The organism is Exiguobacterium sp. E4787, from assembly GCF_018618375.1.
GTDB classification, from domain to species: domain Bacteria; phylum Bacillota; class Bacilli; order Exiguobacteriales; family Exiguobacteriaceae; genus Exiguobacterium; species Exiguobacterium chiriqhucha.
In genome coordinates this window covers 56,340-114,010 of record NZ_JACSLY010000001.1, presented here as the reverse complement: position 1 = coordinate 114,010, position 57,671 = coordinate 56,340, and the positions used below count along the sequence as shown (strand labels likewise).

The window sequence follows — 57,671 nt, the reverse complement described above, 5'->3', positions numbered from 1 at the left end:
TGATTGAATCGGCGGGCGTGTACAAGCTCGTGACGGTGCCCGAGGTATCCGAGTATATTCAGCGTTACGTCGGCACGATGGCCGAACAAGCCTTGTCTCGGGCAGCGATGGAGACGCTCGTCATCATCGCGTACAAGCAACCGGTCACCCGGGCCGATATCGAAGAAGTTCGGGGCGTCAAAGTCGAACGCGTCATCCATACGCTGTTATCAAAAGGGTTGATTGAGTCGGCCGGACGGGCCAAGACGATCGGACGGGCCAAGTTGTACCGCACGACCGAGCATTTCCTGGACCATTTCGGGTTTAATTCACTTGATGAATTGCCCCCATTAACGTTTGGAGACGAGCTCTCGGACGAAGGCGATTTGTTCTTCGGCCAGCCGTCTGCGATTATGCAAGATAGATTGGAGAATGAATAAATGGAACGTTTACAAAAAGTGATTGCCCAAGCAGGTGTCGCCTCACGGCGCAAAGCCGAAGAAATGATTTTAGATGGACGGGTCCGCGTCAACGGGAAAGTCGTGCGCGAACTCGGGACGAAAGTCGGACCGAAGTCTGAAGTCGAAGTCGACGGTGTGAAAATCGAACAAGAAGAGCATGTCTACTATGTCCTCTACAAGCCGAGCGGTTACGTCTCGACGGTCGAAGACGATAAAGGTCGTAAAGTAATCACCGACCTCGTCCCACCCGGATCACGTGTCTTCCCGGTCGGACGTCTCGACTATAACACGACGGGACTCATCATCTTGACGAACGATGGAGAGTTCTCGAACATGATGACCCATCCGAAGTTCAAAATCCCGAAACGCTATGTGGCGAAAGTGAAGAACATTCCTTCGTATATCGCGATGAAACAACTCGAGTCGGGCGTCGAGCTCGATGATGGATATAAGACGGGCAGTGCCCAAGTGAAGATGAAGACGGTCGACCATAAGAAAAACTCGGCCATTCTAGAAATCGTCATCTCGGAAGGCCATAACCGTCAAATCCGCCGCATGCTCGAAGCAGTCGGTTCGGAAGTCATCAAATTGAAGCGCGAACAGTTCGGTTTCTTGACGCTCGACGGTCTCACGACGGGCGAATGGCGTGAACTGTCACGCAAAGAAGTATCCAAGTTGCGTGAACTTGCCAACCCGACCGTACCCCCTGTACAACGAGGCAAGAAAAAGAAAAAATAACAACTAAAAAATCGTCCTGAGATAGGATGATTTTTTAGTTTGTGGAGATTGTGTGACAAAAAGATGAAAAAAGTCTGTTAATGTGCGTTTTTGGTGTTTTTTCAGTACAATAACAACTGAAGGATGGTGTGAACTCATGACGAAAGAAACAAAGTCGGGTGATCGCATGAATCAGGCGATGGCCCATAAGAAAAAACGGTCATTTTGGCGGCTCATGATCATGACGATGGTCCTGTTCGCAGGAGCGGTCGTCATCATGCAATTGATTGAACAAGCCGGTAACGACGGACGGGTCGAGGCCGGTGACGATGCGCCGAACTTCAAGCTCGTCAGTTTAGACGGGACAACGATGGTCGAGCGTGAAACATACGACGGCAAAGGGCTACTCTTGAACTTCTGGGGCACGTTCTGTGAACCGTGCGAGAAAGAGATGCCGGTCGTTCAGGACAACTATGCAGCCCTTCAAGACATGGGCGTCGATTTTTGGGCGGTCAATGTCGGTGAGACACCGCTCCGGGTCGATAATTTTGTGAACGACCTCGGCGTCAAGCTCGACTACCCGATTTTGATGGACACGCGCAGCGAAGTCGAGAAGGCGTACGGGATTTATAACTTGCCGGTCACATTCGTCATCGATGCGGATGGCAAAGTGATTGAAAAGTACGAAGGTGAACTCACGAAAGAGAAACTGATGGAGTTGGCCGAAAAGTCATTGTAAGCGAACGGGGGGCGCACATATGCTAGATATGAAATACGACGGCGCCGATTTACGATCGAAGCGTCGTCCACGGTCATGGATTGATCGGGTGTGGAGCTTTTTTGCATCGGTCAAGGTCGGTCTGTGGCTCATCGGGCTCATCATCGTCGGATCGGCGGTCGGAACGATTTTCCCGCAAGAGATGTATATTCCGCAACAGTTGCCGGCGAGCCAGTATTATACGGACGAGTACGGGACACCGGGAACGATTTATTACACGTTAGGATTCCATAACCTCTATACATCGTGGTGGTACATCACGTTGATCGTCATGCTGACTTTATCGCTCATCGTCGTGTCAATCGACCGATTTTTCCCGCTATATAAAGCGTTGAAAAACCAGCCGGTCCGACGTACCGATCGCTTCATGCGCGGACAACGTCTGATTGGAGAGGGAAAAGGTTCGGACGAACAAATCGATGCGTTCGGCGACGCCTTAAAAGCGAAGCGCTATCAAGTGAAGCGTGACGGCGACGCCTTACTCGCCGAAAAATACCGTTTTGGCCGTTGGGGCCCATACGTCAACCACATCGGGCTCGTCATCTTCTTCATCGGGGCGATGCTACGCGTCTTTCCGGCATTCCATACGGACACGCTCGAATGGGTGCGCGAAGGCGATACGGTTCCGCTCGAGGCGACGGATGATAAGTATTATCTCCGCAATGATCAATTTATTTTAGAAATGTATGATCCGGAAAACAACGCCGAAGATGCGAAGTTTGCCGAGGCAATCGAAAAAGCGGGTGCTGTCCCAAAAAACTATGAGACGGAATTGACGCTGTTCAAGAAGACCGGAACGAACGAGGACGGATCGCCGCAACTCGAGGAAGTCGATACCGGTTCGACGAAAGTGAACCATCCGTTCAAGTTTGAAAAATATGAAGTGTATCAAGAACAGTATTCGAGTCGTCCAGAGTTCTTGTCAATGTCATTCAACGTCGCTGATAAAGAGACAGGCGACGTATACGGACCGTTCACGGTCGATTTGACAAATCCGGAGACGACATACGACCTCGGTGACGTCACGGTCAAACTGAACGACTTATACCCGGACTTTGAAGTCAAGGACGGTCAGCCGAATACGAAATCGCCACGGGCGCTCAACCCGGCTTTCTTCATGGCGATTGACACACCGGACGGCACGACCGAATCGAACTTGATCGGGATTCGCTTGAACGTTGCCGACGAGGAGAATCGCTATGCGGTCCAATTCGCCGGGACGGAGATGGCGAGCACGAGCGGTCTTCGCGTCAAGAGTGACTCGACGTATCCAGTGTTAATCGTCGGTGGAATCATCTTCATGGTCGGGATTGTAATGGGTATGTATTGGCCGCACCGTCGCATCTGGATTCGCCGTCACGGCGAAACGGACGTGCTTGTCGCCGGTTTCACGAACAAGAACCCATCTTCACTTAACCGCGAAATCACACCGCTCCTAGAGAAACATGGCCTGCCGATCTGGGAAGATCAGGCACGGTTTGAAAAAAAGACAGACGACAACTCAACCAATGAAAGAGGGGAATCATAATGGATTGGATTCAGTGGAGCAGTCGTTTGCTCTTCATCGCGTTCATCCTGTACGCTGTCGCGACTGTGTTGTTCACAATCGCGGTCAGCGGGATGCGCAAAGACCGCAACGTCAACCGTATCGCCTATGGAAAATATGCGTTCATGCTGGCGGTCATCGGCTTTATCGCCCAAATGGGATATTTTATTTTACGGTGGGTCGGGGTCGGCTATGCGCCGGTATCGAACCTATACGAATACACGACGTTCTTCGGAATGATGATGGTGCTTGGCTTCCTCGTCGTGTATGGCATTTATAAGAATGATGTGCTCGGGTTGTTCGCCATGCCGGTGGCTTTGCTCGTCATCGCCTTCGCCTCGATGTTCTCGAGCGAAGTGGCACCGCTCATCCCAGCCTTGAACAGTGTCTGGTTGAAGATTCACGTCACGACCGCAGCGCTCGGACAAGGGATTCTGGCCATCAGCTTTGCATCAGGCCTCATCTTCTTGCTGAACGAGACGTCGATGCGCGAGCAGTCGAAGTCTCGGACATGGCTCGAAGTCACGATGTTCGTGCTCATGTGTACGCTCGGCTTCATTCTCGTCTCGATGCTCTTCAAGGCGATTGGTGCCGGTGGCGTCGTCGAGTTCACGAACGACCGCGGAACGCAAGAGTCGTATGAGTACTTCATGCCGATGCTGTTCGTACCGGAAGGGGCGCAACTTGTCTCTGGTGCCAGCGGCTTGTCACTCGAGTTGCCGACGTTCATCAACACGTTGAAATTGAACACACTCATCTGGTCGGTCATCGCCGGCGCTGTGATTTATGTGCTGCTCCGTTTCGTCATCTTACGCAAGCGCGTCGCCGAGGCGTTACAGCCGCTCGCGAAAAAGGTCGACCTCGACCTCGCTGACGAGATCAGTTACCGTTCGATCGCCATCGGCTTGCCGGTGTTCATTCTCGGGGGCCTCATCTTCGCCATGATTTGGGCCCAAATCGCCTGGAACCGTTTCTGGGGCTGGGACCCGAAAGAAGTGTGGGCGCTCATCACGATGCTCATCTATATCTATTACTTGCATATGCGGATCCAGCGTGGCTGGACGGGAACGAAAGCGGCTTGGCTCTGTGTCGGTGGATTCGCCGTCATCATGTTCAACCTCGTCTTCGTCAACCTTGTCATCGCCGGTTTGCATTCATATGCGTAAACAAAGAAGTCACTCCGGTGGCTTCTTTTTTCATGGCGCTATCAACTGACCGTTGTGAAGCCAAATAATAGAGTGGTATAGTTATGAAAGAGAGCGAAATGTTCACAATTGTGCAACAAACGCTACATCTTGTAATGGTTCGATTAGGAGGTTTAGTGGATGGCTAATAAAACAAAAATTTTAGTGGTCGACGACGAGGAAAGAATTCGCCGACTATTAAAAATGTATTTGGAACGGGAACAGTACGTGATTGTCGAAGCGACGAACGGGGAAGAGGCGTTACAGCTCGCCCTCGAGCATAATTTCGATGTCATCTTGCTCGATTTGATGATGCCGAAAATGGACGGTGTCGAGGTGTGTACCGAACTTCGCAAATCGAAAGCGACGCCGGTCATCATGTTGACGGCGAAAGGGGAAGAAGTCGACCGTGTCCAAGGGTTCGAGGTCGGGGCCGACGATTATATCGTCAAACCGTTCAGCCCGCGTGAGGTCGTCCTGCGCGTCAAGGCGCTCCTCCGCCGTTCAGGATCGACCAAATATTTACGTACGGCTGAAAAATCAAAAGACTTAATCGTCTTCCCGCATTTGACGATCGATAACGACGCGCACCGTGTCACGGTCGACGGAGAAGAGATTGCGCTCACGCCGAAAGAATATGAACTGTTGTTCTTCTTGGCCAAGCAAGTTGACAAAGTGTTCTCACGGGAACAGCTATTAAAAGAAGTCTGGAACTATGAATTCTTTGGAGACCTTCGAACGGTCGACACACACGTGAAGCGACTCCGGGAAAAGTTGAACCGGGTCTCTCCAGAAGCCGCGCACATGATTACGACGGTATGGGGTGTCGGTTACAAGTTCGAAGTCGTCAGTGAGTGATGATTCGCCGCAATAGCATCGTCACAAAGCTGTGGTTGACGATTCTCGTATTGGTCAGTCTTATCTTGTTCATCGTCTCCGTTCTGATGCTCGAGTTTTTCAACTCGTTTCATATCGATCAGGAACGAGGCCATTTGGCCAAACTCGGGGGACAAGTTCAATCCGTACTGCTCCAAGAAGGGGACGCATCGCGGACGGTTGATCAAATCATCGAAGTGTACGGCGCCAACTATATATTGGAGAACGGGACGGTCCGCTCGAATTTCGGGACCGAAGTCGATGGGCTCATGACCGAACTCGGACGTCAAGACTGGGAAGCGTATCAAGCCGTCGGAGAGACGTCGATCGGGAACTTCTCGTCGTTTGACGACCAGGCCGCGCTCGCATACCGGACGACGTTCTCACTCGAGACGGGCGAGTATACGCTTTATTTGATTGAACCGCTTGATGCGATCTCGAGTGCGAACGAAGGGGCCCGGACGATCATCTTTTGGACGGTCGCCTCGGCCATCATCGTCACGACCGTGTTCGCGTTCTTCTTATCGACGCGCATCACGGCACCGCTCCGGGAGATGCGCGACGCCGTCAACAAGACAGGGGAAGGGCAGTTCGACCTGCGCCTCGTTCAAAAGTCGAACGATGAGATCGGCGAACTGGCCGGCTCGTTCAACGCGATGAGCAGCCAGCTGTCGACGTATGTGAACGCGCTCGATCGGGAACGGCTACAATTGGCCTCGATTTTACGGTCGATGGCCGATGGGGTCATCACCCTCGACCGCCATGCGAACGTCATCGTGACGAATCCTCAAGCCCAACCGCTCCTCATTGACGAGCAACCGCACGAAGTCGTGTTGTCGCTCTATGAGGACGTCGTCGCCGGGGCTCCGGAGAAGACGATTGAAGTGAAACAGCACGACCATTATTACACGTTGACCGTGACACCGCTTCTTGGCGAGGACGATTTCGAAGGGGCCGTCGTCGTCATCCGTGACACGACAGAGAGCCATCGCCTCGACAAGATGCGGACCGATTTCGTCGCCAACGTCAGCCATGAACTCCGGACCCCGCTCGTGACACTCCAAGGGTATTCCGAGGCGATTATCGACGGCATGACCGAGAGTGATGATGCGACGAAAGAATTCGCTTCCATCATCTATGATGAGTCACTCCGGCTCGCCCGTCTCGTCAACGATTTACTCGACTTGGCACGGATTGAATCGGGCAAAGAGACGATGCAATTCGCGACGTTCGACCTCGGTGAGTTTTTACCGCGCGTCATGCGCAAGTTCAACCAGATGGCGAACGAGAAAGGGATCACCCTCTCGACTGAGGCTCCGCGTCACACGATTGAGGCGGACGGGGACCGATTGGAACAAGTGTTCACGAATTTAATCGGCAATGCCATCGCACATACCGAGTCCGGTTCGATTCGACTCGAAGCGAGCGCAGAAGAGACCGGCTTCATGATCCGTCTGTCCGACACGGGCAGCGGCATCCCGAAAGAAGATTTACCGTTCGTGTTCGAACGGTTCTACAAAGCGGATAAAGCACGGACGAGCGGCGGCAAGGCAGGTACCGGAATCGGTCTCGCCATCGTCAAGAACGTCATCGATGCCCATCACGGCACGGTCGACGTCTCAAGCGCGCTCGACGAAGGGACGACGTTCACAATCCGTCTCCCGTACACGCAACCGCAGGTATAACGACAATGGTGACTCCTATGGGTCACCATTTGTGGCTAAAGGAGGAAATGACATGAAACTGTACACACGAGGCGGGGACAAGGGCGAGACGTCGCTCATCGGTGGACGCGTCTTGAAAGTCCATCCCCACATCCAGGCGATGGGACTGTTAGATGAGTTGAACAGTCAGATCGGTCTCGCGCTCGCCCATCAGACGGACGAGACGCTCCGGACCCAATTGACACGAATCCAGCACGACTTGTTCGATCTCGGCTCGGAGCTGATGTATAAACATGACCCGCCGCAACAAGTCGATTTAGTAATCGTCACGGAGCTTGAGACGTGGATTGACGAGCTTGAGGCCAAATGTCCTGAGCTCGTCCGGTTCATTTTGCCGGGAGGCAGTGTCGGAGCGGCAAGCCTGCATGTGGCGCGCACCGTCTGTCGCCGTGTCGAACGAGAACTTGTCAATGTCGATGCGGCCGTCCGTCAACTCCCGTACTACAATCGATTGAGTGATTACTTATTTACTGCGGCCCGTTACGCCAACGTCGTGGCCGGTGTGCCCGACCAAGAATATGCCCGCGGTGCCGATGTCTTTAAAACGAAAAAGAAGAAGGAGTAGATCCAGTTATGAAAGGAATCGAACAATTTCAACAGCGATTGCACTATTCGGTCTACCCGACCCAAAAATTCAAGACGACGACATGTCTCGTCTCGTTCGCGGCGCCATTGTCGCCTGAGACGATTGCAGCCCGCGCCTTGTTGCCGTATGTGATGGAGAAGGCGACGGAAGCCTATCCGTCGATCGAACTGTTCCATACACCGCTCGAACAACTGTATGACGCAAGCCTGTACGCCGGGGCCTCGAAAGTCGGCAAAGAGCATATCATCCAGTTCCAGCTTGAAGTCGTGAACGACGAACTCGTCGGCGAACCGGTGCTAGCTCAAGCCATCAAACTGCTCGAGGAAGTGCTACTTCGTCCGAACGCCTATGACGGGGCGTTCCAACCGCTCATCGTTGAGCAAGAGACCCGCCTTCAGCGTCAACGGATCGAATCGGTATACGATGACAAGATGCGCTTTGCCCAACAACGTCTGCAAGAGCTGCTCGGCGGAGAACTCGCCATCCCATCGCTTGGGACACTTGACCAGTTGGAGCACGTGACACCTCGGACGTTGTTCGAAGCGTATGAATCGATGATCCGTCACGACCGCGTCGACGTTTATGTCGTCGGAGACGTCAGTCGTGAACAAGTGACGGACGCGTTCGCCCCGCTCGAAGGGCTCGGAGAACGTCTCGTTCGGGAGTATCCCCAGCCGGTCGACCGTGAGTTTCAACGGCTCGAGGAACATCAAGCCATCAATCAGAGCAAGTTGCACCTTGCCTATCAAGTCGACATCGACCCGAGAAGTGAGGACGCCGTCCGGATGCAAGTCGTCAACGGCTTATTCGGCGGCTTCCCGCACTCGAAACTGTTCATGAACGTCCGCGAAAAAGAGAGCTTGGCCTATTACGCGGCCTCGCAGTATAGCTCGCTCAGCCGGATGCTGTTCGTCTACGCCGGAATCGATGCCTCGAACCAGGCCAAGACCGAGGCGATTATCGCCGACCAGCTAGTCGACCTTCAAGCCGGCACGTTCGAGGATGAGACGCTCGAACAGACGAAAGCGATGTTATTCCATCAGCGTCGTCAACTCGGCGACAATCCGCGTCAATTGATTGCTTGGATGAGCGGTTCGGACATCCGTCCGTTCTCGCTCGACGAAGAGATGGCGATTATCGAACGGACGTCGCGTCAAGACGTGGCCGCGCTCGCGAACCGATTGACGCTACAGGCCGTCTATTGTTTAAAGGGGGGAACCGCATGAAACTCGATTTTCCTAACGTCGGAGAGACGCTACATTATACCGTCCTCGAGAACGGATTGACGGTTTACTTATTGAAAAAGACCGGCTATGAGAAAACGTACGCCACGTTCACGACCAAATACGGGTCGATTGATCGTCGGTTCAAGCTAGAGGACTGGGTCGACGTACCGGACGGAATCGCCCACTTCCTCGAGCATAAGATGTTCGAGAAAGAGGACGGCGACGTGTTCCAACAATTCGGACGCCTCGGTGCGTCGGCGAACGCGTTCACGTCGTTCACCCGGACGGCATATTTATTCGGTGCGACGTCGAACGTCAGTGAGAACTTGAAGACGTTAATCGACTTCGTCCAAGCGCCGTACTTTACAGAAGCATCGGTCGAAAAAGAGAAAGGCATCATCGGTCAAGAGATTCAGATGTATCAAGACAATCCAGGTTGGAGGCTCTACTTCGGTTTGATTGAGGCGATGTACGCCGAACACCCGGTCAAAATCGATATCGCCGGGACGATCGACTCGATCAGTGCCATCACGGCGGACGATTTGTATCGTTGCCACCAAGCGTTTTATCATCCGAGCAACATGGTGCTGTTCGTCGTCGGGAATATCGACCCGGACGCGATTCTCGCCGAAATCACCGCCAACCAGGCGGCGAAGACGTTCCCGCAGCCGCTGTTGACGGCGCGGGAAGAAATCGAAGAGCCGGAGACGGTGCATCTGGCCGAACGCATCATCGAGATGGACGTCTCCGTCCCGAAAGTGATGATCGGATATAAGGATACACCGCTCACCGGCAAGGACGGCATGAAGCAAGAGCTCATCGTCGAGCTCCTCATGCACGCCTTGTTCGACACGACGGCGCCGCTCTACGCGGAACTGTATGCCGAAGGATTGATCGATGACGCGTTCTCGTTCGACTATACGTCAGAAGAGACGTTCGCCTTCGCCGTCCTGTCGATGGAGACGCCGCACGTCGAGCCGTTCGTCGACCGTATCACGTCCGCCCTCGAGCGTCCGCTCGAACTCGGCGCCGAGACGCTCGATCGCAAGAAGCGCATGATGAAAGGACAGTTTTTGAAGGCACTCAACTCACCGGAGTTCATCGCCAACCAGTTCTCACGTTACGCGCTCAGCGGCGGCAACATGTTCGACATCCCTGATTTGCTCGATGCGATTTCACTCGACGATCTGTACGCCGCGTATGACCGTCTATTCCAAGCCGATCACCGGACCGTCTGCATCGTTAAGAAACCGTGACGACGCTCATCACGGGAGCGAGCGGGGCGATCGGCCGTGCCGTCGCCCTGTCGTTCCGAGACGATGACCTCATCTTGCAGGCGCATACGCAAGCAGAATCGCTCCGTGCATTCGTCGCGAGCGAAGGACTGACGGCTGACGTCGTCACGTGTGACCTCGATGATGTGGCCGGGCTCGAGGCTTGGCTCGGCACACTCGGACCGGTCGACCGCATCATCCACGTCGCCGGCAATCATGCCTACGGGTTGCTCGTCGACCAGTCGCTCCTCGAACTCGATCGGCTGTACCGGATTCATGTCCGCTCGATGGTCCGGCTCGTGCAGCACGTCGTCGGGCAAAAAGCGTACGACCGCCCCCTGGACATCGTGGTCGTCTCGAGCGTCTGGGGTGAGGTTGGTGCGGCCGGGGAAGTCCTCTATTCGACGGTCAAGGCCGCCCAGCTCGGATTCGTCAAAGCGTTCGCCCGTGAGGCGGGACCGTTCCATGTCCGCATCAATGCGGTCACGCCGGGGTGGATTGACACTCCGATGAATGATACCGTAGAAGAGACGAAACAAACCGCCCGTGAGGAGATTCCGCTCGGCCGGTTAGGCGGACCTGAGGACGTGGCGGAGACGATTCGTTTCCTCTGCTCTCCTGCCGCCGCCTATATGACGGGTGCCGTGCTCCGCATCGATGGCGGTTGGGTATAAAACTTTGTCGCCACGACTGAAACGAGTTCTTTTCAATTCTTCTAAAATAATTTAGAATGAACAAGGTAGCGAGCACACATCGGAAAGGGTGGACGAGATGGATCATAAGTTCGAAGAATGGTATCTCGAATATGAACTTTGCCAAAATCGGCCCGGTATCCTGGGGGATATCGCTTCCCTGATGGGGATGCTTCAAATCTCAATCGTGACGATTAACGGCGTCGATCTCCAGCGCCGCGGCATGCTGTTAAAGGCCCCGGCCGCGGATCACGTCCATCGTCTGGAACATATTTTGCGCAAGATGGAAGCCATCGTCGTCATCAAGCTCCGGCGACCGAAGCTTCGAGACCGAATCGCGATTCGACATGGGCGCTACATCGAGCACGACAATGACGACAAGAAGACGTTCAAATTCGTCCGCGAGGACTTAGGTGTCCTCGTCGACTTCGTCGCCGAACTGATGAAAGAAGAACGGCACTTGTTGATCGGGGTGCGCGGCAATCCGCGTGTCGGAAAGACCGAGTCGATTGTTGCGGCGAGCGTCTGTGCGAACAAGCGCTGGCTGTTCCTGTCATCGACGCTCATGAAGCAGACGGTGAGGACCTCGTTGTTCGAAGAAGAACGCGAAGGGGACCACGTCTATATCATCGACGGTGCCGTCTCGACCCGGACGATGGATGAACGCCATCGTCAATTGATTCGAGAAGTCATGCGGTTGCCGTCCGTGAAAGTCATCGAGCATCCGGACCTATACGTGCGCAACACCGATTGCGTGTTCGAAGACTTTGATTACATCATCGAACTGAGGAACTCACAAGATGAGGAGATTATCATTCCTCAAGAGACACATCGTGAGGCAGAATGGTTTGAATAACTACTTGAATGGAAGGTGTGGACCCCTGTGACAGAACTAGGGACTTTTTTGAAACAAAGGCGTGAGGCGAGCGGTTTGACGCTCGACCAAATCCAGCAGACGACGAAGATTCAAAAACGCTATATCATCGCGATCGAGGAAGGTGATTACAAAAATCTCCCTGGCTCGTTCTATGCACGGGCGTTCATTAAAACGTATGCGGAATCGTTAGGACTTGATGTCGATGAACTGTACGAGACGTATGCGAAAGACTTGCCGAAAATCGAGCCGCAACCGACCGTTCAATTATCGCGAAAGCAAACCTATTCGAAAGCGTCCGAGACGTCGAGCCGTGTCTCGCGTTGGGTACCGAAAGTCATGCTCGTGCTCGTCGCGTTCCTGTTGATGACGGCCGTCTATTACGTCGTCCGAAACCTTGATTTCGGCGACCAAAACGCGTCACCGGCTGAACAGACGAACTCGGGTGTAACCATTGATCAAAACAAGGACGTGCCGGAAGAAGAGCCGGTCGAAGAAGAACCGCCGGCCGAAGAACCGGTCGAAGAAGAACCGGCAGAAGAGACGGGACCGATTGCAGTCGCGTCGACGAACGGGGCAGACCTCACATATGAGATCGCGACGGCCGATAAACTGACGACGGAGATTCATGTGAAAGAGTCGCCGGCGACATATGTCGGTGTTCGGGACACCTCACTCGAGGGAGCGTTCCTCGCTCCGGAATATCCGAACCAATCGAAACAAAACCCGATTGTAATCGAGGACGCGGAGACGGATACGCTTCGCATCCGAATCGGCTTGATCGGTGGGGTCGAGAAAATTGTTGTCAATGGCCGGGAGCTTGAATTAGCCGACTCGCCGGTCACACAAAATATATTTGTAAAGAGAGTCGACGCAGAATAAGTTGACTCTCCTTCTAGAGGAGGAGTTCTCGATGAACCTACCTAACCGTTTGACGATGTTACGGGTGTTGCTCATCCCCGTGTTCGTCGTCTTACTCGCCGTAGATTTTGATTGGGGAGACATCGCTTTCCTCGGGGCGGACGTACCGCTCCATCAATTCATCGCCGCGGTCATCTTTACGATTGCCGCTATCACTGACTGGCTTGACGGGCATCTCGCCCGGAAGCACAACTTGGTCACCAACTTTGGGAAATTCATGGATCCGCTCGCTGACAAACTACTCGTCACGGCGGCACTCGTCCTGCTCGTCGAGATGGATCTCGTCGCGGCATGGGTCGTCGTCGTCATTCTCTCGCGTGAGTTCGCGGTGACGGGACTTCGTCTCGTGGCGGCCGATGAAGGAATCGTCGTCGCGGCCGGGAAGTCGGGCAAAGCGAAGACATGGGTCCAACTCTTTGCCATCATCTTCCTGCTGTTCGGCAACCCGATTTTCAGCTATGTCGGCATCCCGTTCGGCGAATGGGCGATGTGGCTCGCGCTCGTCTTGACCATTTACTCAGGGGCCGAATATTTCGCACAAAACTATAAGATCATTGTAAAGTCGATGTAACCATCGGCATAGACGAGTTGTTCAGCTTGGCCGAACAGCTCGTTTTTTTATTGGGGGAGGAATTTGGATGAAACGCACCGAAATCATTGCGGTAGGCTCTGAACTGCTCTTAGGGGAAATCACGAACATGAACGCCCGTTACTTATCAGAACAGCTGTCGAAATATGGGTTGTCCGTGCTGTATCATGTAGTCGTCGGAGATAATCAGGAACGTTTGCGAGCGACACTCGAACAAGCGCGATCACGAAGTGAATTCGTCATCGTCACCGGCGGGCTCGGGCCGACGGCGGATGATATCACGAAGACGACACTCGCCGAGGTGCTCGGCCGTCCACTCATCCGTGACGAGGCATCGCTCGAGACGATCCGTCGCTTCGTCGCCTCGCGCGGACGCGAGCCGAACGAAGGGGACGCGCGGCAAGCCGACGTCTTGACCGGGGCCGAAGTGCTCACCAACCCGGTCGGTCTCGCGCCCGGGATGTGGATCGAGGACGAACCGACATGGCTGTTGTTACCGGGTGTCCCGTGGGAGATGAAAGCGATCGTCGACGCCACGTTCCCAGAAAAATTCGGCGGGATGACCATCGTCTCTGAATCGCTGCGCTTTTATGAGATTGGCGAGTCGGCGCTCGACGCGGCCGTCGCCGATTTGATGACCGGGTCGAACCCTACGGTCGCCCCGTACGCCGAATCGGGCGAGGCACGACTGCGCATCAGCGCCCGCGCCGATACTGAGACCGTGGCGCGGGAGATGATTGAACGGGTCAAACAGGATATTTTGGCGCGGGTCGGTCACTTTTACTTCGGTTCGGACGACGATACGCTCGCCGCACGGCTGATTCACGAGTTACAAGCGCGTCAGGCGACGCTGTCGATTGCCGAATCGCTCACGGGCGGTCAAGCCCAAGCGATGCTCACGGCCGTTCCAGGAGCATCCTCGGTGTTCAAGGGCGGGGTCGTCACGTACTCCGACGAGCTAAAAAATAGGTTTTTAGGGGTGTCCCTTGATACAATTGATTCACACTCGGTCGTCTCAAAAGAAGTCGCCTTTGAAATGATCCTCGGTCTGACGCGTCAGACCGGAACGGATTATGGGCTGGCGTTCACCGGCGAGGCCGGTCCGACGTCAAATTCGGGTCAGCCGGTCGGAAAAGTGTTCATCGGCATCCGGTCACCGGACGGGATTGACGTGATTGAACGTGATTACCCGCATCAAGAGCGGCATGTCATTCAAGCCCGGGCTACGAAAGACGGAATGTGGGCGCTCCTGCAACAAATGAAAAAAGGCGAATAAACGTTCGCAAAAAACTTGTGTATCGTCTTCGCTTCGCTTATAATGAAAGTATCAATCAAAGGAGGCTCATTAATCTATGAGTGATCGTAAACAAGCGTTAGAAATGGCATTACGCCAAATTGAGAAACAATTCGGTAAAGGCTCAATCATGCGCCTCGGTGAAAATACAGATCAGCAAGTTTCGGTGACCCCGTCAGGCTCAATCGCCCTTGACATCGCGCTCGGTGCAGGTGGTTATCCACGTGGTCGTGTTATCGAAGTGTACGGACCTGAATCGTCAGGTAAGACGACGGTGGCGCTTCACGCCATCGCTGAAGTTCAAAAGCGTGGCGGACAAGCTGCCTTCGTCGACGCCGAGCACGCGCTCGACCCGAAATACGCACAAAACTTGGGCGTCAACATCGATGAGTTGCTCTTATCACAACCGGATACAGGGGAACAAGCCCTTGAAATCGCGGAAGCCCTCGTCCGCTCTGGTGCGGTCGATATCCTCGTCGTCGACTCGGTTGCGGCACTCGTTCCGAAAGCCGAGATTGAAGGGGAGATGGGAGACTCACACGTCGGTCTTCAAGCCCGCCTCATGAGCCAAGCGCTCCGTAAATTGTCTGGTGCGACGAACAAGTCGAAGACAATCGTCATCTTCATCAACCAAATCCGTGAGAAAATCGGAATCATGTTCGGTAACCCGGAAACGACACCTGGTGGTCGTGCCCTCAAGTTCTACTCGTCGGTCCGTCTCGAGGTCCGTCGTGCTGAAACGCTCAAACAAGGTCAAGACATGGTCGGGAACCGGACGAAAATCAAAGTCGTCAAAAACAAGATCGCGCCACCGTTCAAGACGGCAGAAGTCGATATCATGTACGGCGAAGGCATCTCACGTGAAGGCGAGCTCATCGACATCGGGGCCGACCTCGATATTGTTCAAAAGAGCGGCGCGTGGTACTCGTACAACGAAGAGCGTCTCGGTCAAGGCCGTGAGAACGCGAAGCAGTATATGAAAGAGAACCCGTCGGTGGCCGCATCGGTTGAAGAACGGATCCGCGACCACTACGGTCTCAACGGTGAAAAGACGGTCACAGTCGAAGCTGACAACGATGACGTCCTCTCACTTTTAGACGAAGAGTAAGTAACCTTTCTCGCCTGACATGGTTCAGGCGAGATTTTTTTAGTATAATTTTTTTGATGAATTGGTAGTTCTATCCTGTCCGTGCATTGCATTCTAACAGGTAAATAAGTACAATAAAGCTATACGCGGGCTCGCTCGCGTTTTCATTCATGAAAAAATAAAATAACCTTGCGAAAGGGAGGTGAACATGATGGAATGGCTATTAGAGCTTATTCTGATCCTCCTTTTGCCGATAGCTTTTGTTGCAGGTTTTTTTGTGCGTAAATCGATCGCCGAAGCGAAGATTCAAGGTGCCGAGACGGAAGCGACCAAGATTGTAGAGCAAGCGCGACAACAATCGGAAGCGATGCAAAAAGAAGCACGGCTTGAAGTAAAAGAAGAGATGATTCAACTTCGCAATGAAACCGAACAAGAATTGCGCGAACGACGTGAAGAGCAGAAAGTGAAAGAAAATCGTTTCGTCCAAAAGGAAGAGCTTCTCGACCGGAAAGCAGACATGCTTGAACGGAAAGAAGACGCCTTGGATGAACGTGAGGCTGCACTCGCGAAACGGAAGCGTGAAGCGGAAACGCTCGAGAGCAAAGTGGAGGAATTATATGAGGAGGCACGCCAAGAACTAGTACGCGTGGCAGCCTTGTCGAAAGAAGAAGCACGGACCATCATCATGGACGAAGCGAAGCAGGAAGCGCTTCACGATGCTGCTCTCCTTCAAAAAGAAATCGAGCAAAAAGCAAAATTAGAAGCTGATAAAAAAGCGAAACACCTCTTGTCTCTCACGATGCAACGTTATGCGGCCGAACACGTCGCCGAGACGACCGTATCAGTCGTCAACTTGCCGAGTGATGAGATGAAAGGGCGGATTATCGGACGTGAAGGACGTAACATCCGCACGCTCGAGACACTCACCGGCATCGACCTCATCATCGATGACACGCCGGAAGCGGTCATCCTGTCTGGATTTGACCCGGTCCGTCGTGAAATCGCCAAGATGACGCTCGAAAAACTCGTTCAAGACGGTCGGATCCATCCGGCCCGCATCGAAGAGATGGTCGAGAAATCACGTCGTGAAGTCGATGAACGCATCCGTGAATACGGGGAAGAAGCGACATTCTCAGCCGGCATCCACGGAGTCCACCCGGACCTCGTCAAGACGCTCGGTCGAATGCGTTACCGGACGAGTTACGGTCAAAACGTGCTCGCCCACTCGGTCGAAGTGGCCCACCTCGCCGGCATGATGGCCGCCGAGCTCGGGGAAGACGTCACGCTCGCCAAGCGAGCGGGTCTCCTCCACGATATCGGGAAAGCCATCGACCATGAAGTCGAAGGCAGCCACGTCGAGATCGGTGTCGAGCTCGCCACGAAGTACAAAGAGCATCCGGTCGTCATCAACTCGATCGCCTCGCACCATGGGGACGTCGAAGCGACATCGACGATCGCGGTTCTCGTCGCAGCGGCTGACGCCTTGTCAGCGGCGCGTCCAGGAGCCCGTCAAGAGACGCTCGAAAGCTATATCCGACGCCTGGAGCGCCTCGAAGCGATCTGTGAGTCGTTCGAAGGCGTCGAGAAGTCATATGCCATCCAAGCGGGACGTGAAGTCCGGATCATCGTCCGCCCAGACGTCGTCGATGACGTCGTGGCGAACAAGATGGCCCGTGACATCTGTAAACGGATCGAAGATGAGCTTGACTATCCAGGCCAAATCAAAGTGACGGTCATTCGCGAAACGCGTGCCGTCGATTATGCGAAGTAACAAGAGCGGAGACATTCTCCGCTTTTTCTATTGGAGGAGGACAAGACTATGAAAATCTTATTTATCGGCGACGTGGTCGGAAAACCAGGTCGCGACATCTTGAGCGCCCAAATCGGACGCTTAAAAAGCAAATATAGCCCGACGTTCATGCTCGTCAACGGTGAAAACGCAGCCAACGGACGCGGTATCACAAAAAAAATCTATCAACAATTTCTCGAGCTTGGATTCCACGGCGTGACGATGGGGAATCATACTTGGGACAACCGTGACATCTTTGACTGGATCGATGATGCCGACCGCATCGTCCGCCCGGCCAACTATCCTACCGGTACGCCCGGTGTCGGGATGATGGTGTTGAAACAAGGCGGGAAGAAGCTCGCCGTCATCAACGCGATGGGGACGGTGTTCCTGCCGTCGCTCGACTGTCCGTTCCGCACCGTCGACGCGCTCGTCGAAGAGATTCGCGGCGAGGTCGATGCGATTTTCGTCGACATGCACGCCGAGGCGACGAGTGAGAAGATTGCGATGGGCTATCACCTTGACGGTCGCGTCCAAGCCGTCGTCGGCACCCATACGCACGTTCAGACGGCTGACAACCGCATCCTGAACAATGGCACGGCGTACATCACTGACGTCGGGATGACGGGTCCGCTCGACGGGGTGCTCGGCATGGATGCCGAGGTCGTCTTAAGAAAATTCATCACCCAGCTCCCGGTCCGGTTTGAAGTTGCCGAGGGACGGGAACAACTAAATGGAGTTTTAATCACAATCGATGACCAATCGAAACGAGCCACGAAAATCGAACGCATACACCTAGATGATCAGACCGTATGGTTTGATTGAACAACCTACCCGAGGGGGAAACAAGAATGGACGTACTCAAAGTTTCGGCAAAATCGAATCCTAACTCCGTGGCGGGTGCACTCGCTGGCGTACTTCGTGAAAAAGGAACGTGTGAGATTCAAGCAATCGGCGCTGGAGCGCTCAATCAATCCATCAAAGCGGTCGCGATCGCGCGTGGTTTCGTCGCGCCGAGCGGGCTGGATTTGATTTGCATCCCTGCGTTCACCGACATTATGATTGACGGAGAAGAACGAACGGCAATCAAGCTCATCATCGAACCACGATGAGCTTGCGGTCGGGACATAGGTCCTATTCTTGTAAGAGAAGCCATCGGCGCGGATGGCTTCTCTTTTTTGTCTGGAAAATCGACGTTCTATCTTCTCAGGTTCGTCATTTTATGACAAGATGAAAGAGAACGTGAAGTTCGATTAAGAGATGAAGAGGGGGACGTTTTCAATGGAACAGCTCGTGTCTACGACAGAGAAGGAAGCAACGACACCTGTGATGAAAGCGATTCAAAAACATACGGCCGGATTCGGGGCCCAATTGGTCGAAGTGCCAGTCCCGACACCAGGAACCGGGGAAGTGTTAATCAAAGTGAAAGCGACATCGATTTGTGGGACCGATGTCCACATTTATGAGTGGGACGACTGGGCAAAGAGCCGGGTCAAACCGCCATACGTGTTCGGTCACGAGTTCGCGGGGGAAGTCGTGGCGCTCGGGGAAGGAACGAAACGCATCCAAATCGGACAAACCGTATCGGCCGAGACTCATATCGTCTGTCACCAATGTAAACAGTGTTTGCGCGGGCAGTATCATATCTGTAAGAACACGAAAATCATCGGTGTCGACACGCAAGGCTGTTTCGCTGAATACGTCGTCATGCCTGAAGAGAACTTGTGGGTCAATCCAGAGTCGATGCTGGCCAAGCTCGCCTCGATTCAAGAGCCGCTTGGAAACGCCGTCCATACAGTGCTCGCGAGTGACGTGTCGGCCAAGTCGGTCGCCATCGTCGGGTGTGGGCCAATCGGGCTCATGGCCGTCGGCGTCGCCAAAGCGGCGGGCGCGAGCCGCGTCTATGCGATTGACGTCAACCCGTACCGGTTGAAGCTCGCCGAAGACATGGGGGCGGACGTCGTCATCAATAGCCTCGAGCAAAATCCGCTCGAGCTGATCATGGATCAGACCGATGGGGACGGCATCGATGTCGTCTGTGAGATGAGCGGGCATCCGGTCGCCATCGACCAGGCGTTCAAGATGGTCACGGCCGGCGGGGACGTCAATGTGTTGTCACTACCAGCCAAGCCGGTCGCCATTGACTTGACGCGTGACGTCGTCTTCAAAGGGGTGCGCGTTCAGGGCATCACCGGACGTAAGATGTATGAGACGTGGGGTCAAGTGTCGACGCTACTCGCGACAGGTCAGCTGAACGTAGAACCGATTATCACGCACGTGTTCAAGCTCGAGGAGTTCGAGCAAGGTTTCGAGCTCATGCGGGCCGGGAAGTGCGGTAAAGTGGTCTTATTACCATAAACAGGGGGAATCGATATGGCATTTGAACATATTACAGAAGCAGTCAATGAAATGAAACAAGCGGGCACGTTCCGCTCACTCGTGCCGCTCGAGTCGGCGCAAGCGAACGAAGTCACGATCGACGGCAAATCGCTCGTCCAGCTGTCTTCGAACAACTATCTCGGACTCGCCAACCATCCGCGCTTGAAACAAGCGGCGATTGAAGCGGTCGAACAGTTCGGGGCCGGCACAGGTTCGGTCCGGACGATTGCCGGGACGTTCGAGATGCACGAGGCGTTCGAACGCGAGCTCGCCGAGTTCAAACATACGGAAGCGGCGCTCGTGTTCCAGTCGGGCTTCGCGACGAACCTCGGCGTCTTGTCGGCCCTCCTCGGTCCGGAGGACGTCGTCATCAGTGACGCGCTCAACCACGCCTCGATTATCGATGGCATCCGGTTGACGAAAGCGGCTCGCCGCATCTATAAGCACACCGACCTCGCCGATTTAAAGGCGGCGTTGAAAGAGACGCAGGACTATCGGACGCGTCTCGTCGTCACGGACGGCGTCTTCTCGATGGACGGCAACATCGCGCCGCTTCCAGAAATCGTCGAGCTCGCCGAGAAGTATGACGCGGCGGTCATGGTCGACGATGCCCACGCCTCGGGCGTGCTGGGCAAAAACGGCCGCGGTACGGTCAACCACTTCGGGCTTGACGGCCGGGTCGCGCTCCAAGTCGGGACGCTGTCGAAAGCGATCGGTGTCCTCGGTGGCTACGTCGCCTGCTCGAACGACATTCGTGACTTCTTGATTCAAAAGGGACGTCCGTTCTTGTTCTCGACGTCACACCCGCCAGCGGTCGTCGCGGCGAACCGTGAGGCGATCCGTGTCATGAAAGAAGAAGAGGAGCTGTTCGATAAGCTTTGGGCGAACACCGAGTTCTTCAAGACGGGTCTTCGTGATCTCGGCTTCGATATCGGCCATGCGACGACGCCGATCACACCGGTCATGCTCGGTGAAGAGACGCTCGCGCACACATTCTCGGATAAGCTGAAAGACCACGGCGTGTTCGCACAGAGCATCGCCTTCCCGACGGTCGAGAAAGGCAAGGCCCGGATTCGGACGATCGTGACGGCGGAACATACCCGTGACGACCTCGAACGTGCGCTCGCTGCCTTCAAGGCGGTCGCCGAAGAATTGAACGTCACACTCCACGCGTAAGATTGAACTGCAGACAAATCGTCTGCAGTTTTTTTATTGGGGCGATGTGGTCGTGAGATAAACAATCATGCCCATTCGTACATTCATTTGAAATTTTTGGTAGACATATAGGAAGGCAGGCTCTAAAATTTGAACAGGTAACTCATAGTTTTTAGATATTTATTATTTCACATACCGTATTTTCATACATAAAGGAGTTTAAAAGAAAGATGTTAGCGACTGTTCTATTTTTAAGCGTCTGTCTAGGTATCATTTTATCAACCGCCGGCATGTATTTGCTGATCAAGCCGAAACGAATTGTATCAGGGGATAGTACGACTGTGGACAGCATTATTGGTACGCTCGTGCTTCATGTCATCATCGTCTGCATGACGACAAAGCACATAGGAGCACTTCTGTTGCTCCTCGGGATTGGCATGGGGATGGGGATACTATACGTTGAATTGTATGATGAGCTATTACCGCACGTGAATGAAGTGAGAACGTGGTGATGGAGCAAAACACGAATTTAGCGGTCGGAACAATCATGTACGCCGAAACATTTTCTATCCTGACGATTTCACCCCCATTCATTATCAACGTCATCTTTAGCGTGTTGATTTTAATTGGTGTGTTTTATTTTCGGAGTGAGAGTTGGAAAGGGCTGTTACTTAATATTGCTCTGACGCTGTGGTCACTGCTTTTCATATCGGTGTATATAATCGCCTGGTATGTGCGGTTGAAGTACGATATCACGCCGGACTTTGCGGCCTCGTTTGCGCCGGGTCTACTTCCAGGATGGAAAGAAATTATTGCGCAAGGGATGGAAGAACCAGATGTTACTGGGAATGCAGTCACATATAGTGCGTTGATCTTTTTCACTCGAAAATATAACGGATGGTATATGTGGGTGTTTAGAGCATTTGCCATCGTCCCGGTGAGTCTATTTTTCGTCAAGTATGTCCCCATCGTCTTCAATTGGCTCTTCACATAAAAAAAGCAAGGCACGTGGCCTTGCTTAAAGGATGAACATTCCGCGGAATCCTCGGGCCGCATAATACGAATCGGCACCATTATGATAGACGAAGATCTGGTCGTAGCGCCGGTCGCAGAATAAGGCGCCGCCTTTTTGACGAATCGATTCCGGGGTGGCAATCCAGCTCGACGTCTTCAAGTCGAACGTGCCGAGCGTCTGCAGATGGCGATACGTTGCTTCGTCGAGTAGCTCGATTCCCATCTTCTCAGCTGATGCGACGGCACTCCCATCCGGTTTGTTTTTTTTTCGTGCCGCTAACGCCGCATCGTCATAGCAGAGGCTGCGTCTGCCACTCGGGCTTTCAGGTGAGCAGTCGCAAAAAGCTAAGGCACCATTCGGAAGTCGAATGACATCTGGCTCACCGCTAGTCCGTTCCATCTCGGCAAGCACGCCGAGTTTCTGGTCGTTTGCTTGAAGACGCGTCAAGACGTCGTGCCAAGTGAAATCAGGATGCCGTTCCGGGTGGTCATTAAATCGAACATGCAGAGTTTGCAATATCTCGTCTTTTTCATGATTTGATAACGTATTCATATTTAGCTTCCTCCTAATCAGCGTTTTCTTTTAGTATACGCTATGCAGAATGAATCTGAAGCAACCGAAATAAGTTTAAAAACAGGCGCCCTCTCAAAGCAAGAAGGCGCCGTCTTATTATGCAGATTGAATCACATCTTCCGTCAAATCGATTTGTCGACCTAGCCAGATGAGCGGGACGGTCAGACCTGCGCCAATCAAATAGACGATGGCAATCGGCAATCCGTCCGCGAGCATTCCAAACGTCAGGCTGCCGATGCTGAAGGCGAGGGTATAAGCCGTCTGTTGGACGCTATAGACGTACGGAAGTTGCGAGGCAGGTGTCGTTTCTTGGAGCACCGTGTTCGTCTGGATGATGCGGAGTTGGGTGGCGTATCCTTGAATTGCGAGCGCAATGAGTGCGAACACGATATGAGACGTCACGCCGAACAACAAGGCAGCCCCGACCGACAGTAGGGAGCTGAAAGCAAGCGAACTGGTCCGTTGAGCGCGATACAAGTATGCACTGGCCAGAATCATGCTGATCAAGTAGCTCGCGTTCATCGTCCCCCACCAGCCCGTATCGATGTAGAGGTGTCGTTCCAGATAGACGAGCAAAAGCGCCGAAATCCAGAGCGTGCTGACGAAAGACTCGAACGTGACGAATACCGTGATTAATCGAGCATGAGGTACTGTTCGCACGATGGCGAGGCTGTCTCTAAGGGAAATGTCTGATTCACCATCTTCTACCGTCACGTCGCGGTCGAGTGAACGGACGAAGCGAAGCGTGACGAGCGTCGAGAGCATGAATAACATCAACGCGACGGTCAAGGCAATCGCGCTTGAAAACGAAGCGACGACCATCGTACCGAGCGGCCACATCGCCAGCTGGATGAACTGGTTCGACCCTTGGACGAGACTGTTCGCTTGTTGGCGATTCGTCGTCAGCCGGGGGATGAACGACGCTTGGACCGGACGGGCGAACCCATCCAAGAAGGCGATGAGCACGACGAGGCCGAGGACGAGAATCGACTCCGACCAAATGACGGCCCCGAGCAAGGTCGTCTTCAACAGTTGCGTGACGAGCAGCGTCTGACCGAGGGTGAACCGAGATAAGACGCGGGCAAAGAACAGACCGCTCACGGTCATGCCGATTGTGACGGCAATCGGGAAACTGGCCGCAGCCAGGGCGGAACCGGTCTGTTGATATAATAAAGCGATCAAGGCGACGATATAAAGCACGTCACCAATATTGGCCAGCCATTGACTGACCAGCAGCAGGTAAAACGACTTCATCATGACTCTCCTCCAGAACTATTCAATTTTGGGTGGATGACATGATGTCGACTTACATACTTTCACCGCTTTCAAATTATTTACAAATAGTTTACGATAAAATGATGAAGAACACAATAATTGGAAAGTAAGAGGGGGAAACGACATGTTACACTATGACATTAATGACCAGCTTCAACTACGAATGTTCACCATCGATGACGCGGAGGCGTTGTTCCAGTTGACGATGGCGTCGAAGCCATACCTTCGCGAGTGGCTCGGTTGGCTCGATTACACCGAGACGGTCGAGGATTCACGACAAAACATCGAAGGGCGAATTAAAGGATTGATGGAGACGGGCGGCTATCCGAAATCGTTCGCGATTGTGTATCAGGGTGAGCTCGCCGGGACAATCGGCTTCAACGATATCGACCGAGGCATCAAGTGCGGCACGGTCGGCTATTGGCTCGGCCAAGATTTTCAAGGGAAGGGCATTATGAGTCAAGCGCTCGAGACGGTCATTGATTACGGGTTCCGTGACTTGAAACTTGATAAAATTGAGATTCGGGTCGCGACCGGAAACGTGAAGAGTCGGGCCTTGCCGGAACGGTTCGGTTTCCTCGAAGAAGGGGTGCTTCGCAACGCGGAGTGGCTATATGACCGCTACGTCGACCACGTCGTATACGGCTTGTTGCGAAATGAGTGGGCCCACTGACTACAGCGTTTTGAAATGATGGCCAAGCAGTTGGTCGACCGCATAGAAAATGAAGGCGCTCGACACGCCAAGTAACGATGCGAGGTTGAATATACCTGTCTCGAAGATGGATGGATCGAATAACAGTCCATATGGGACCACGAACAACCAGCCAGCAATCAGATGGAACACGAAATACGTCACCCGTTTCGAACGGAATGGCGTCTTTTGGCTTATATACTCGGACAGTATAGAGGTGAACGTCCCGTAGATGAACACGATGGGGATCGCATAGAGCAAATAGACGGCCACGCTCGGTCCATATGACAAATCGAGCGCGTAGGGAAAGAAGAGCGGCAACACGAAAGGAATAATGAATAGACTGATGAGAGCAGATTGGATTTTTTGAAAAAACACGGTACGCCCACCTTTCGGATCATCAAGTAAAAAAAGCCGTCACCTGCAAAGATGACGACGGGTTACGGGGTGACGCCCCCTGATTCATAGAGCGTTGCGCCGAACTCCGCATACGCCTGCTCATAGCGCCGGAGCGATGACTCTTTATGCATACACGTCACGTTCATCCGTTCAAGTGACGTCATGTCGATCGCATACGTCTTCAAGACGTGGGCGTTCCGGAGCATCGACGGTGTGACCGAACGGCTGAGACCGCTGCGTTCATTCAATTGGCGCATCATCTTCGTAATCATGACGATCGTCAGCTGTTTCGGCTGGTTCTTCGCATACACCCAACGGAACGTCATCCGGGAGAAGTCGAACGAGACGAAGACGGGATCGTCCGAGTACCAACGCGGACGGACCGGCGTCGGGATGTCAGCCAAATAGTTCATAAGGAGTGTCTGGTCCTCTTGACTGAGTTTCAACGTGAACCGGTTGCCGAGCCGGTCATAGACGTCGAATTCATGGCTCGCGAGATGCAGGTCGTTCATCCGAAGACGGATGATATGGTGCACCCGGAGTCCATATTTATAGAACAACGTGACGATTAGCTCGTTCCGATTGACGAGATACGGATGCGCCTGAAGCTGGTTCTCACTCAGCCCGCTTGTCGAACGGATTGTCCGGACGAGCTTGCTGAACTCGGTCGGCAAGGCAATCTGGTCGACGGTGAGCGTATGAGCCGGTTGGGCATAGGCGAGCATCTTTTTCCGGAGCGGATTTAAAAAGACGGTCAGGCTATTGATGACGGTGACGATTCGGGCGACCGTCGCCTGTTGGTATTGCTTCTCTTCGATGAGGAAGTCGTTGACGAACGTCTTCCACGATTCGAGCGGGACGGCGAGCCACGCCTCCGGGGCATCGAGCTCGACGTTATGGTCATGAAAGTATTTGTGCACATCGATCAAGTCGTATCGATAGCGTTTCAGCGTCGACGGTTGACGGCCGCTCGCGCCGAGATGGAACAAGTACGCCTCGATATATTCAGGCAATGGATACTCTTTTCTACGTTTCGTCATGGACGTTCCTCCTTCTCCTCATATCGTACCACAAACGGACGTTCTCCATTCGCCGTTTCGTGGTAAGATGGAGGATGAGACTTATAGGAATGAGGGATTTTTATGCAACGAGAGAAAGTCATTATCGTCGGATGTCAATTACCGACTGTCGACGATTGGACATATGAACAATCGATGGGGGAACTCGTCGAATTGGTCGATACGGCACGAGGTGAGGTCGTCGCCCGTCTCGACCAGAAACGGCAACAAGTCGACCGCCGCACGTTCATCGGGAAAGGGAAAGTCGAGGAGCTCGCGGTGCTCATCGAACAGTTTGAGCCGGACATCGTCATTTTCAACGCCGAGCTGTCGCCAGCCCAGTCGAAGAACATCCGCATCTCGCTGAACGACCCGGACGAGATGAAACTGATTGACCGGACGCAATTGATTCTAGACATCTTTGCCGGACGGGCCCAATCGAAAGAAGGGAAGCTCCAAGTCGAGCTCGCCCAGATGAACTACCTGCTCCCGCGTTTAATCGGACAAGGCACGCAACTGTCACGTCTCGGTGGCGGAATCGGGACACGGGGACCGGGTGAAACGAAACTCGAGTCGGACCGCCGGCACATCAAGCGCCGCATCGATGAGATTAAGAAAAATCTCGAAGGCACCGTCGCGCACCGTGACCGTTACCGCGAACGTCGGAAAGAGAACCGTGTGTTCCAAGTCGCGCTCGTCGGATATACGAACGCCGGAAAATCAACAATTTTCAACCGCTTGACGGACGCCGATACGTACGAACAGGACGAATTGTTCGCGACGCTCGATCCGCTCACGCGTGAGCTCGAATTGCCACGCGGCGGGAAAGTGCTCATCACGGATACGGTCGGATTTATTCGCGACTTGCCGACGAAACTCGTCGCCGCGTTCCGCTCGACGCTCGAGGAAGTGCTCGGGGCTGACCTCGTCTTGCACGTCATCGATTCGTCAAACCCGCACTACATGAACCAGATCGACACGACCAACTCGGTCTTAACGGAACTCGGCGCGAGTGAGTTGCCGCAGCTCGAGGTATACAATAAGAAAGACCGGTTGACCGAAGACTTCGTCGGCGGACCGCTCGTCATCTCGGCGCTCGACTCGAACGATATCGAGACGCTCATCGGCGCGATCGAAGATAAGATTGCGGATGTGTTGACGAAAGTACACGTCATCTTGCCGGTCCGCTCGTTCGAGCATTACCATCCGGCCAAAGACTCGATGTATCGGCTCGAGGAGAAGTTCCTCGATGACGGTTCGGTCGAACTTGTCGGTTATATGAGAGAAGACACGCGTCTTTATGCGACGCTGAAACAATTTGAGGTGTGAAACAATGATGTGGCAAGAAAAGATTGCGTATTATGATGAATTGGCCCCGTTCGTGACCGAGGCGGAAGCACGGGTAAAACCATATTTTGAAACGATTGAGGCGACAGCGGAGTTCAACCAATACCGTGTCCTCGAGTCGTTTAAGAAGCATAAAGTGTCGGATTTCCATTTCAATCCGACGACCGGGTACGGCTATGACGATATGGGACGCGACACGCTCGAATCGATTTATGCCGACGTGTTCGGGGCGGACCTCGCCCTGTGCCGCCCGCAAATCATTTCGGGGACGCACGCCATCGGGATCGCCTTGTTCGGTGTGTTGTTGCCAGGGGATGAATTGCTCTATATTACCGGCAAACCGTACGATACGCTCGAAGAGATCGTAGGGATTCGGGGAGACGGTCGCGGTTCGCTCAAAGAGCTCGGTGTCGGCTACGACACGGTCGAGTTGAAAGACGACGAAATCGATGTCGAGACCGTCATCGCACGGATTCGGCCTGAGACGAAGCTCGTCGGGATCCAGCGTTCGAAAGGATACGCCAACCGACGCAGCATTCCGGTCCAAGAAATTGGGGATGCAATCGCAAAAATCAAAGCGGCGCATCCGCACGTCTTCGTATTCGTCGATAACTGCTACGGCGAGTTCGTCGAGACGATCGAACCGACCCACGTCGGGGCCGATCTCATGGCAGGCTCGCTCATCAAGAACCCGGGTGGCGGTTTGGCGAAGACGGGTGGCTATATCGCCGGGACGAAAAAACTCGTCGAACGCTGCTCGTTCCGCATGACGACGCCGGGTATCGGCAGCGAGGCCGGTCCGTCACTCTATTCGCTCCAAGAGATGTATCAAGGGTTTTACATGGCGCCGCACACGGTCGCCCAAGCCTTGAAAGGGGCTCACTTGACGGCAAGCCTGCTCGGATTGCTCGGTTTCGAGACCGACCCGCACTACACGACGCCTCGGACCGATTTGATTCAATCCGTGACGTTCCGCGATCGCGACAAAATGATCGCGTTCTGTCAGAGCATCCAGATGGCGTCACCGGTCAATGCCCATGCGTTGCCGGTACCGGCCTATATGCCGGGCTATGAAGATGATGTGATCATGGCGGCCGGGACGTTCATTCAAGGCTCGTCGATTGAACTATCGGCCGATGGACCGCTCCGTGCCCCTTACACGGCCTACGTGCAAGGCGGCTTGACGTACGCCCACGTCAAGGTCGCGCTCATGCTCGCCTTGAGCCAATTGCGGACGAAAGAGCTCGTCACATTTGACCGTGACAAAATCTCACAAAAGTTGTAACCGAAATGTCATGTTAACTTTCTTAACATCTCTTGACAGGTTAGTTGTCATGTATTATTCTCACAGTGTGAGACAGAAAAGGAGGGGTAAGAGATGGCCGATCAATTTCGTCGCTCCAACCCGTTGTTTCCGATAGGAATCGTTCAAGATTTGACCCAACTGACAGGTAGGCAGATTCGGTACTATGAAGAACAGGGTCTGATTTCGCCTAGTCGGACGGAATCGAAACGACGGCTCTATTCCTTTAATGATGTCGAACGTCTACTCGCGATCAAGGATTTTATCGATCAAGGCTTCAATTTGGCGGCGATTCGCCATATGCTCGACAATGCGGACGCCAAAGAAGTGGAATCACCAAAAGCACCGGTCGAGGAACCACCAAAGATCTCTGAACAAGAGTTACACAAATTATTGAAAACACAGCTTCAAGAAGCTGGCCGTTTCAATAAGACGTCGCTCATTCAAGGTGAGTTGTCACGTTTTTATCGATGACGCCAGTACATTAACCATTACACAATGTGAGAGGGGACATTTTACCATGGCCAGAAAAACGTTCACGAAAGAAGACATCAAACGGATCGCACAAGAAGAGGACGTACGCTTTATTCGTCTTCAATTCACGGATATCCTCGGTACGATTAAAAACGTCGAGGTGCCGATCAGCCAATTGAACAAAGCACTTGATAACAAGATGATGTTCGACGGCTCTTCGATCGAAGGCTTCGTACGCATCGAGGAATCAGACATGTACCTCTATCCAGACCTCGACACATGGGTTGTCTTCCCGTGGACAGACGGCAGCGGTAAAGTCGCTCGCTTGATTTGTGATATTTATAACCCGGACGGCACACCGTTCAGCGGTGACCCGCGCGGCAGCTTGAAGCGTAACCTCGAGCGCATGCAAAAGCTCGGCTTCACAGCGTTCAACGTCGGACCAGAGCCTGAGTTCTTCCTCTTCAAGAAAGACTTGAACGGCAAACCGACACTCGAACTTAACGACCAAGGCGGTTACTTCGACTTGGCACCGGTCGACCTCGGCGAGAACTGCCGTAAAGAGATCGTCATCGAGCTCGAAAACATGGGCTTCGAAATCGAAGCATCACACCACGAAGTCGCACCAGGTCAGCACGAAATCGACTTCAAATACGCAGATGCGGTCACGACGGCTGATAACATCCAAACGTTCAAACTCGTCGTCAAGACGATTGCAGCGAAATATGGTCTTCACGCGACGTTCATGCCGAAGCCACTCTTCGGTGTCAACGGTTCAGGGATGCACGCCAACATGTCGCTCTTCAAAGGTGACACGAACGTCTTCTACGACCCGAACGGCGACATGGAATTATCAGATACAGCCCGCGCCTTCACGGCAGGGATTCTCGAGCACGCTCGTGCGTTCACGGCTGTCTGTAACCCGACTGTCAACTCGTACAAGCGCCTCGTGCCTGGTTACGAAGCACCTTGCTATGTAGCATGGAGCGCGCGCAACCGTTCACCACTCGTTCGTGTACCGGCGGCCCGTGGCCTCTCGACGCGTATCGAAGTGCGTTCGGTTGACCCAGCGGCGAACCCGTATCTCGCCTTGTCGACGCTCTTGGCTTCTGGCCTCGACGGAATCGAGAAAGACATGACGGCACCGAAGCCGATTGACAGCAACATCTACGTGATGGACAAGCCAGAACGTGTTGCCAACGGAATCGATGATCTTCCGGCTACACTCTTTGACGCACTCGAAGTACTCCGTGCCGATAAAGTCGTGATGGATGCTCTCGGTGACCACATCGGTGAACACTTCCTCGAGTTGAAAGAAATCGAGTGGGATATGTTCCGCACCCAAGTAACAGAGTGGGAACGCGATCAGTACATGACGCTCTACTAAGTCGATGAACTGGGGACGTTAACCCTATCAATCAGAGTCCTGAATGAGTTCTTCTTGTGAAGACTCGTTCAGGACTCTTTTTCTATCAGTCTATATAATGAGGAAGCATGTATGGCTAGATGAGCGGACTAGACGAAACTGAAGGAGGTGGAAGACGTGGCAGCACCGTTAAGAGAGGTATATCATGAGGACTTTTTGCTAGGATTTGGACGACGTGTACAATCCGTCTACCCATCGTTTGACATAGAGGCATTTGTCGCATCGATCGTAGATGAGTCATGGGAAGCGTTAGCGCTGAAAGGGCGTATGCGCCGTATCTCGACAAAGCTCGGGGAGTACTTACCTCAACACTACGAGTCGGCTATAGACGTCTTGATAGAAATTGCAGACGATTGTGTCGGCTTTCCATATTTATTCTTTCCCGACTTCGTAGAAGTGTATGGACAGGCGGAAGAACATTGGGAACGCTCGATGTCAGCGCTCGAACTCTTCACGCAGAAATCGTCTTCGGAATTCGCGATCCGACCTTTTCTGCTTCGTGATTCGACGCGAGTGATGAATCGTATGATGGCATGGGCCAAGCATCCGAATGAGCATGTGCGGAGATTGGCGAGTGAAGGCTGCCGCCCTCGTCTTCCGTGGGCGGAATCGTTACCGATGTTCAAAGCAGACCCGGCTCCAGTGTTGGCGGTTTTAGAGTTATTGAAAGAAGACCCATCATTATATGTAAGGAAAAGTGTCGCTAACAACCTCAACGATATCTCGAAAGATCACCCGGAAGCCGTGCTCGCGGTCTCGCGTCGATGGCAGGGCGAACATGATCATACCGATTGGGTCATCAGACATGGGTGTCGAACATTGATCAAATCCGCTCACCCCGACGCCTTAACGCTGTTCGGTTATGCGCAAGAAACGGATTTAACCGTCAACGCATCGATTTCGATACATCCGAACATGCTCAGTATCGGGGAGGCGTGCGAGATTCAATACGATGTGTCGATTCGTCCAGGCGATGCTGCATATATTCGGGTCGAATACGCCATCGATTTCATAAAAGCGAACGGGAAAGCGAGTCGTAAGGCATTTCTGCTAGCGAATAAAATCGTCGCCGGGGGTGCGCGACTGGTAGCGAACAGGATGCACAGTTGGGCAGATTTGACGACGCGCCGACATTATCCGGGTGAGCATCGTGTCGTTTTGCTGGTCAATGGACGCGAAGTCGCTGAGAATCATATCATGTTGTATAAACGCGATGATTGAATCATACTTTGCGAAACAATATGATGTCAGCACCCAAATCTGTGTGGACAGGAGAGATGATCACGATGGGAAAAGGAATATTATTTTTTCTTTGTGGGAAGATGGGGGCAGGGAAATCAACGGTATCCAAGCGACTCGAGCTCGAAGAGCATGCGGTACGGTTGTCCGAGGATGAGTGGTTGCAGGCACTTTATCCTAATCAGATTCATATGTTCGAAGATTACTGACGACACTCTGAACTGCTCAAACCAATCGTAGAAACAACTGTCCAGCGTATGCTTGAAGTAGGGACAAATGTCGTGATGGATTTCCCTGCCAACACAATCGGTCTACGTCAATGGTTTCTTGTCATAGCGAACAAGGTTGGGGCAGACCATCAATTGATTTATCTGAATCTTAGCGACGAGCAGTGTATGAGACGAATTGCTAAAAGGCGGACAGAAATGCCTGAACGGGCAGCATTTGACACAAAAGAAGTGTTCAATCATGTCACTTCATTTTTTGAAGCACCTTCTGAGTCGGAAGGAATTCGAATTGTCGAATATGATTAATCCGTTAATATCTTCAGACGTTTAAAAAGGGCAACCCAGTCTAATAGACGGGTTGCCCTTTTGGGTGTATGGCATAAGCATTTGCTTAAAACGCACGTTTGAAGAACGTGGACGCATAGTCGAGCGTCGTATGTAGCGTCGTCGCGAAAGCGAGTCCGAAGAAGCATGCTGCCCCGTTCAGGTCGAGCCACGATCTGACAGCTTCCTCATACGGCGTGACCGTGAGCACGAGCGTGAGCGGGAAACCGAGATAGATGACCCGGATCAGATCGCTCAAGAGCGGAAAATGCGAGAATAACGACCGATGGGGCATAATCTTCACATAAGGGAGCCAAAAGCCCCGAAGCGGTCCCCATCGATAATAGGCGTCCGACTTTAAGTCAAGGTCCGGGGAGAGCCAGAACGTCCCGATTAGGGCGCCAAGCAGGAACACGGTCGGAACATCGATGTCAATAAAAGGCGTGGCAATCGCAAGAGCACCGATTGCCACGAGATTCGTACGGGTATGTGTCTTGCCACTAGCCATTAGTGAATCGTGCGGTATACACCGATGACCTTCCCTAAAATCGACACGTTATCGAAATACATCGCTTCGAGCTCGTCGTTCTCCGGCTGGAGGCGAACTTTCGAAGCTTCTTTATAAATCCGCTTCACGGTCGCTTCACCTTCATCCGTCATGGCGACGACAATCTCTCCATTGTCGGCCGTGTTCTGTTGACGGACGAGGACACGGTCCCCATCCAAGATCCCCGCGTTAATCATAGAGTCCCCTGAGACAGAGAGCATGTAGACGTTGTCGGAACCGACGACGTGGGCCGGGAGCGGGAAGTGCTCTTCCACGTTCTCAATCGCCGTGATCGGCGTACCGGCCGTGACTTTCCCGATGACCGGCACGTACATGACGGCATCATGGTCTTCCACGACTGACATCTCTTCATCTAAAATCTCGATGGCACGTGGCTTCGTCTTGTCACGTCGAATCAATCCACGCTTCTCTAGACGGTCCAAGTGGCCGTGGACGGTCGAGCTCGATGCGAGTCCGACTGCCTCTCCGATTTCACGAACGGAAGGTGGATACCCTTTCGCCCGGACCTCGGCTTTTATAAAATCAAGAATCTGTTGTTGTCTTGCTGACATTTTTTTCAATGGATTTCACCTCGATTATGTCGAATAACCTGCGAACGCATCCTATTCTTTATGGGTTTAGTTTAACACAAGAACACATGAGCGCACAAACATTCGTTCGTTTTTTTCTACTTGACCGAACAGAAGTTCTTGTTTTATGATGAGAACAGATAAACGAACAGACGTTCTCGAGAACGTGTATTCTTATTCCCAGGAGGTAATCGTTATGAGAGACACAATCAATGGAATCATTTTAGTCGGCATGTTGGCACTTGGAATGTTCGCGTTTTATATGGTCGGGGAGATGCGCCACGACGTCGATGTCGTCGCGACCGAACCGGTGATCGAGCACAGCGTCGAAGAAGAAGTCGCCTTGACGGAGGCCGAGTCGCTCGAGGCACAGCTTCTCGCCGAACGCGCTGAGAAAGAAGACGACAAGACGACGTGGTTCGCCGCCGAATAATCTTTTCTGATTGCGAACAGCCCCCGAAACTGTGTATCGTAGAGGGCGAATGGAAAGAAAGGAAGTGACGGGATGCGAGTCGTCATTTATTGTCGCGTGTCGACGAACAAGTCCACGCAAGAGACGTCACTCGGTCGCCAAGCGGACGAACTGACGCGGATGGCGAAACGTCTTGACGCCGAAATCGTCGATGTGATCAGTGAGCAAGAGAGTGGGTATGAGGTCAATCGGACGGGGTTGCTCGATTTGTTGGAGCACGTCTCGACGTCTAATCTCGATGCCGTGCTCGTGAGCGATGACAGCCGCCTCGGACGAGGGAACGCGAAAATCGCCATCTTGCATACGCTCATGAAACATAACGTCCGCTTGTTGACGATGCAATCGTCCGATGAATACGTTTTCTCGGATGCTGAGAAGATGGTGCTTGAAATTGTCAGTGTCGTCGAGGAGTACCAGCGTAAAATCCATAATGCGAAAATCTCACGCGGCATGCGTCGGGCGGTCGCGAACGGGTTCAACCCGCACCGCAACATCCAACATCACGATCAAGGCGGTCGGAGCCGAATCGAAGTCCCGATTGAAGAAATCGTCCAACTGCGCGAGCGCGGACTGACGTTCGCTGAAATTGCCGCCACGCTACGTGGTTTTGGCTATGAGGTGTCGAAAGCGACCGTGAACCGTCGTTATTTGGAGCACGTATCAGTGCCAGAAACTTGATTCCTGCTCGCTGATTTTGTACAGTAGAAGAACAAATTCAGTAGAGAGGGGGCGAGCCTGATGCTAGCACCTGAACAGTTGGAGCGAATCAATTTTCTCGCCAACAAAGCCAAGACAGATGGACTGTCATCAGAAGAGATGGACGAGCAGCAAGCGCTGCGCCAACAATATTTGCAAGCGTTCCGCCAATCATTCAAATCACAGATGATGGGGATGAAGGTCGTCGATCCGGACGGGAACGATGTAACGCCTGAAAAATTGAAAGACGAGCAGAAACGGCATCGCTCGGAGTGACCACGAATGCACATCCTATTTCATATAGGGTGTGCATGTTTGTTATACGCGAACGGGGATCAGGGGGACTTATTGGACTGGTTTTGGACGAAAGGAAGTAAACGATTCCATTCAATGTGTTATACTAATTAATTAGTTGTGACACACGAATGAGTATGCTAAAATATGACGGGTAGAAACTTTGTAACAACAGAGAGGATGAAATTAGTGGAAACAACTACTAAAGAATTATTAGCGATTAACTCGATTCGGACGCTCTCGATTGATGCGGTCCAAAAAGCGAACTCTGGTCACCCGGGGATGCCGATGGGTGCGGCTCCGATGGCGTTCACACTTTGGACGGATAAGATGCGTCACAACCCGAAAAACCCGAACTGGTTCAACCGCGATCGGTTCGTTCTTTCAGCGGGACACGGTTCGATGCTCTTGTACTCGCTTCTTCACTTATCTGGTTACGACCTTTCACTCGACGACCTCAAATCGTTCCGTCAAATGGATTCGAAGACGCCTGGACACCCAGAGTACCGTCACACGCCTGGTGTCGACGCGACGACTGGACCGCTTGGCCAAGGGATTGCCATGGCAGTCGGTATGGCGATGGCTGAAAAGCATTTGGAAGCGACTTACAACCGTGATGAGTTTAAAGTGGTTGACCACTTCACATACGGGATTTGCGGAGACGGTGACTTGATGGAAGGCGTGTCGGCAGAAGCTGCCTCACTCGCTGGTCACTTGAAACTCGGAAAGCTCGTCGTCCTTTATGATTCAAACGACATCTCACTCGATGGCGACCTTCACAAGTCGTTCTCAGAAAGTGTCGAAGATCGTTTCAACGCTTACGGCTGGCAAGTGATTCGCGTTGAAGATGGCACGGACATCGATACAATCGCGAAAGCAATCGACGAAGCGAAGGCGGAAACGTCGAAACCGACCCTCATCGAAGTGAAGACGGTTATCGGCTTCGGTTCACCGAACAAGTCAGGCAAATCGGCATCACACGGTGCACCACTCGGCGAAGCTGAAATCGAGCTCACGAAGCAGTTCTATAAGTGGGAAGGCGAAAACTTCTACGTACCGACCGAAGTGTACGACTTGTTCAACGAGAAAGTCGTTGAGCCAGGTGCCAAAGCGGAAGCGGACTGGAACGAACTCGTCGCGGCTTACAAGTCGTCACACCCTGAACTCGGTGCCCAGTTCGAGCGTGCAGTGAACAACGAGCTCCCAGAAGGTTGGGACAGCGAGTTGCCAACGTTCGAAATCGGTTCGAAGAAAGCGACACGTCAAACGAGCGGTGAAGTACTGAACGCAATCGCTAAAGCGGTGCCGACACTCTTCGGTGGCTCGGCTGACCTCGCAGGCTCGAACAACACGATGATTAAAGGTGCTGCGGACTTCGATGAAGATCCAGCAGGCCGCAACATCTGGTTCGGCGTCCGTGAATTCGCAATGGCAGCTGCCGTCAACGGTATGGCACTCCACGGTGGTGTCCTTCCTTACGGCGCGACATTCTTCGTCTTCTCAGACTATTTGCGTCCAGCGGTACGACTCGCGGCCCTCATGGGAATCCCATCGACGTTCGTCTTGACACACGATTCGATCGCGGTCGGCGAAGACGGCCCGACACACGAACCGGTCGAGCACTTGATGAGCTTCCGTGCGATGCCAAACTTGTCTGTTCTCCGTCCGGCTGACGGAAAAGAGACGATTGCGGCTTGGAAGCAAGCGATCACGACGAAATCATCACCGTCACTTCTCGTCTTGACGCGTCAAGCGTTGCCAGAACTCGAAGGCACGTCGATTGAAGAAGCGGCTAAAGGTGGCTACGTCGTCGCCGGTAACTCGAACGAGGCGGACGTCCTCCTTCTCGGTACAGGTTCTGAAGTACACGTCCTCGTCGAAGCTCGCGAAGCACTCGCGGCTGACGGCGTGAACGCGGCTGTCGTCTCGATGCCTTCGTGGGAATTGTTCGAAGCACAGTCAGCAGAATACAAAGAGTCGGTCCTTCCTTCGTCAATCACGAAGCGTGTCTCGCTTGAAGCGGGTGCGACACTCGGCTGGTACAAATACGTCGGATTCGGCGGTAAAGTACTAGGAATCGACAAGTTCGGTGCCTCTGCCCCTGGGGATCTCCTCATGAAAGAATATGGCATGTCGGTCGACAACGTCGTCGCTGCTGTCAAATCACTTTAATCGCTTACTATCAGTGGTGGCCCGGAGTTTTGGGTCACCACTTTTTTTACAGACGACTAGCGAATTAGCGTAATATAGTGTATAGTAAAAAACGATGTTTCATATGGTAGAGGAGGTTAAGCCTTGAGTACATTATTCTGGATTCTTCTGATCGTGGCAGCACTAATCGGGGGTATTGCGATCGGTTTCTTTATCGCTCGTAAATACATGATGAACTACCTCGAACAGAACCCACCGATCAACGAAGATATGATTCGTACATTGATGATGCAAATGGGTCAAAAGCCGTCACAGAAGAAAGTCAACCAAGTGATGCGCGCCATGAACGTTCAAATGAAGAACGAAAAGAAATAAACCGGATCGACCGAAGCACTTTGCGCCCGCAAAGTGCTTTTTGTATCCATTTTTTGTTAGACAATCGAACAAACTTTCGCTAATCTAAAAGAATAGTCTGAATTCAAGACAACATAGGGGGTGTTTCAGATTCGTGTATTCAAACAATTAGCTTGGTTCTTCAAGCTCGAATGGCGGACGTATGCGCTCGGTATCGTCCTACTCATGTTCGTTGCGGCGCTCGAACTCGTGCCGCCACGCATCATCGGCCGAATCGTCGATGAGATCAACCGAGAATCGCTCGAAACAGATTTATTGTGGATGTTGCTCGGCGGGCTCGCGGCCGTCGGCATCGGAAACTATGTGGCCCGCTTCTTCTGGCGGTACTTTATCTTTGGGGCTTCGATTCGGCTCGGTCGGATGTTGCGGAGTCAGCTCTATCGCCATTTCACCGATTTAGATCAACGCTTTTATAAGAAGTCGCGGGTCGGGGATTTGATGGCCCATGCGACGAACGATGTCCAAGCCGTCTCGACGACGGCGGGTGCGGGGATTTTGACACTCGTCGACAGCATTACTATGGGGACGTTCGTCATCATCACGATGGTGACGACGATTAGTTGGAAGTTGACGGTCGTAGCGCTGTTGCCGCTGCCGATCATGGTCGCGTTAACGACACGATACGGGAAACTATTACATAATCGGTTCGGGGTCGCTCAGGCGGCATTCTCCGAACTGAATGATAAAGTCCAAGAGAGCGTCAGCGGTGTCCGGGTATTGAAATCGGCCGGGGAAGTCGGCCGCGACGTCGACTCGTTCGAGAAGTTATCCGACGAAGTCATGGCGAAGAACGTCCGCGTCGCCAAAATCGATGCCCTATACGACCCGACCATCTTCGGAATCGTCGGCCTCTCATATATCTTATCGATTGGCTATGGTGCCTATTTGATTGAACAAGGCGAGCTGACAATCGGTCAAATCGTCAGTTTCACGGCGTATCTCAGTTTGCTCACTTGGCCGATGCTCGCGTTCGGCTGGCTGTTCAATATCGTCGAACGCGGTCGTGCGTCTTATGACCGAATCGAGCGAATGCTCGCCGTCAAACCTGAGATTCAAGATGACCCGATGGCGGCGGCGAAACTTGCCCATTCGGAGATTGAGGCGGACATTCATGTCTTCCGCTATGATGAGACGCCTGTCCTGCAGGACGTCACGTTCCGAATCGAACGCGGCCACACGCTCGGTATCGTCGGGCGGACCGGTTCCGGTAAAACGACAATCGTTCGATTGTTGACGCGGGAGTATGACGTCCATGACGGCACGATTAAAATCGGGGGCATCAATATCCGACAGGTGAAAAAGTCACTCCTGCTCGACAAAGTCGCCGTCGTCCCGCAAGACCATTTCTTGTTCAGCGACTCGATTGCAAACAATATCGCGTTCGGAAAACCGGAAGCAAAACTTGACGAGATTATGGAAGTAGCTAAAATCGCCGAAGTGCATGATGACATCATGCGGTTACCAGAAGGTTATGCCACGCTTGTAGGCGAACGGGGCGTGACGCTATCGGGCGGCCAAAAACAACGCATCTCGATTGCACGTGCCCTCATGATCGAGGCAGACGTATTGATTCTAGACGATGCTCTCTCCGCCGTCGATGCGAAGACGGAAGAAGCGATCATCGAGCATTTCCGGGCCGGGAATCCCGATCAATCTCGGTTGATTGTCGCGCACCGACTGTCTGCGGTCGAGCACGCCGACGAGATTCTCGTTCTCGAAGACGGTCGTATCATCCAACGGGGCCGGCATCAGGACTTGATTCGCGAACCGGGATGGTACAAAGATACGTATGATCGTCAACAGCTCGAAGCAATCGTAGAAGGGGGTGGCCACCATGAAGCATGACGTTCAGGAATGGGCGGTCATCAAACGTCTATTGGCCTATACGAATCGTTACTCACGCCCACTCAGTCTCGCTTTCGTCTTTTTGTTGCTCGCCACCGGTGCGAAGCTCGCGGGACCGTTTTTAATCAAGGTCTTTATTGACGAGTTCGTGACGCCAGGCGTCTATCCGACGAACTGGGTCGTCACATTGCTCGTCGTTTATTTAGTCTTGCATGTGTCGGCGATCATCTTCGACTATTTACAGTCGATTTCATTCCAAAAGATTGCCTTAAAAATCGTTCAAAACATTCGGATGGATATTTTCCGTCACGTCATGGGCATGCGTCTCGCCTATTTCGACCGGACGCCAGCAGGCGTTCTCGTCTCGCGGATTACGAACGACACCGAGGCGGTCAAGGAGCTTTACGTCGGGGTGATGAGCACGTTCGTCCAATCGGCCGTGCAGCTGCTCGGGACATACGTGTTCCTTTATATCCTCGAACCGACGCTCGCAACGATGGGGCTTGTGCTCGTGCCATTGTTCTGGCTCATCATCTGGGTGTATCGTCGCTACTCGACGAAGTATTTCGCCCAAGTGCGTGATCTGCTGTCACAATTGAACGGACAGTTGAATGAGTCGATTAACGGGATGGGAATCGTTCAACAGTTCCGTCAAGAAGAGCGGCTTGTCCGCCAATTCGAAGAGACGAACGAGGCCCACCAAGAAGCACGTTATCGGAACTTGAAGCTCGACAGTATGTTATTGCGACCGATCATCGAATTGTTGCTCGCCTTCTCAATTATCGGGCTGCTCGGCTATTACGGCGTCTTGTCAACGACCGAGCAAGTACAAGTCGGGGTCGTCTACGCCTTTATCAGCTATATCGAACGAATCTTCCGTCCCGTGCTCGATATCATGCAACGCTTGAGCGAATTTCAACAGGCGGTCGTTTCAGCGGACCGAGTTTTCAAAGTCTTGGACACGGATGAACCGGCCCCAGGAAAGAGCTTGGAGGGAACGGCTGAAATTGGCTCCGGAGAAGTACGCTTCGAAAACGTCACGTTCAGCTATGACGGAGAAGTCGACGTATTGAAACACATCTCGTTCGTCGCCAAGCCGGGAGAGACAGTCGCGCTCGTCGGTCATACCGGGAGCGGAAAGAGTTCAATCATCAACTTGTTGACTCGGTTCTATCCGTATCAATCAGGACAAATCACGATCGATGGGCATCCGATTGAGCAGTTCGAGGAAGCCGAACTTCGAGCCAAAGTCGGCCTTGTGCTCCAAGACCCGTTCTTGTTCACAGGGACGATTGAGGACAACTTAAAACTATTTAACCCGACGATTGACTCGGACAAAGTCCGGGAAGCAGCTGAGTTCGTCCAAGCCCATACGTTCGTCGAGAAACTCGAGGCCGGCTACGGGCATACGGTCGGTGAACGGGGGGCGACGTTCTCGAGCGGGGAACGGCAATTGCTCGCGTTCGCCCGGACGGTCGCCCGGGATCCGAAAATCTTGATTTTGGATGAGGCGACGAGTTCGATTGATACCGAGACCGAGGAGCGCGTTCAGCTCGCCCTCGAGCGGATGAGACGTGGTCGGACGACGATTGCCATCGCACACCGGCTCTCGACAATTCAAGATGCCGACTTGATTCTCGTCCTCCATCGAGGTGAAATCGTCGAACGAGGTAATCATCAATCGTTATTGAAACAAGACGGGCTCTACAAAAAGATGTATGAACTTCAATCAGGCCAACGTCTGATGTCATAAATTACAAAAAAAGACGCCAATACCGGCGTCTTTTTTTCCATGAAAAGGCTCTCCACAAATGTGATGCGGAGAGCCGTTCATTTAAAAATTTAGGTGTTCTGAAGCATGTATAGCCAGGACGTGACGTGTGATCAGCTTGTCTAACTCTTGGCTGACGTGAATCACTTCAGGAGACGTCCAACTTTGCTGTGAAGCGATTTCGTACAGTTCATCGCGTTTCTGTTCAATGGCATAATGTAAGTTTTCAGCTGTGATGACCGCCACGGTATTTCCCCCATCGTTATAAAGTCAAAACTGTTTCTTAGGAATATCCAAATATTAGCATCTAACACTACTGTTTACAAGTTTCATTTCCATTTCAAAGATTACAATTTCACTCAAAAAATCGTTGCAGAAAAAGATTCGAGCATTTTGAAAAGGTTTTCGCTATAATGGGGCTGAAAGGTGGAAGATCGCATGGAAGTTACCCTTTGGCTCGCATTTGGGGCGGGCGTCTTGTCATTTTTGTCTCCGTGCACGCTACCGTTGTATCCAGTCTTTTTATCGTATATCACTGGGGTCTCTGTCTCTGATTTGAAGAGTGAAGGACTGCGGCAGCGCACGGCATGGTTTCATACGTTCTCATTTCTCTTCGGTTTCTCCATCGTCTTTCTCGTGCTCGGTTTGTCGACCTCGCTGATCGCCGACGTGTTCATTCAATACAAAGATAGCTTGCGCATGTTCGGTGCCATCCTCATCTTCGTATTTGGTGTCTTCTTGGCAGGGCTATGGCAACCACGCTTTATGATGCGCGAGAAAAAGCTCGCATTGGGAGAGCGCAAGAGTGGCTATTTTGGGACGGCACTCATCGGCATCGGCTTCGCGGCAGGGTGGACACCTTGTACCGGACCAATTCTTGCTGGCGTCATCGCCCTCGCGGCCTCGAACCCGAGTCAGGGAATGGGGTACATGTTGGCCTACGTCATCGGTTTTGCCATCCCGTTCCTCGTCATGGCCGGTTTTGTCGGCAAAATCAAGTATTTGGCACGCAACAGTGCCAAGGTAGCAAGATTCGGAGGCTATTTGATGATGGCTTTCGGTGTCGTATTATATTTTGATGGAATGAACCGCTTCGCTGCTTGGATGAGCGAATTAGTAGGATTCACCGGATTTTAAAGGGGTTGACCGAATGTCGATATTTTGGGGATCGACCCTCGTCGCACTGATGATGGGCTTGATTGCGAGCTTCGTTCGCGTCAAAGCGTCAGCACGTCCGACGAATGCGAAAAAGATTTTGATTCCGCCGCTGGCGATGTCGACGGGCATGTTACAATTTCTCGTCCCGGCGTTTCGGCTGACTTGGCTCGAGGTCGGAGAGGCGCTGATCGTCGGATTGATTTTCAGCGTGTTCCTCATCAAGACGTCGAATTTCGAGAAACGTGACGGGGAAGTTTATCTATCCCGTTCGAAAGCGTTCTTTATCGTCGTGTTTGTCTTATTGGCCATCCGGACGGTCATGAAGGCGTTTCTCGGGGACGAGGTAAACATATTCGCGACGGGCGGCCTGTTCTATTTGATCGCCTGGGGCATGATTGTCCCGTGGCGCATCGCCATGTATCAAAAGTACAAACAAATCGTAGCATCATAAACGGCGTCCCTTGCGAGGGACGCCGTTTTGTCGATTAAGAAGATTTTTTGGTCATGGCTGCTTCGGTCTCGGCATCGATTCCGGTGTTGGCCTTGACGAGAATCCGTTCGAAGTTTCCGGCGACTTCATCTGACTTCGTCACGTACGTCCCGACGATAGCGGCGAGGAAACCGAGCGGGATCGACACGATGCCCGGATTCGTGAGCGGGAACAGAGCCTCACCGATAAAGATGGCGGAACCGTCCGGCGCCCATACGTTCGGGCTGATGGCGACGAGGAAGAGTGACGAGAACAAGCCGACAATCATGCCGAACACGGCTCCTCCGGTGTTGAACCGTCTCCAGTAAATCGTGAACAAGATGACCGGCAAGTTCGCACTGGCGGCCACGGCGAAAGCGAGCGAGACGAGGAAAGCGACGTTCATCGACTGTGCGAAAAACGCGAGTCCCATCGAGACGAGGGCGACAGCGATCGAAGCGATGCGGGCAGCCGTGACTTGTTCTTTCTCAGTCGCTTCTCCCTTACGGACGATATGTCCATAGAAGTCGTGGGCGAATGCCGAGGCGGCCGAAAGGACGAGGCCGGCGACGACGGCAAGGATCGTGGCAAATGCGATTGCCGCGACAAAGGCGAACAACAAGTCGCCGCCGAGCACTTGGGCCAGGAGCGGTGCGGCCATGTTCCCGGCCGGGTTGGCGGCGATAATGGCATCCGAGCCGACGAATGCGGCAGCCCCGAATCCGAGGAAGATTGTCAATATGTAGAACGCACCGATGATCCATGTCGCATAGACGACCGATTGGCGTGCTGTCGGTGCATCTTTGACCGTGAAGAAACGGATAAGGATGTGGGGCAGCCCCGCCGTCCCGAGGACGAGTGCCAAGTTGAGCGAGATCGTGTCGAGCGGGAGCTTGAACTTGTTGCCTGGGTTCAAGAAACTGTCGCCGAGCGGCGTCGCCTTGCTCACTTCGGAGAACATGGTGAAGACAGAGAAGTCAAAGCGAGCGAACACGAGAAACGAGATGATGGCGGTCCCGATCATCAATAGCACAGCTTTCGTGATCTGTACCCATGACGTCGCGGTCATCCCTCCGAAGACGACGTACACCGTCATCAAAATCCCGACGACGACGACACTCGTCGTGTATGGGATGCCGAGCAATAACTCGATGAGCGCGCCGGCCCCGACGAGCTGGGCGATCATATAGAAAATCGAGATGACGATGGCGTTCATGGCGGCGACACCGCGCACGCGCGGTTTGTTGAATCGAGCCGCAATCATATCGGCCATCGTATACTTGCCAAGGTTACGGAGCGGCTCGGCCACGAGGTAGAGCACAACGAGATAAGCCACCAAGAAGCCGATTGAATAGAAGAAACCGTCAAATCCGGCGAGGGCAATCATCCCGGCAATCCCGAGGAAAGAAGCTGCCGACATATAGTCCCCGGCGATGGCGAGCCCATTTTGGAAACCGGTCAACCCTCCATCGGCCGTATAAAAGTCGCTCGCGGTCTTCGTTTTACGAGCGGCGAAGAACGTGATGACGAGCGTGAGCCCGACAATCGCGAGGAATAATAAAATAGCGGTCCAGTTCATCGGTCGTCCTCCTCTTGTTTGATGGCGGTGACGAGTTCGTCAAACCGACGGGCCCGGCGGCTGTACATCACACAGAACATCCAGGTCATAAAGAATTGGGCGAAGGCGAGCACCCAGGCCCATGTGATGTCTCCGGCGACCGGGATATTCAAAAAGGTGAAGTAACTTGTCGAGATTGGCAACGTGAAGTAGAAGATAAGGGAGAAGATGATGGATGGAACAATGAACCGATTCTTTTCTCGCATCAGTTTGTGAAACGTCTGGCTCTCGACAATCGCTTCGGCGGAGCGGGTACTGTCGGTTTGCGTAACTTGTGTGACATCATGCATATAAAAACCTCCTTCGGCATCAAGATACGTACATTATAGAAATGTAAATAAAGGAAAAGCTATCCATTTTTTATTGCGGAAAACGAAATTGTTATACTAAGATTGGTCATACCACTTTAATGTAAGCGTTTCCAATATTGTCTATATTATGAACATTATCTTTAGATAGTTATCACTCGTGAAAAGGGTACTTTTGACCTATTAGTCGTATGGCACAATTTCGTAAGCAGGAAACATAATCAGTCGGCTACGATGAGTCGACATCAAGAGTGAACAAAAAGACGCCAGGCACATGTCCTGACGTCTCGTCTCATTGTTGGAAGTAATGTTGATACACTTTCCAGTCGATTTGCTCTTCTTCTAGTGCCTTCTTTAAGAACTTATGATCCCGTTTTGGTGTTGCGGCGATATAGCCTTTGACGACGAGCTCGGTTGTCATTTCACGGGCCCGGGTCTCGAGGGCGAATTGTCCGATCTTACCGGCGATCTTGCGGATGGCGACGTCGCGGAACAGCTCTGGTACCGGCGTGACGAGGCGGTCGAGCAACGTTCGCGTCTCCGGCGTCCATAAGTGGCGCGTCTTGTCGATGTAGTCATCCTCGATGTCGAGTAGTGAGCGTCCATCTTCTTTTGGCATTCGTTTCAAAAATTTACGGAACATAAAGTAACCGCCGATCGACATTAACCCGATCATCACGAATCCCCAGAAGACAATGAAATACATCATTAAGTTTTCTGGCATCGTTTTTCCCCCGTTCTGTCATTTCACGATCATTCAAGCTAAGTATACAAAAAAGGGGCGCGATACAAAAGCTACAGCTATTCATTCCCTACTATAAAGATGGACGAAACGGGCCGGTTTCGTTAGAATAGATAGCGTTGCAGTGAGCAAGACATCGTATAAATCGTATTGTCCAGAAAGGAAAGAGCCATACATGAATCAATTAAAACAAGAAGTTGAGAAGCGTCGTATTTTCGGCATCATCTCGCACCCAGATGCCGGTAAGACGACGCTGACGGAGAAGTTGCTCCTTCACGGGGGTGCCATCCGTGAGGCGGGGACGGTCAAAGCCCGCAAAAATTCCAAGCATGCCAAGTCGGACTGGATGGAAATCGAGAAACAACGTGGGATCTCGGTCACCTCGTCGGTCATGCAGTTCGTCTATCAAGATAAGGTCGTCTCAATTATGGACACGCCCGGACACAACGATTTCGGGGAAGACACGTATCGTGTGTTGACGTCGGTCGATAGTGCCGTCATGGTCATCGATGCGGCCAAAGGGATTGAGACGCAGACGAAGAAATTATTCCAAGTCTGTCGGATGCGGGGAATTCCAATCTTCACGTTCATGAACAAATTGGACCGCCAAGCGAGAGACCCACTTGAACTCATGGAAGAGCTCGAAGAAGTGCTCGGCATGCCTTCGGTCGCCGTCACGTGGCCGATCGGGAGCGGGATGCAGTTCGAAGGCGTGTACGACCGTCTGAAGAACGAAGTTCACTTGTTCCGCGGTGAAAAATCGACGCTCACGTTAAACGAGGACGGCGTCAATGACCCGATTCTCGCCGACTATTTGACGGAAGAGAACTTGACGAACCTTCGAGACGAAATCGATCTTCTCGACGGTGCCGGCAATGAAATCGAAGTCGATGCGATTCAGCACGGGAAATTGACTCCGGTCTTTTTCGGGACGGCCCTCGTCGACTTCGGTGTGACATCGTTCTTGAACCACTATCTCGCCATGTCACCGGCCCCTGAGGCCCGTAAGTCAAATGTCGGTCCAATCGACCCGACGTCAGAAGAGTTCAGCGGCTTCGTCTTCAAGATTCAAGCGAACATGAACCCGGCCCACCGTGACCGCATCGCCTTCGTCCGCATCTGTTCGGGCGTGTTCGAGCGCGGCATGGACGTCACACTCACGCGGACAGGGAAGAAAATTAAATTGAGTCAATCGACGCAGCTCATGGCCAACGACCGCGAAACGGTCGATCAGGCGTTCGCTGGAGACGTGATCGGGATTTACGATTCGGGGACGTACCAAATCGGCGATACAATCACGACGTCGAAACAGAAAATCGCGTTCGAGGCGTTGCCGACGTTCCCGCCTGAACTGTTCATGCGCGTCTCGCCAATCAACTCGCTCAAGTCGAAACATTTCCACAAAGGTGTGGAGCAGCTCGCCCAAGAGGGAGCGATTCAAGTGTATCGCAACGAATATAACGAGATTTATCTCGGTGCGGTCGGTCAACTCCAATTCGAAGTGTTCGAGTATCGCTTGAACAACGAATACGGCGTCGACATCCGTATGGAGCCAGTCTCGTACAGCGTTGCGCGTTGGGTGAAGGACAAGGAGTTGAAGGCGCTCAAGCCGTTCCAGGACTCACGCAACATGCTCGTGACGGATCGTTGGGAGCGTCCCGTGTTCTTGTTCGCCAACGAGTTCACATTCGATCGCTTCAAAGAACGGTATGAAGATGAGCTCACGCTCGTCGACGCCCTCGACGTCAACGTCGAGATTGGCGCAGAATAATGATTAAAGACGGCTCTAGTCCAAGGGCCGTCTTTTCTTGTTTCAGTGAGTCTGACACTATTGATAAGTTTTACTTATGACTAATTTGTGACGGAATGTATTTTACGTCACGCTATAGTTGTATTATGATAAGCATGTGATAAGTAAGCGATTACGGCACGTGCCTAAGTCGCCGCTTTCAAAAAGGGGGATATCGTATGGAACAGACGAACGTATTAGACGCTTTCAAATCTCGGACGCAGTTCGAGGTCAATGGACAAGCGTACGATTATTACCGGCTTAAAAAGCTTGAAGAAGAAGGGGTGACGGAACTTAGTCGACTTCCGTACTCGATTCGTGTCTTGCTCGAATCGGTGCTTCGCCAACAGGATGGCCGCGCCATCACGAAAGAACACGTCGAAAACTTGGCTAAATGGGGTACTGCCGAAGTTTCGAAAGACATCGATGTTCCGTTTAAACCGGCTCGCGTCGTTCTTCAGGACTTTACAGGGGTTCCGACGGTCGTTGACCTCGCTTCGCTTCGTAAAGCAATGAGCGATCTCGGGGGAGACCCGAACAAAATCAACCCAGAAATCCCGGTCGACCTCGTCGTCGATCACTCGGTCCAAGTCGATGCGTACGGATTTGCCGGCGCACTCATGAAAAACATGGACATCGAGTTCGAGCGCAACGAAGAGCGTTACAAGTTCTTGCGTTGGGCGCAAACAGCGTTCGATAACTATCGTGCCGTACCGCCTGCGACAGGGATTGTTCACCAGGTCAACTTGGAGTACTTGGCTTCGGTCGTCCTCGAGAAGAACGATGATGAAGGCAATGTCGCGTATCCAGATTCACTCGTCGGGACAGACTCGCACACGACGATGATCAACGGTCTCGGCGTCCTCGGTTGGGGTGTCGGTGGAATCGAAGCCGAGGCGAGCATGCTCGGACAACCGTCTTACTTCCCGGTACCAGACGTCGTCGGCGTCAAAATCGTCGGTGAAGTCAACCCGGGTGTCACAGCGACTGACGTCGCGCTCGTCGTCACCGAGATGCTCCGTAACGAGAAAGTCGTCGGCAAGTTCGTCGAGTTCTTCGGACCGTCGCTTCACACGATGCCGCTCTCGGACCGGGCGACAATCGCCAACATGGCACCTGAATATGGTGCGACATGTGGCTTCTTCCCAGTCGATACAGAGACGCTCAACTACATGCGCACGACAGGTCGCCCAGAAGAATTGATCGACCTCGTCGAAGCCTACTCGAAAGCGAACGACTTGTTCTATACGCCAGACCAGGCCGACCCGTCGTTCACGAAAACGCTCACGCTCGACTTGTCGAAAGTAGAGCCGTCGCTCGCTGGACCTAAACGTCCACAAGATCGCATCAACTTGTCAGACCTTCAGTCGGCATTCGTCGACAGCGTGACGGCGCCAGCCGGACACAGCGGCTTCGGTCTTGAAAAAGCTGAGCTTGAAAAGACGGCAGCTGTCAACTACACGGACGGCGCTGTCGACATGCGCACGGGTGACGTGGCGATTGCAGCCATCACGAGCTGTACGAACACATCGAACCCATACGTCATGGTCGGCGCAGGTCTCGTCGCGAAGAAAGCCGTCGAACGCGGGCTCACCGTTCCTAAATTCGTGAAGACGTCGCTCGCTCCGGGCTCGAAAGTCGTTACCGACTACCTCGACAAAGCCGGTCTCACGCCATACCTTGACCAACTCGGTTTCAACACCGTCGGTTACGGCTGTACGACATGTATCGGCAACTCGGGTCCACTCGACCGCGAAGTCGAAGAAGCGATCACATCGAACGATTTGCTCGTCTCGTCGGTCCTCTCGGGGAACCGTAACTTCGAAGGCCGCGTCCACCCACTCGTAAAAGCGAACTTCTTGGCGTCACCGCCACTCGTCGTCGCATACGCACTCGCTGGGTCGGTCAACTTCGATATCATGAACGAGTCGTTCGGAACGGACAAAGATGGCAATGAAGTCTTCTTCAAAGACATCTGGCCATCGAACGATGAAATCAAGATGGTCGTACAAGACGTCGTCTCACCGGAAGCGTTCCGCAAAGAGTACGATACGGTCTTCACGGGCAATGAACGTTGGAACGCGCTTGACGTCCCAGAAGGCAACTTGTATGACTTCTCAGACGACTCGACGTACATCCAAAACCCACCGTTCTTCGAAAACCTCGAGCCAGAGGCTGGAGAAGTTCACGCATTGAACGGCCTTCGTGTCATCGGGAAGTTTGCCGATTCGGTCACGACCGATCACATCTCACCAGCTGGAGCATTCTCGAAAACGACACCAGCCGGCCAATACCTTCAATCGAAAGGTGTCGCACCGCTCGACTTTAACTCGTATGGTTCACGCCGCGGAAATCACGAAGTCATGATGCGCGGTACGTTCGCGAATATCCGTATCCGTAACCAAGTCGCACCAGGCACTGAAGGCGGCTTTACAACGTACTGGCCGACGGGCGAAATCATGCCGATGTACGATGCGGCCATGAAGTACAAAGAGCAAGGCACAGGCCTTGTCGTCTTCGCTGGAAACGACTACGGTATGGGCTCGTCACGTGACTGGGCAGCCAAAGGAACGAACTTGCTCGGAATTCGTGCCGTCATCGCGCAGAGCTTCGAACGGATTCACCGCTCGAACCTCGTCATGATGGGTGTCTTGCCACTTCAGTTCATGGACGGGGAGTCGGCCGACTCTCTCGGACTCACAGGCGAAGAAGCGATCGACATCCAAGTCGACGAGTCAGTCCGCCCACGTGATATCCTGAACGTCAAAGCAACACATGAGAACGGCACAGTGACCGAGTTCAAAGTCGTCGCTCGCTTCGATTCTGAAGTCGAAATCGATTACTACCGTCACGGCGGCATCTTGCAGATGGTTCTCCGCAACAAATTGAAATAAGCAACGTAAAACCTTCCTTTGCAAAAAAGGAAGGTTTTTTTTTGTGAATATGCGAATAAAAGGTGAGAGGATGACTCATATCGGGAAGAGAATGGTGAGAGGGGGGAGTGTATGGAACGACAGACGAAATCAGGTAAAAACTGGTGGCAACGAATGACGCAAAAAGAGGAAGTGGCGGAGGAAGAGTTCGACCTCACGCTTCCGCAGCTGCGCGAAGCCATCCATGAATATGAACAGACGTTACCGAAAGGCCTCAATCGTACGGTCTTGCTCGACGAGACGCAAGAAATCGATTTGGCTCGACTGAAAAAACACTTGCCCGGTAAACCGAGACAGCGGTTCTATATGTCAAAAGAAACGTTTCATATCGTCCCTGAGGACGAACGGGAATTGGTCTATGAGATGGATCAAGTGCAACGGGCGCTCGATTTATACTTTGAACAAGAAAAAAAAATACCGTTTCGAAAATTTCAACAGACACTGCAATTGGATTTGACTCGATTACGTGAAGGCGGCTACTTGAAAGTACTGCCGAAACGGCCCTATTACGTCGTTGACGAGACGTTAATCGTGTCCTTGGAACCGAAACCGCCAGAGTGACGACATGCCATCGTCACTTTTTTTGACATGGTCGTCCGAGCACGTCGCGGGGTTGAGTCTGGTTTACAAACTATGTTACGGTGGAAAACGTATATGAAAATAAGAAAATTGAATAGGAGTGAGATTATGGAAAGGAAAAGCAAAGTAACGACCGTTTTTCTCGTTTCAGCCATCATTACGGTCTTATTCACGATCTGGGGTGTCATCCCAGAGAGTATCCTCGGTAACGCCAGTCTCTTAAATGTGACGACGAAACTGCAAGGCTGGCTCTCGAACGGCTTTGGCTGGTTTTATTTACTCAGTGCGACCGGAATTCTACTTGTCGCCATCTTTTTAATCTTCTCGAGGTTCGGGTCAATTCGACTCGGGAAAGACACGGATCGTCCGGAATTCGGGTATCTGTCATGGTTCGCCATGTTGTTCAGTGCCGGGATGGGGATCGGACTCGTCTTCTGGGGGGCAGCCGAACCGCTTTCACATTTTCACGCGCCGCCATTCGATTCGGGCACACCTGAGGGCGATGCCCGTACGGCGATGCAATATTCGTTTTTCCACTGGGGCTTGCACCCATGGGCGATTTACGCGATGATCGCGCTCGCCATCGCTTACTCAACGTTCCGGAAAGGGCGTCCGGCGACGATCGGGGAGACCATCGGCTCACTCGTCAAAGACCGCTACGAAATACCGGTCAAACGGACGGTCGATGTGTTGGCCATCATCGCGACCGCGTTCGGTGTGGCGACTTCGCTCGGCTTCGGGGCCCAGCAAATTGCCGGCGGGATTCACTTCTTGATTCCGAACGTACCGAACGCGTTCTCGACCCAATTGATTATCATTGCCGTCGTGACGGTACTCTATATGATCAGTGCCTCGACGGGGCTTGAGAAAGGGATTCGTATCTTAAGTAATACGAACATCTTTCTCGCCATCGTCCTCTTGATCGCAACGCTCATGGTCGGACCGAGTGCATTCATCCTCGATCTGTTCACGCAGACGATCGGGACATATTTGCAACAGTTACCGTCGATGAGTTTCCGGACGGCCGCGTTTGAGCCGGTGGAACGCGAATGGATCAACGGATGGACGATTTTCTATTGGGCTTGGTGGATTTCATGGTCCCCGTTCGTCGGGACGTTCATCGCTCGTGTCTCAAAAGGACGTACGATTCGTGAATTCATTATCGGCATCTTGCTCGTGCCGACCTCGTTCGGTCTGCTCTGGTTCTCCGTCTTTGGCGGTGCGGCCATCTGGGCTGATTTGAACGGTGGGGCAAACTTGATTGCAACGGTCAACGAAATCGGCACGGAAGTCGGTCTGTTCGCCTTGTTCGAGACGTTTGGTGGCTTTGGCACGATCCTTAGTGTCGTCGCCATTTTCTTAGTCTCTGTCTTCTTCATCACGTCAGCGGACTCGGCGACATACGTGCTCGGCATGTTGTCGACGAACGGAAAACTTGTGCCGCCGATGCGGATCAAGCTCATCTGGGGTCTCATTCAGTCATCGATTGCCGCCGTGCTCTTATACGTCGGTGGACTCGGAGCGCTACAAGCGGTCGCCATCCTGGTCGCTTTCCCGTTCATCTTCGTATTAATTTTGATGATTGTCGCCTTGTTCAAAGATTTGTCTGATGAACCGGACGAACGGGACAAGTATATTGAAGCGTATAAGCAGGAAGAAGAAGATAAGCTCGGATAAAAGGAAAGGGTCTCGGTCGAGGCCCTTTTTTGGTTGTAAATGTTTTGCAGGACCCTCTCGCTAGTGTAGGATAGTAAGTGAAGAAGATTGGGAGGGCATTCTATGAAACAACATGTTAAAAAGCGATTGAGTTGGGTGATTTTTGCGGGAATCCTCATTGTCGGCGCCCTGCTCGCCTATAACTTTTACTCGATCATGAACTTGAATGACGACGAGGGCCGCGTCAACCGGGCCGAACCGTTCTATACATCCGTCATAATCGGATATGAAGAGAAAAAATTGCCGGAAAACGGCGAGACGTTGGAAGTTCGCGAATATGAAGTGACATACGATGATGACGGTCACTTCGTGTCTGAGGTCGTGGAGGGCCCTAACGTTGGTGCCCGGGCCGAGTGGGACGGAACCGTTTATCGTGAGTTCAACCCGGACGGCGAGGAGACGAATAGTCAAGAGACGAGCTCCGGCGCCGTGGCTCCGCACCCATTCTTGTCGCGGGCGACGAATGAACAGATTCGTAAATGGCTCGACGATGGGACGCTCGGTTCGAGCGAAGGTGACGTCGATATTATCGGACGGACCGCGCAAGCGTTCGTCAAGAAAGAGTCACCTGAAGCTGTCCCGGCAGAATGGGTCGAAAAGTACCCATCGATATTCAGTGAAGACGACAATGAAGAAGCGGTCACGTATTACGTCGACGCGAACGAGCGAATCTTGCTCGCTGCCGAATCGCGAAACAACGGGAAGTTGTTCCATTCGATTCGGATGACTTCTTTTGAATCACGATAATCCGGCGAGGAGCAGACTAAAACGTCGGCTCCTTTGTCGTCTAAAAAGGAGAATACTATGAAACAGATCACCTTGGATCAAGTGCAATCGGACTTGACGGCCTGGGAAGCGGGTGGACGCATCGAGGAAGCGGCGCTATTGTCTTACGCCCATTGGTCGCGCGCGACCGGTCACCGTCAAGAGTTGATTCGCACCTTGACGCTCCTCGCAACGAGACGGTTCGAAGCGCGCCAGACTATCGACCCGTTATTACATCGTTGGGTCAAGGAATTGGAGTCGCTCAACGCATTACCGCCAGCTCTCCGCGTCAGTCAATTATACGAAGTGTTGCGACGTCATAAACAACATTTGCACGTCGAATGGCCGAAATTACGTGAGGCGGATTACGCGTCGATGAAAGTCCAAATTTTAACCGAATACGAAGCGAAGACGTCGGAACTGCTCGAGCAACTTGAACAGCTTCACGACGAGATTGACCGTGCCAAATCCGACCTTCGGGACTCGGAATTCAAAGGACAGCTCGAGCGGTTATTCCTTGTCGTCATCGAGGCGATGCAAGAAGTGGCCGCACTCGAAGATGACACGGCCTCGCTCTTGGCATCGATGCAAGGCAATTACTTCAGCCGTGAGGCGTTCCACCGTTTCGGTGAGCGGGTCGGGCTCGTCAAACAGCGACTGGCCACGATCGTCGAACATTTGCCGGAACAGACGGAACAAGTTCGGTCGAGCGCGATTGAATCACTCGAGGCGATGATCGGGCTCACGGACGTGAAGCAACGTGTCAAAGCGTGGTACCGCTTCCTCTTGTTTCAAAAAGAACGGGAGAAGGCAGGCTTCTCGTCCAAACACCAACCTTCGCTCCATCTCGTGTTCACGGGAAACCCAGGCACCGGTAAGACGACGCTCGCGCGCCTCATGGCCGAGATTTATTTTGAGCTCGGTTTGCTCGCTCGTCCCGACGTCGTCGAGGCGGATCGGTCGAGTCTCGTCGGCGCGTTCGTCGGACAGACGGAAGAGCAAGTCATGAACAAAGTGAAAGAAGCCGAGGGCGGAGTCCTGTTCATCGACGAGGCGTACGCGCTTAAACGTCAGGATGCGAGCGGGAGTGACTATGGACAGGCAGCCATCGATACGCTCGTCGCCGCGATGACGAGTGGTGAGTACGCTGGGAAATTCGTTGTCATCCTCGCCGGTTATCCGGAAGAGATGCGTCACTTTCTATTGGCCAATCCGGGACTACGTTCGCGTTTCCCGGAATCGAACCATTACGAGTTGCCGAACTACAGTGATGACGAGCTCGTCGCCATCGGCGAGAAAGTGGCAGCGGAGAACAATTACGTCCTGACGGTCGAGGCGAAGCGCGCCTTGATTGCGCGGATTGACCGGGAACGGGTCGACGCCACGTTCGGGAACGCGCGCACGGTGCATAACATTTTACTCGACGCCATGTTCAAAAAAGGATCTCGCTTCGGTGCCGATGCCCCGCTCGACGAGATGGCCTTGTTGACGGAAATCGATTTTGAGATGGATGCGACCGAGGACACGTCAGCCCCGACGCTCGACGACTTGGTCGGGATGGAAGAGGCGAAACGGCAACTGCGTGAAATCGAGGCGCTCGTCACGATTCAAAAACGGCGCCGCGAACTTGGATTGAAGACGGCACCTGTCCAACTTCATGCTGCACTCGTCGGCAACAGCGGGACAGGGAAGACGACGTTCGCCCACCTTTATGCCCAATTGCTGAAGAAGACCGGTTACTTGAAACGCGGACACTTGAAAGTCGTCAGCCGGGCCGATCTTGTCAGTGGTTATGTCGGTCAGACGGCACAGAAGACGAAGGCTGCCATCCGCGATGCGCTCGGCGGTGTGTTGTTGATTGACGAGGCTTATAGTTTGAACGGCGGACCGAACGATTACGGTCGTGAAGCAATCGATACGCTCGTCGACGAGATGCCGAAGCACGGGGACAACCTCGTCGTCGTCATGGCGGGATACGAGGCGCCGATGCGGCGATTGATCGAGTCCAATCCTGGACTGAGTAGTCGGATTAAGCGAACCATCCAGTTCGAGGATTATTCGACCGACCAACTCGTCGAGATTGCTAAGACGTATGCCGCGAAATTTGGCTATACGTATGACGATACGGTGGAGCAAGCGCTTAAAGAGCGACTGTCTGGTATCGACCGGCCGAACGCGCGGACGGCACTGTCGTTGATTGATGAAGCCATCGCGAGACAGTCATACCGTTTGATTGAAAGACAGGCTGAAACTGACGACTTGAATCAGATTTTAGTAGTAGATATTAAGACCAAGTTATAATATAATGACCTTGAAAGCGAGGACGATTTAATGCATACGATTCAGATTCCGGTCCGCTACCAAGAGACCGACATGATGGGCATCGTCTATCATGCGAACTATTTAGTGTATCTCGAAATCGCTCGTACTGAATTATTGCGCGAGCTCGGGGTCGAATATAAAGACATGGAACAGGCGGGCTTCGTCTCTCCGGTGACGAACGTCTCGGTCGACTATAAGAAGAGCGTCACGTTCGGCGATACGGTCCACGTCCGGGTATGGGTCGACAGCTATTCCAAGATTCGGACCGTCTATGGCTATGAGTTGACCGATCAAGACGGAAATCTCGTCGGTTCGGCGAAGACGACCCACGTCGTCGTCAAACAGGGCGACTTCAAGCCGGTCCGTCTCGACCGCGAGTTTCCAGAGTGGCATGACATGTATATGCGTGTCATGAGTCCCGTCACATAACAGTGGTTCTTTTGTACCGTCAGTATGGTATCATATCTTGACGGTATTTTTTGTACAAAGAAAGGGGAAGATCGCATGCGAAAACCATCTCTGTTGATGGTATGCTGCGCCTTGACGCTCACGTTGGTGGGCTGTAACACGAGCAACCAAAACGAAACGGAAGAAGCCGATAACAAACCGGCTGAAACCGAACAACAAACAGAAACTCCGGCCGCTGCGTCGACGGATACAGAAGACGAAGTGGTTGAAGAAGCTCCGGCGACTGAAGCCGAGCCCCCTGCAGAAGACGAGCCTGCGGAAGAACCGGCAGCAGACGAACCTGAGGCCGAAGAAGCACCTGTTGTGGAAGCACCGCCTGTAGAAGAACCGGCTCAAACGCCGAGCCAGCCGCTTGAACAAAACGGGATGGCGAACGTGAAACTCGATACGCTTATCCTCGTCAATAAAAAAATCGCCTTGCCGGCCGGTTACAAACCGAACGACCTCGTGACGGCGAACATCGACTTTGTCGACACGGCGTCCGGGGAGCGGAGGATGCTCCGTAAAGAAGCGGCACAGGCAATCGAAAAATTGATGACCGGTGCGAAAACGGCCGGAATCGATTTGAAAGGGACGAGCGCGTTCCGTTCATACGACTATCAAGTGCAATTGTTCAACGCCTATGTCGCCAAAGACGGAAAAGAACAAGCGATGAAGTATTCGGCACCGCCGGGTCATTCAGAACATCAGACGGGACTCGCCATAGACGTCTCGAGCGCCTCGGTCGGGTATCAATTGACACAGAGCCTTGAACAGACGAAAGAAGGCAAGTGGTTGGCCGACAATGCCCATACGTATGGGTTCATCGTCCGCTATCAACGCGCCTATGAGGCGGAGACGGGTTATATGTTTGAACCGTGGCACTTACGCTACATCGGGGTGGAGCATGCGACGAACGTTCATAAGACGAACGTCCCGTTTGAACGCTACCTCGAGCAATCCATGAATTAAGGGGAATCGCGATGCCTTATTTGACAGAAATCATCATTATCATCATCAGCTATCTACTCGGTTCAATCCCGTTCGCCCTCCTCGTCGGTAAGCTCGGCTATAAAGTCGATGTCCGCGAGCACGGGAGCGGGAACTTGGGCACGACGAACACGTTTCGCGTGCTTGGGAAGAAAGCGGGTACGATCGTCCTATTAGGGGATATGGGGAAAGGCTTGGTCGCGGCATTATTGCCGCTTCTATTCGGAAGCGAAATGAGTCTGCTCCTCGCTGGGATTCCGGCCATCATCGGCCACTCTTACCCTATCTTCGCCAAATTTAAGGGCGGAAAATCGGTGGCGACGAGCGCGGGTATCCTGCTTGCTGCGTTCCCATGGTTTTTCGTCGTCGTCGTCGGCACGTTCATCGTGACGTTGCTAATTTCAAAGATGGTGTCGCTCTCATCGATAGCAGCTTCTGTTGTTGGCATCGTGACCGTCGTCGCCTATGGCATCATCGCCAAAGACTGGTTGCCGCTCATCGTCATTGTCCCGCTCGCCTTGTTCATCATCATCAAGCACCGCTCGAACTGGCAACGAATCCGTGCGGGCACAG

57 protein-coding genes and 1 pseudogene (2 of these 58 cut by a window edge) are annotated in these 57,671 nt (G+C 52.9%); 48 read left to right on the top strand and 10 right to left on the bottom strand.

What is annotated here, in order from left to right; all coding sequences use genetic code 11:
* From scpB to KNP80_RS00485, 23 genes are all read left to right on the top strand, one after another.
* A protein-coding gene (gene scpB, locus KNP80_RS00595) for an SMC-Scp complex subunit ScpB (RefSeq protein ID WP_214831800.1) crosses the window boundary here: on the top strand, positions 1-419 show its 3' portion. 175 nt of this gene lie to the left of the window's left edge; only the last 419 of its 594 coding nucleotides appear in the window; its start codon lies off the left edge, out of view; its stop codon occupies positions 417-419.
* Positions 420-1,178 (top strand): pseudouridine synthase, encoded by a 759-nt coding sequence (locus tag KNP80_RS00590; protein ID WP_021067626.1) that lies wholly within the window; start codon positions 420-422, stop codon positions 1,176-1,178. It abuts the gene before it with no gap.
* Positions 1,179-1,314: 136 nt separating this feature from the next.
* Positions 1,315-1,896: a redoxin domain-containing protein gene (locus KNP80_RS00585; RefSeq protein ID WP_214720414.1), complete on the top strand. Its 582-nt coding sequence runs from the start codon at positions 1,315-1,317 to the stop codon at positions 1,894-1,896.
* Positions 1,897-1,915: 19 nt separating this feature from the next.
* A complete protein-coding gene (resB, locus tag KNP80_RS00580; protein WP_251128797.1) occupies positions 1,916-3,463 on the top strand; it encodes a cytochrome c biogenesis protein ResB in 1,548 nt (515 codons plus the stop codon).
* Positions 3,463-4,647 carry a c-type cytochrome biogenesis protein CcsB gene (ccsB, locus tag KNP80_RS00575; RefSeq protein WP_214831798.1) on the top strand — a complete coding sequence of 395 codons (1,185 nt, stop codon included), beginning with the start codon at positions 3,463-3,465 and terminating at the stop codon, positions 4,645-4,647. Before resB ends, ccsB begins: the two co-directional genes overlap by 1 nt.
* 159 nt (positions 4,648-4,806) lie before the next feature.
* Entirely contained in the window at positions 4,807-5,523 is a 717-nt protein-coding gene (locus tag KNP80_RS00570) for a response regulator transcription factor (protein ID WP_021067622.1), read from the top strand.
* Entirely contained in the window at positions 5,523-7,226 is a 1,704-nt protein-coding gene (locus tag KNP80_RS00565) for a sensor histidine kinase (RefSeq protein ID WP_214831796.1), read from the top strand. The genes KNP80_RS00570 and KNP80_RS00565 overlap by 1 nt, the downstream gene beginning before the upstream one ends.
* 52 nt (positions 7,227-7,278) lie before the next feature.
* Positions 7,279-7,830 (top strand): cob(I)yrinic acid a,c-diamide adenosyltransferase, encoded by a 552-nt coding sequence (locus KNP80_RS00560; RefSeq protein ID WP_214831794.1) that lies wholly within the window; start codon positions 7,279-7,281, stop codon positions 7,828-7,830.
* Positions 7,831-7,838: 8 nt separating this feature from the next.
* Positions 7,839-9,077: an EF-P 5-aminopentanol modification-associated protein YfmF gene (gene yfmF / locus KNP80_RS00555; RefSeq protein ID WP_214720411.1), complete on the top strand. Its 1,239-nt coding sequence runs from the start codon at positions 7,839-7,841 to the stop codon at positions 9,075-9,077.
* A complete protein-coding gene (yfmH, locus tag KNP80_RS00550) occupies positions 9,074-10,333 on the top strand; it encodes an EF-P 5-aminopentanol modification-associated protein YfmH (RefSeq protein WP_214831792.1) in 1,260 nt (419 codons plus the stop codon). Before yfmF ends, yfmH begins: the two co-directional genes overlap by 4 nt.
* A complete protein-coding gene (ymfI, locus tag KNP80_RS00545) occupies positions 10,330-11,025 on the top strand; it encodes an elongation factor P 5-aminopentanone reductase (protein ID WP_214831790.1) in 696 nt (231 codons plus the stop codon). Before yfmH ends, ymfI begins: the two co-directional genes overlap by 4 nt.
* A gap of 97 nt (positions 11,026-11,122) precedes the next feature.
* Positions 11,123-11,899, top strand: coding sequence for a YmfK family protein (locus KNP80_RS00540; RefSeq protein WP_021067616.1), 777 nt, complete (start codon positions 11,123-11,125; stop codon positions 11,897-11,899).
* A gap of 48 nt (positions 11,900-11,947) precedes the next feature.
* Positions 11,948-12,799 carry a helix-turn-helix domain-containing protein gene (locus tag KNP80_RS00535; RefSeq protein ID WP_251128796.1) on the top strand — a complete coding sequence of 284 codons (852 nt, stop codon included), beginning with the start codon at positions 11,948-11,950 and terminating at the stop codon, positions 12,797-12,799.
* A 31-nt stretch (positions 12,800-12,830) separates the two neighbouring features.
* The gene (pgsA, locus tag KNP80_RS00530) at positions 12,831-13,409 is read left to right on the top strand and encodes a CDP-diacylglycerol--glycerol-3-phosphate 3-phosphatidyltransferase (protein ID WP_021067614.1); all 579 of its coding nucleotides are present in this window, start codon (positions 12,831-12,833) and stop codon (positions 13,407-13,409) included.
* Positions 13,410-13,476: 67 nt separating this feature from the next.
* On the top strand, positions 13,477-14,703 hold the full coding sequence (locus tag KNP80_RS00525; RefSeq protein WP_214831786.1) for a competence/damage-inducible protein A: 1,227 nt from the start codon (positions 13,477-13,479) through the stop codon (positions 14,701-14,703).
* A 76-nt stretch (positions 14,704-14,779) separates the two neighbouring features.
* Positions 14,780-15,829 (top strand): recombinase RecA, encoded by a 1,050-nt coding sequence (recA, locus tag KNP80_RS00520; protein ID WP_021067612.1) that lies wholly within the window; start codon positions 14,780-14,782, stop codon positions 15,827-15,829.
* A 187-nt stretch (positions 15,830-16,016) separates the two neighbouring features.
* Positions 16,017-17,579, top strand: a complete 1,563-nt coding sequence (gene rny, locus KNP80_RS00515) for a ribonuclease Y (protein WP_029595337.1) — start codon at positions 16,017-16,019, stop codon at positions 17,577-17,579.
* A 48-nt stretch (positions 17,580-17,627) separates the two neighbouring features.
* Positions 17,628-18,422 carry a TIGR00282 family metallophosphoesterase gene (locus tag KNP80_RS00510; protein WP_214720407.1) on the top strand — a complete coding sequence of 265 codons (795 nt, stop codon included), beginning with the start codon at positions 17,628-17,630 and terminating at the stop codon, positions 18,420-18,422.
* A 26-nt stretch (positions 18,423-18,448) separates the two neighbouring features.
* Positions 18,449-18,709 carry a stage V sporulation protein S gene (locus KNP80_RS00505; protein ID WP_012726477.1) on the top strand — a complete coding sequence of 87 codons (261 nt, stop codon included), beginning with the start codon at positions 18,449-18,451 and terminating at the stop codon, positions 18,707-18,709.
* Between the two features lie 169 nt (positions 18,710-18,878).
* Positions 18,879-19,955 (top strand): L-threonine 3-dehydrogenase, encoded by a 1,077-nt coding sequence (gene tdh, locus KNP80_RS00500; RefSeq protein ID WP_214831785.1) that lies wholly within the window; start codon positions 18,879-18,881, stop codon positions 19,953-19,955.
* 15 nt (positions 19,956-19,970) lie between these two features.
* A complete protein-coding gene (locus KNP80_RS00495; protein ID WP_214831783.1) occupies positions 19,971-21,152 on the top strand; it encodes a glycine C-acetyltransferase in 1,182 nt (393 codons plus the stop codon).
* Between the two features lie 320 nt (positions 21,153-21,472).
* On the top strand, positions 21,473-21,643 hold the full coding sequence (locus KNP80_RS00490) for a hypothetical protein (protein ID WP_214831781.1): 171 nt from the start codon (positions 21,473-21,475) through the stop codon (positions 21,641-21,643).
* Positions 21,643-22,125, top strand: coding sequence for a hypothetical protein (locus KNP80_RS00485; protein ID WP_214831779.1), 483 nt, complete (start codon positions 21,643-21,645; stop codon positions 22,123-22,125). The genes KNP80_RS00490 and KNP80_RS00485 overlap by 1 nt, the downstream gene beginning before the upstream one ends.
* Before the next feature lie 24 nt (positions 22,126-22,149).
* On the opposite strand, the gene KNP80_RS00480 is transcribed toward KNP80_RS00485, so the two are convergent.
* The gene (locus tag KNP80_RS00480) at positions 22,150-22,698 is read right to left on the bottom strand and encodes a DUF4256 domain-containing protein (protein WP_029595342.1); all 549 of its coding nucleotides are present in this window, start codon (positions 22,696-22,698) and stop codon (positions 22,150-22,152) included.
* Between the two features lie 117 nt (positions 22,699-22,815).
* Positions 22,816-23,973 (bottom strand): MFS transporter, encoded by a 1,158-nt coding sequence (locus tag KNP80_RS00475; RefSeq protein WP_214831777.1) that lies wholly within the window; start codon positions 23,971-23,973, stop codon positions 22,816-22,818.
* Positions 23,974-24,118: 145 nt separating this feature from the next.
* On the opposite strand from KNP80_RS00475, the gene KNP80_RS00470 reads away from it, so the two are divergent.
* Positions 24,119-24,667: a GNAT family N-acetyltransferase gene (locus tag KNP80_RS00470; RefSeq protein ID WP_214720230.1), complete on the top strand. Its 549-nt coding sequence runs from the start codon at positions 24,119-24,121 to the stop codon at positions 24,665-24,667.
* On the opposite strand, the gene KNP80_RS00465 is transcribed toward KNP80_RS00470, so the two are convergent.
* Together KNP80_RS00465 and KNP80_RS00460 are read right to left on the bottom strand one after the other, a co-directional pair.
* Positions 24,668-25,063, bottom strand: a complete 396-nt coding sequence (locus KNP80_RS00465; RefSeq protein ID WP_214831775.1) for a hypothetical protein — start codon at positions 25,061-25,063, stop codon at positions 24,668-24,670.
* Between the two features lie 62 nt (positions 25,064-25,125).
* Positions 25,126-26,124 (bottom strand): site-specific integrase, encoded by a 999-nt coding sequence (locus tag KNP80_RS00460; RefSeq protein WP_214831773.1) that lies wholly within the window; start codon positions 26,122-26,124, stop codon positions 25,126-25,128.
* A gap of 102 nt (positions 26,125-26,226) precedes the next feature.
* Here KNP80_RS00460 and hflX point away from each other — a divergent pair, with 102 nt between their 5' ends.
* From hflX to KNP80_RS00430, 6 genes and pseudogenes are all read left to right on the top strand, one after another.
* Positions 26,227-27,471, top strand: a complete 1,245-nt coding sequence (gene hflX, locus KNP80_RS00455) for a GTPase HflX (RefSeq protein ID WP_021067595.1) — start codon at positions 26,227-26,229, stop codon at positions 27,469-27,471.
* Positions 27,472-27,478: 7 nt separating this feature from the next.
* A complete protein-coding gene (locus tag KNP80_RS00450; protein ID WP_214832253.1) occupies positions 27,479-28,774 on the top strand; it encodes a methionine gamma-lyase family protein in 1,296 nt (431 codons plus the stop codon).
* Positions 28,775-28,867: 93 nt separating this feature from the next.
* Positions 28,868-29,266 (top strand): MerR family transcriptional regulator, encoded by a 399-nt coding sequence (locus tag KNP80_RS00445; RefSeq protein WP_214761285.1) that lies wholly within the window; start codon positions 28,868-28,870, stop codon positions 29,264-29,266.
* Between the two features lie 46 nt (positions 29,267-29,312).
* The gene (glnA, locus tag KNP80_RS00440) at positions 29,313-30,653 is read left to right on the top strand and encodes a type I glutamate--ammonia ligase (RefSeq protein ID WP_214831772.1); all 1,341 of its coding nucleotides are present in this window, start codon (positions 29,313-29,315) and stop codon (positions 30,651-30,653) included.
* A gap of 156 nt (positions 30,654-30,809) precedes the next feature.
* The gene (locus KNP80_RS00435; RefSeq protein ID WP_214833401.1) at positions 30,810-31,913 is read left to right on the top strand and encodes a DNA alkylation repair protein; all 1,104 of its coding nucleotides are present in this window, start codon (positions 30,810-30,812) and stop codon (positions 31,911-31,913) included.
* A gap of 20 nt (positions 31,914-31,933) precedes the next feature.
* Positions 31,934-32,464, top strand: a pseudogene (locus tag KNP80_RS00430) (P-loop nucleotide/nucleoside kinase family protein).
* A gap of 85 nt (positions 32,465-32,549) precedes the next feature.
* Here the strand turns inward: KNP80_RS00430 and KNP80_RS00425 are convergent.
* Positions 32,550-32,990 carry a metal-binding protein gene (locus KNP80_RS00425; RefSeq protein WP_214720225.1) on the bottom strand — a complete coding sequence of 147 codons (441 nt, stop codon included), beginning with the start codon at positions 32,988-32,990 and terminating at the stop codon, positions 32,550-32,552.
* Positions 32,990-33,610, bottom strand: a complete 621-nt coding sequence (lexA, locus tag KNP80_RS00420) for a transcriptional repressor LexA (protein ID WP_021067589.1) — start codon at positions 33,608-33,610, stop codon at positions 32,990-32,992. The genes KNP80_RS00425 and lexA overlap by 1 nt, the downstream gene beginning before the upstream one ends.
* A gap of 205 nt (positions 33,611-33,815) precedes the next feature.
* Between lexA and KNP80_RS00415 the strand changes: the two genes are divergently transcribed.
* The 7 genes from KNP80_RS00415 to KNP80_RS00385 all read left to right on the top strand — a co-directional run bounded on the left by KNP80_RS00415 (position 33,816) and on the right by KNP80_RS00385 (position 41,244).
* Positions 33,816-34,052 carry a hypothetical protein gene (locus KNP80_RS00415; protein WP_021067588.1) on the top strand — a complete coding sequence of 79 codons (237 nt, stop codon included), beginning with the start codon at positions 33,816-33,818 and terminating at the stop codon, positions 34,050-34,052.
* Between the two features lie 72 nt (positions 34,053-34,124).
* Entirely contained in the window at positions 34,125-34,769 is a 645-nt protein-coding gene (locus KNP80_RS00410) for a YneB family resolvase-like protein (protein WP_214720224.1), read from the top strand.
* Positions 34,770-34,829: 60 nt separating this feature from the next.
* Positions 34,830-35,063 (top strand): DUF896 domain-containing protein, encoded by a 234-nt coding sequence (locus KNP80_RS00405; RefSeq protein WP_021067586.1) that lies wholly within the window; start codon positions 34,830-34,832, stop codon positions 35,061-35,063.
* A gap of 198 nt (positions 35,064-35,261) precedes the next feature.
* Complete coding sequence (tkt, locus tag KNP80_RS00400; protein ID WP_214831770.1) at positions 35,262-37,253, top strand: transketolase; 1,992 nt, start codon at positions 35,262-35,264, stop codon at positions 37,251-37,253.
* Positions 37,254-37,376: 123 nt separating this feature from the next.
* Positions 37,377-37,607: a YneF family protein gene (locus tag KNP80_RS00395; protein ID WP_021067584.1), complete on the top strand. Its 231-nt coding sequence runs from the start codon at positions 37,377-37,379 to the stop codon at positions 37,605-37,607.
* 129 nt (positions 37,608-37,736) lie between these two features.
* Positions 37,737-39,491: an ABC transporter transmembrane domain-containing protein gene (locus tag KNP80_RS00390; RefSeq protein WP_214832251.1), complete on the top strand. Its 1,755-nt coding sequence runs from the start codon at positions 37,737-37,739 to the stop codon at positions 39,489-39,491.
* A complete protein-coding gene (locus KNP80_RS00385) occupies positions 39,481-41,244 on the top strand; it encodes an ABC transporter ATP-binding protein (RefSeq protein WP_021067582.1) in 1,764 nt (587 codons plus the stop codon). The genes KNP80_RS00390 and KNP80_RS00385 overlap by 11 nt, the downstream gene beginning before the upstream one ends.
* A gap of 81 nt (positions 41,245-41,325) precedes the next feature.
* On the opposite strand, the gene KNP80_RS00380 is transcribed toward KNP80_RS00385, so the two are convergent.
* Positions 41,326-41,508: an aspartyl-phosphate phosphatase Spo0E family protein gene (locus KNP80_RS00380; protein ID WP_214720222.1), complete on the bottom strand. Its 183-nt coding sequence runs from the start codon at positions 41,506-41,508 to the stop codon at positions 41,326-41,328.
* 192 nt (positions 41,509-41,700) lie between these two features.
* Here KNP80_RS00380 and KNP80_RS00375 point away from each other — a divergent pair, with 192 nt between their 5' ends.
* Together KNP80_RS00375 and KNP80_RS00370 are read left to right on the top strand one after the other, a co-directional pair.
* Positions 41,701-42,399 (top strand): cytochrome c biogenesis CcdA family protein, encoded by a 699-nt coding sequence (locus KNP80_RS00375; protein ID WP_021067580.1) that lies wholly within the window; start codon positions 41,701-41,703, stop codon positions 42,397-42,399.
* Between the two features lie 19 nt (positions 42,400-42,418).
* Complete coding sequence (locus KNP80_RS00370) at positions 42,419-42,871, top strand: CcdC family protein (RefSeq protein ID WP_034797347.1); 453 nt, start codon at positions 42,419-42,421, stop codon at positions 42,869-42,871.
* Positions 42,872-42,905: 34 nt separating this feature from the next.
* On the opposite strand, the gene KNP80_RS00365 is transcribed toward KNP80_RS00370, so the two are convergent.
* The 3 genes from KNP80_RS00365 to KNP80_RS00355 all read right to left on the bottom strand — a co-directional run bounded on the left by KNP80_RS00365 (position 42,906) and on the right by KNP80_RS00355 (position 45,539).
* A complete protein-coding gene (locus KNP80_RS00365) occupies positions 42,906-44,468 on the bottom strand; it encodes a solute symporter family protein (RefSeq protein ID WP_214714766.1) in 1,563 nt (520 codons plus the stop codon).
* Positions 44,465-44,797 (bottom strand): DUF485 domain-containing protein, encoded by a 333-nt coding sequence (locus tag KNP80_RS00360; protein WP_214720221.1) that lies wholly within the window; start codon positions 44,795-44,797, stop codon positions 44,465-44,467. The genes KNP80_RS00365 and KNP80_RS00360 overlap by 4 nt, the downstream gene beginning before the upstream one ends.
* 310 nt (positions 44,798-45,107) lie before the next feature.
* Positions 45,108-45,539, bottom strand: a complete 432-nt coding sequence (locus tag KNP80_RS00355) for a DUF2621 domain-containing protein (RefSeq protein WP_021067576.1) — start codon at positions 45,537-45,539, stop codon at positions 45,108-45,110.
* Positions 45,540-45,732: 193 nt separating this feature from the next.
* On the opposite strand from KNP80_RS00355, the gene KNP80_RS00350 reads away from it, so the two are divergent.
* From KNP80_RS00350 to plsY, 9 genes are all read left to right on the top strand, one after another.
* Positions 45,733-47,328 carry a peptide chain release factor 3 gene (locus KNP80_RS00350; protein ID WP_021067575.1) on the top strand — a complete coding sequence of 532 codons (1,596 nt, stop codon included), beginning with the start codon at positions 45,733-45,735 and terminating at the stop codon, positions 47,326-47,328.
* A 197-nt stretch (positions 47,329-47,525) separates the two neighbouring features.
* A complete protein-coding gene (acnA, locus tag KNP80_RS00345) occupies positions 47,526-50,240 on the top strand; it encodes an aconitate hydratase AcnA (protein ID WP_214720220.1) in 2,715 nt (904 codons plus the stop codon).
* Positions 50,241-50,351: 111 nt separating this feature from the next.
* Positions 50,352-50,840, top strand: coding sequence for a DUF3939 domain-containing protein (locus tag KNP80_RS00340; RefSeq protein ID WP_251128795.1), 489 nt, complete (start codon positions 50,352-50,354; stop codon positions 50,838-50,840).
* Between the two features lie 126 nt (positions 50,841-50,966).
* Positions 50,967-52,535, top strand: coding sequence for a BCCT family transporter (locus KNP80_RS00335; protein WP_214720219.1), 1,569 nt, complete (start codon positions 50,967-50,969; stop codon positions 52,533-52,535).
* A gap of 102 nt (positions 52,536-52,637) precedes the next feature.
* Positions 52,638-53,321 (top strand): hypothetical protein, encoded by a 684-nt coding sequence (locus tag KNP80_RS00330; protein WP_214720218.1) that lies wholly within the window; start codon positions 52,638-52,640, stop codon positions 53,319-53,321.
* Between the two features lie 57 nt (positions 53,322-53,378).
* Positions 53,379-55,640, top strand: coding sequence for an AAA family ATPase (locus KNP80_RS00325; protein WP_214720217.1), 2,262 nt, complete (start codon positions 53,379-53,381; stop codon positions 55,638-55,640).
* Between the two features lie 30 nt (positions 55,641-55,670).
* Positions 55,671-56,090 carry an acyl-CoA thioesterase gene (locus KNP80_RS00320; RefSeq protein WP_214720216.1) on the top strand — a complete coding sequence of 140 codons (420 nt, stop codon included), beginning with the start codon at positions 55,671-55,673 and terminating at the stop codon, positions 56,088-56,090.
* A gap of 75 nt (positions 56,091-56,165) precedes the next feature.
* Positions 56,166-57,080: a M15 family metallopeptidase gene (locus KNP80_RS00315; RefSeq protein WP_214720215.1), complete on the top strand. Its 915-nt coding sequence runs from the start codon at positions 56,166-56,168 to the stop codon at positions 57,078-57,080.
* Between the two features lie 11 nt (positions 57,081-57,091).
* Positions 57,092-57,671, top strand: partial view of a glycerol-3-phosphate 1-O-acyltransferase PlsY gene (gene plsY, locus KNP80_RS00310; protein WP_214720214.1) — the 5' portion only. The gene runs 35 nt beyond the window's last position; only the first 580 of its 615 coding nucleotides appear in the window; it begins with the start codon at positions 57,092-57,094; its stop codon lies beyond the right edge, outside the window.

What these genes read in the sequence shown, in the direction of transcription:
- KNP80_RS00330 (WP_214720218.1), top strand. Translation starts at nt 52,638, where the DNA reads ATGAAACAACATGTTAAAAAGCGATTGAGTTGGGTGATTTTTGCGGGA.
- KNP80_RS00510 (WP_214720407.1), top strand. Translation starts at nt 17,628, where the DNA reads ATGAAAATCTTATTTATCGGCGACGTGGTCGGAAAACCAGGTCGCGAC.
- KNP80_RS00340 (WP_251128795.1), top strand. Translation starts at nt 50,352, where the DNA reads ATGGAACGACAGACGAAATCAGGTAAAAACTGGTGGCAACGAATGACG.
- KNP80_RS00315 (WP_214720215.1), top strand. Translation starts at nt 56,166, where the DNA reads ATGCGAAAACCATCTCTGTTGATGGTATGCTGCGCCTTGACGCTCACG.
- KNP80_RS00525 (WP_214831786.1), top strand. Translation starts at nt 13,477, where the DNA reads ATGAAACGCACCGAAATCATTGCGGTAGGCTCTGAACTGCTCTTAGGG.
- KNP80_RS00540 (WP_021067616.1), top strand. Translation starts at nt 11,123, where the DNA reads ATGGATCATAAGTTCGAAGAATGGTATCTCGAATATGAACTTTGCCAA.
- tkt (WP_214831770.1), top strand. Translation starts at nt 35,262, where the DNA reads ATGAAATTAGTGGAAACAACTACTAAAGAATTATTAGCGATTAACTCG.
- glnA (WP_214831772.1), top strand. Translation starts at nt 29,313, where the DNA reads ATGGCCAGAAAAACGTTCACGAAAGAAGACATCAAACGGATCGCACAA.
- KNP80_RS00410 (WP_214720224.1), top strand. Translation starts at nt 34,125, where the DNA reads ATGCGAGTCGTCATTTATTGTCGCGTGTCGACGAACAAGTCCACGCAA.
- KNP80_RS00505 (WP_012726477.1), top strand. Translation starts at nt 18,449, where the DNA reads ATGGACGTACTCAAAGTTTCGGCAAAATCGAATCCTAACTCCGTGGCG.
- KNP80_RS00565 (WP_214831796.1), top strand. Translation starts at nt 5,523, where the DNA reads ATGATTCGCCGCAATAGCATCGTCACAAAGCTGTGGTTGACGATTCTC.
- yfmF (WP_214720411.1), top strand. Translation starts at nt 7,839, where the DNA reads ATGAAAGGAATCGAACAATTTCAACAGCGATTGCACTATTCGGTCTAC.
- KNP80_RS00560 (WP_214831794.1), top strand. Translation starts at nt 7,279, where the DNA reads ATGAAACTGTACACACGAGGCGGGGACAAGGGCGAGACGTCGCTCATC.
- KNP80_RS00585 (WP_214720414.1), top strand. Translation starts at nt 1,315, where the DNA reads ATGACGAAAGAAACAAAGTCGGGTGATCGCATGAATCAGGCGATGGCC.
- KNP80_RS00360 (WP_214720221.1), bottom strand. Translation starts at nt 44,797, where the DNA reads ATGCATGATGTCACACAAGTTACGCAAACCGACAGTACCCGCTCCGCC.
- KNP80_RS00365 (WP_214714766.1), bottom strand. Translation starts at nt 44,468, where the DNA reads ATGAACTGGACCGCTATTTTATTATTCCTCGCGATTGTCGGGCTCACG.
- KNP80_RS00385 (WP_021067582.1), top strand. Translation starts at nt 39,481, where the DNA reads ATGAAGCATGACGTTCAGGAATGGGCGGTCATCAAACGTCTATTGGCC.
- KNP80_RS00405 (WP_021067586.1), top strand. Translation starts at nt 34,830, where the DNA reads ATGCTAGCACCTGAACAGTTGGAGCGAATCAATTTTCTCGCCAACAAA.
- KNP80_RS00570 (WP_021067622.1), top strand. Translation starts at nt 4,807, where the DNA reads ATGGCTAATAAAACAAAAATTTTAGTGGTCGACGACGAGGAAAGAATT.
- acnA (WP_214720220.1), top strand. Translation starts at nt 47,526, where the DNA reads ATGGAACAGACGAACGTATTAGACGCTTTCAAATCTCGGACGCAGTTC.
- KNP80_RS00325 (WP_214720217.1), top strand. Translation starts at nt 53,379, where the DNA reads ATGAAACAGATCACCTTGGATCAAGTGCAATCGGACTTGACGGCCTGG.
- resB (WP_251128797.1), top strand. Translation starts at nt 1,916, where the DNA reads ATGCTAGATATGAAATACGACGGCGCCGATTTACGATCGAAGCGTCGT.
- KNP80_RS00485 (WP_214831779.1), top strand. Translation starts at nt 21,643, where the DNA reads ATGGAGCAAAACACGAATTTAGCGGTCGGAACAATCATGTACGCCGAA.
- KNP80_RS00480 (WP_029595342.1), bottom strand. Translation starts at nt 22,698, where the DNA reads ATGAATACGTTATCAAATCATGAAAAAGACGAGATATTGCAAACTCTG.
- KNP80_RS00425 (WP_214720225.1), bottom strand. Translation starts at nt 32,990, where the DNA reads ATGGCTAGTGGCAAGACACATACCCGTACGAATCTCGTGGCAATCGGT.
- KNP80_RS00375 (WP_021067580.1), top strand. Translation starts at nt 41,701, where the DNA reads ATGGAAGTTACCCTTTGGCTCGCATTTGGGGCGGGCGTCTTGTCATTT.
- KNP80_RS00460 (WP_214831773.1), bottom strand. Translation starts at nt 26,124, where the DNA reads ATGACGAAACGTAGAAAAGAGTATCCATTGCCTGAATATATCGAGGCG.
- KNP80_RS00450 (WP_214832253.1), top strand. Translation starts at nt 27,479, where the DNA reads ATGTGGCAAGAAAAGATTGCGTATTATGATGAATTGGCCCCGTTCGTG.
- KNP80_RS00590 (WP_021067626.1), top strand. Translation starts at nt 420, where the DNA reads ATGGAACGTTTACAAAAAGTGATTGCCCAAGCAGGTGTCGCCTCACGG.
- KNP80_RS00475 (WP_214831777.1), bottom strand. Translation starts at nt 23,973, where the DNA reads ATGAAGTCGTTTTACCTGCTGCTGGTCAGTCAATGGCTGGCCAATATT.
- ccsB (WP_214831798.1), top strand. Translation starts at nt 3,463, where the DNA reads ATGGATTGGATTCAGTGGAGCAGTCGTTTGCTCTTCATCGCGTTCATC.
- KNP80_RS00350 (WP_021067575.1), top strand. Translation starts at nt 45,733, where the DNA reads ATGAATCAATTAAAACAAGAAGTTGAGAAGCGTCGTATTTTCGGCATC.
- KNP80_RS00320 (WP_214720216.1), top strand. Translation starts at nt 55,671, where the DNA reads ATGCATACGATTCAGATTCCGGTCCGCTACCAAGAGACCGACATGATG.
- tdh (WP_214831785.1), top strand. Translation starts at nt 18,879, where the DNA reads ATGGAACAGCTCGTGTCTACGACAGAGAAGGAAGCAACGACACCTGTG.
- KNP80_RS00470 (WP_214720230.1), top strand. Translation starts at nt 24,119, where the DNA reads ATGTTACACTATGACATTAATGACCAGCTTCAACTACGAATGTTCACC.
- pgsA (WP_021067614.1), top strand. Translation starts at nt 12,831, where the DNA reads ATGAACCTACCTAACCGTTTGACGATGTTACGGGTGTTGCTCATCCCC.
- KNP80_RS00335 (WP_214720219.1), top strand. Translation starts at nt 50,967, where the DNA reads ATGGAAAGGAAAAGCAAAGTAACGACCGTTTTTCTCGTTTCAGCCATC.
- KNP80_RS00495 (WP_214831783.1), top strand. Translation starts at nt 19,971, where the DNA reads ATGGCATTTGAACATATTACAGAAGCAGTCAATGAAATGAAACAAGCG.
- KNP80_RS00445 (WP_214761285.1), top strand. Translation starts at nt 28,868, where the DNA reads ATGGCCGATCAATTTCGTCGCTCCAACCCGTTGTTTCCGATAGGAATC.
- KNP80_RS00415 (WP_021067588.1), top strand. Translation starts at nt 33,816, where the DNA reads ATGAGAGACACAATCAATGGAATCATTTTAGTCGGCATGTTGGCACTT.
- recA (WP_021067612.1), top strand. Translation starts at nt 14,780, where the DNA reads ATGAGTGATCGTAAACAAGCGTTAGAAATGGCATTACGCCAAATTGAG.
- hflX (WP_021067595.1), top strand. Translation starts at nt 26,227, where the DNA reads ATGCAACGAGAGAAAGTCATTATCGTCGGATGTCAATTACCGACTGTC.
- yfmH (WP_214831792.1), top strand. Translation starts at nt 9,074, where the DNA reads ATGAAACTCGATTTTCCTAACGTCGGAGAGACGCTACATTATACCGTC.
- rny (WP_029595337.1), top strand. Translation starts at nt 16,017, where the DNA reads ATGATGGAATGGCTATTAGAGCTTATTCTGATCCTCCTTTTGCCGATA.
- KNP80_RS00355 (WP_021067576.1), bottom strand. Translation starts at nt 45,539, where the DNA reads ATGCCAGAAAACTTAATGATGTATTTCATTGTCTTCTGGGGATTCGTG.